30 protein-coding genes are annotated in these 43223 nt (G+C 68.3%); 11 read left to right on the top strand and 19 right to left on the bottom strand.

Features of this window, described 5'->3' with window-relative positions:
• Positions 1-1018, bottom strand: a 1018-nt coding sequence (locus tag Aple_RS45615; RefSeq protein ID WP_218038854.1) for an AAA family ATPase, incomplete at its 3' end; no start/stop codon positions are given.
• A 271-nt stretch (positions 1019-1289) separates the two neighbouring features.
• On the opposite strand from Aple_RS45615, the gene Aple_RS45610 reads away from it, so the two are divergent.
• The gene (locus tag Aple_RS45610) at positions 1290-2153 is read left to right on the top strand and encodes an exodeoxyribonuclease III (protein WP_218038853.1); all 864 of its coding nucleotides are present in this window, start codon (positions 1290-1292) and stop codon (positions 2151-2153) included.
• Here the strand turns inward: Aple_RS45610 and soxR are convergent.
• Positions 2148-2615: a redox-sensitive transcriptional activator SoxR gene (soxR, locus tag Aple_RS45605; protein WP_155351040.1), complete on the bottom strand. Its 468-nt coding sequence runs from the start codon at positions 2613-2615 to the stop codon at positions 2148-2150. The two genes, Aple_RS45610 and soxR, sit on opposite strands and share 6 nt — an antisense overlap.
• Before the next feature lie 30 nt (positions 2616-2645).
• On the opposite strand from soxR, the gene Aple_RS53930 reads away from it, so the two are divergent.
• The gene (locus Aple_RS53930; RefSeq protein ID WP_218038852.1) at positions 2646-3494 is read left to right on the top strand and encodes an SgcJ/EcaC family oxidoreductase; all 849 of its coding nucleotides are present in this window, start codon (positions 2646-2648) and stop codon (positions 3492-3494) included.
• Positions 3495-3515: 21 nt separating this feature from the next.
• Here Aple_RS53930 and Aple_RS45595 read toward each other — a convergent pair whose 3' ends face one another.
• Complete coding sequence (locus Aple_RS45595) at positions 3516-3878, bottom strand: nuclear transport factor 2 family protein (protein ID WP_155351039.1); 363 nt, start codon at positions 3876-3878, stop codon at positions 3516-3518.
• A 227-nt stretch (positions 3879-4105) separates the two neighbouring features.
• Here Aple_RS45595 and Aple_RS45590 point away from each other — a divergent pair, with 227 nt between their 5' ends.
• The gene (locus Aple_RS45590) at positions 4106-5710 is read left to right on the top strand and encodes a hypothetical protein (protein WP_155351038.1); all 1605 of its coding nucleotides are present in this window, start codon (positions 4106-4108) and stop codon (positions 5708-5710) included.
• On the opposite strand, the gene Aple_RS45585 is transcribed toward Aple_RS45590, so the two are convergent.
• On the bottom strand, positions 5711-7657 hold the full coding sequence (locus Aple_RS45585; RefSeq protein ID WP_170321995.1) for a tetratricopeptide repeat protein: 1947 nt from the start codon (positions 7655-7657) through the stop codon (positions 5711-5713).
• 284 nt (positions 7658-7941) lie between these two features.
• Between Aple_RS45585 and Aple_RS45580 the strand changes: the two genes are divergently transcribed.
• From Aple_RS45580 to Aple_RS45570, 3 genes are all read left to right on the top strand, one after another.
• On the top strand, positions 7942-8361 hold the full coding sequence (locus Aple_RS45580; protein ID WP_155351036.1) for a hypothetical protein: 420 nt from the start codon (positions 7942-7944) through the stop codon (positions 8359-8361).
• Positions 8362-9008: 647 nt separating this feature from the next.
• Complete coding sequence (locus Aple_RS45575; RefSeq protein WP_246265336.1) at positions 9009-9512, top strand: GntR family transcriptional regulator; 504 nt, start codon at positions 9009-9011, stop codon at positions 9510-9512.
• A gap of 57 nt (positions 9513-9569) precedes the next feature.
• Positions 9570-11315: an aminotransferase class V-fold PLP-dependent enzyme gene (locus Aple_RS45570; RefSeq protein WP_155351035.1), complete on the top strand. Its 1746-nt coding sequence runs from the start codon at positions 9570-9572 to the stop codon at positions 11313-11315.
• Here Aple_RS45570 and Aple_RS45565 read toward each other — a convergent pair.
• From Aple_RS45565 to Aple_RS45510, 12 genes are all read right to left on the bottom strand, one after another.
• Positions 11308-13080 (bottom strand): hypothetical protein, encoded by a 1773-nt coding sequence (locus tag Aple_RS45565; RefSeq protein WP_155351034.1) that lies wholly within the window; start codon positions 13078-13080, stop codon positions 11308-11310. The two genes, Aple_RS45570 and Aple_RS45565, sit on opposite strands and share 8 nt — an antisense overlap.
• A gap of 176 nt (positions 13081-13256) precedes the next feature.
• The gene (locus Aple_RS45560; protein WP_155351033.1) at positions 13257-14327 is read right to left on the bottom strand and encodes a hypothetical protein; all 1071 of its coding nucleotides are present in this window, start codon (positions 14325-14327) and stop codon (positions 13257-13259) included.
• Positions 14324-15445 carry a serine/threonine-protein kinase gene (locus Aple_RS45555; protein WP_155351032.1) on the bottom strand — a complete coding sequence of 374 codons (1122 nt, stop codon included), beginning with the start codon at positions 15443-15445 and terminating at the stop codon, positions 14324-14326. Before Aple_RS45555 ends, Aple_RS45560 begins: the two co-directional genes overlap by 4 nt.
• On the bottom strand, positions 15438-17816 hold the full coding sequence (locus Aple_RS45550; RefSeq protein ID WP_155351031.1) for a hypothetical protein: 2379 nt from the start codon (positions 17814-17816) through the stop codon (positions 15438-15440). The genes Aple_RS45555 and Aple_RS45550 overlap by 8 nt, the downstream gene beginning before the upstream one ends.
• Complete coding sequence (locus tag Aple_RS45545; protein ID WP_155351030.1) at positions 17807-20947, bottom strand: tubulin-like doman-containing protein; 3141 nt, start codon at positions 20945-20947, stop codon at positions 17807-17809. Before Aple_RS45545 ends, Aple_RS45550 begins: the two co-directional genes overlap by 10 nt.
• A gap of 31 nt (positions 20948-20978) precedes the next feature.
• Positions 20979-23321 carry a vWA domain-containing protein gene (locus Aple_RS45540; RefSeq protein WP_170321994.1) on the bottom strand — a complete coding sequence of 781 codons (2343 nt, stop codon included), beginning with the start codon at positions 23319-23321 and terminating at the stop codon, positions 20979-20981.
• 17 nt (positions 23322-23338) lie between these two features.
• Positions 23339-25093 (bottom strand): dynamin family protein, encoded by a 1755-nt coding sequence (locus tag Aple_RS45535; protein ID WP_155351028.1) that lies wholly within the window; start codon positions 25091-25093, stop codon positions 23339-23341.
• On the bottom strand, positions 25083-27161 hold the full coding sequence (locus tag Aple_RS45530; protein ID WP_170321993.1) for an outer membrane protein assembly factor BamB family protein: 2079 nt from the start codon (positions 27159-27161) through the stop codon (positions 25083-25085). The genes Aple_RS45535 and Aple_RS45530 overlap by 11 nt, the downstream gene beginning before the upstream one ends.
• Positions 27158-28621, bottom strand: a complete 1464-nt coding sequence (locus tag Aple_RS45525) for a GTPase (RefSeq protein WP_155351026.1) — start codon at positions 28619-28621, stop codon at positions 27158-27160. The genes Aple_RS45530 and Aple_RS45525 overlap by 4 nt, the downstream gene beginning before the upstream one ends.
• Positions 28618-30210 carry a vWA domain-containing protein gene (locus Aple_RS45520; RefSeq protein ID WP_155351025.1) on the bottom strand — a complete coding sequence of 531 codons (1593 nt, stop codon included), beginning with the start codon at positions 30208-30210 and terminating at the stop codon, positions 28618-28620. Before Aple_RS45520 ends, Aple_RS45525 begins: the two co-directional genes overlap by 4 nt.
• Positions 30207-31136: a TRAFAC clade GTPase domain-containing protein gene (locus Aple_RS45515; RefSeq protein WP_155351024.1), complete on the bottom strand. Its 930-nt coding sequence runs from the start codon at positions 31134-31136 to the stop codon at positions 30207-30209. The genes Aple_RS45520 and Aple_RS45515 overlap by 4 nt, the downstream gene beginning before the upstream one ends.
• The gene (locus Aple_RS45510) at positions 31133-33058 is read right to left on the bottom strand and encodes a hypothetical protein (RefSeq protein WP_218038851.1); all 1926 of its coding nucleotides are present in this window, start codon (positions 33056-33058) and stop codon (positions 31133-31135) included. The genes Aple_RS45515 and Aple_RS45510 overlap by 4 nt, the downstream gene beginning before the upstream one ends.
• Positions 33059-33307: 249 nt before the next feature.
• Between Aple_RS45510 and Aple_RS45505 the strand changes: the two genes are divergently transcribed.
• Positions 33308-33499, top strand: a complete 192-nt coding sequence (locus tag Aple_RS45505; protein WP_155351022.1) for a hypothetical protein — start codon at positions 33308-33310, stop codon at positions 33497-33499.
• Positions 33496-36051 carry a DUF7824 domain-containing protein gene (locus Aple_RS45500; protein ID WP_155351021.1) on the top strand — a complete coding sequence of 852 codons (2556 nt, stop codon included), beginning with the start codon at positions 33496-33498 and terminating at the stop codon, positions 36049-36051. The genes Aple_RS45505 and Aple_RS45500 overlap by 4 nt, the downstream gene beginning before the upstream one ends.
• A 71-nt stretch (positions 36052-36122) precedes the next feature.
• Here the strand turns inward: Aple_RS45500 and Aple_RS45495 are convergent, their stop codons facing one another.
• Positions 36123-36863, bottom strand: a complete 741-nt coding sequence (locus Aple_RS45495; RefSeq protein ID WP_155351020.1) for an isocitrate lyase/PEP mutase family protein — start codon at positions 36861-36863, stop codon at positions 36123-36125.
• 630 nt (positions 36864-37493) lie between these two features.
• Here Aple_RS45495 and Aple_RS45490 point away from each other — a divergent pair.
• The 3 genes from Aple_RS45490 to Aple_RS45480 all read left to right on the top strand — a co-directional run bounded on the left by Aple_RS45490 (position 37494) and on the right by Aple_RS45480 (position 40646).
• Complete coding sequence (locus Aple_RS45490; RefSeq protein ID WP_155351019.1) at positions 37494-37802, top strand: hypothetical protein; 309 nt, start codon at positions 37494-37496, stop codon at positions 37800-37802.
• Between the two features lie 223 nt (positions 37803-38025).
• Positions 38026-39489, top strand: a complete 1464-nt coding sequence (iscB, locus tag Aple_RS45485; protein WP_246265328.1) for an RNA-guided endonuclease IscB — start codon at positions 38026-38028, stop codon at positions 39487-39489.
• Positions 39489-40646, top strand: coding sequence for an oxalate decarboxylase family bicupin (locus Aple_RS45480; RefSeq protein ID WP_155351018.1), 1158 nt, complete (start codon positions 39489-39491; stop codon positions 40644-40646). The genes iscB and Aple_RS45480 overlap by 1 nt, the downstream gene beginning before the upstream one ends.
• A 47-nt stretch (positions 40647-40693) precedes the next feature.
• Here Aple_RS45480 and Aple_RS45475 read toward each other — a convergent pair whose 3' ends face one another.
• Positions 40694-41842, bottom strand: coding sequence for a ZIP family metal transporter (locus Aple_RS45475; RefSeq protein ID WP_155351017.1), 1149 nt, complete (start codon positions 41840-41842; stop codon positions 40694-40696).
• Position 41843: 1 nt separating this feature from the next.
• Entirely contained in the window at positions 41844-42614 is a 771-nt protein-coding gene (locus Aple_RS45470; RefSeq protein WP_281361702.1) for a multicopper oxidase domain-containing protein, read from the bottom strand.
• Between the last annotated feature and the right edge of the window lie 609 nt (positions 42615-43223).

Genomic DNA, 43223 nt, shown 5'->3' with positions numbered 1-43223 from the left:
CCTTCTCCGTCAGCCATACCTGTCCCGGCTCCATCGGACGCTCTCCACTCGAAGTAGTGAGAACCGAGGGATCGTGCGAGGTGAAGACGAGTTGGGCACCTCTGGGATTGGCCTGCGGATCCTGAAAGAGCCTGACCACTTCAGCGGCGAATCGCGGGTGCAGGCTGGCATCCAGCTCATCGACCAGTAGTACGGTTCCCTCATCGAGCACCAAGAGCAACGGGCCCAGCAGCGCATACCACGAGCGGGTGCCCAACGACTCATGCCGCCACTCGAACGGAACTTCTCCGGCAGCGGACTGGTGGAACAGCACAGGCGCTGCTCGATTCTTCCCCTCCCGGGTGACCTTCGCGTCGGTGATTCCCAAATCCGCGACCCTCAGGAGGTCCTTGATCCGCTGCGCTTCCCGGCCCGACAGCGCATTCGTGGTGAACGCCTCGCGAGCCTCCCGCTCATCTTCTGGATTGATGAGCAGCAGATTACGGCGGAACCAATGAAAAAGTGCCGACAGTTGAGGATGGTTGTCCGTACCCGCTGTCGACAGAAGCAGGGCATTAGGGCGAGTACGCCGCACTAGCTGAGCTCGGTCCTTCACCCGGTTGCCCGGCCACTCATACACCTCTGCTCGCGAGGTGTCGCGATCCATCCACACCTGACGGTGACCACGAGGGTAGCTGTGAATCCATTCCGCCACGACCCGCGTGGGGCCAAGCTCGAACCCGTACGTCCAGCGAACCGCATCGATCACGCAGTCCACTTCGAAGAAGCTCGGGTCGTCCTCGCCCTTTGGGTCCAAGCGGAAGGGTTGTCGAGGGATACCGTCGAAAGACGCCCAGCTGGCGTAGGAGTTGAGGACCGCCGATCGCATATCAGTCAAGGCGGCGAGCACATTCGACTTACCAGACGCGTTGGCACCGAAGATGCCGATGAGGGAGAAGACCCATGTCGACCGGTCTCCCCCCAGGCTCACCGCACGCGCTGCGAGACTCGGCTTGTCTTCGGGGACGACGAAAGCCAACTCTTGCTCATCGCGCAGCGATCGAACGTTCGCCGCACGGAACCGGAGTAGCACGCCATCCCCCTAGTCAGCCTACGGCTAGAGTAACTGTCCGTCGCCAGTCGACCCGACTTGCAGCGATCACAACTTGGTGGATGGCTCCATAAGGTGCGGGTGCCGGCCGAACTCGTGCCCGTGCGGACCTCGGCGCGCATGTGCCCTCCGATTATGAACAGCTCGTTCGTAACGAGAGGACGATCGGCCGGGGGGCAAGGCGGCTAGGGTGTCTTGTGTGCGGGTGGCGACGTGGAACGTGAACTCCGTCAAGCAGCGGGTGGCGCGGTTGTTGCCGTGGCTGGATCAGCGGCAGCCCGATGTTGTCTGTCTGCAGGAGACCAAGCTCACCGACTCTGCCTTCACGGAGTTGCTTGGCGGCGAGCTCGCTGGCCGTGGGTATGCGATGGCGCTCCATGGTGAGGTGCAGTGGAACGGCGTGGCGATTCTGTCCAGGGTGGGGTTGGACGATGTCGTGACCGGTGTGGTGGGGGCGCCGGGGTTTCCGCTGCCTGAGGCGCGTGCGGTGGCCGCGACCTGTGGGGGGATTCGGGTGCATTCGCTGTATGTGCCGAACGGGCGCACGCCGGGCTCCGATCACTACGCGTACAAGCTGGATTGGCTGGCCGCGTTGCGTGACGTGCTGGCCGCCGGGCCTGAGGTCGCGATCGCGTGTGGGGATCTGAATATCGCGCCCACCGATGCGGATGTCTTCGACCCGGATGCGTACATCGGCCAGACGCATGTGACGCCGCCGGAACGGGCGGCGCTGGCTGAGCTGACGGCGCTCGGTATGCGGGATGTTGTCCGGGATCGCTGGCCTGATCGGCGGGTGTTCACCTACTGGGACTATCGGGCCGGAATGTTCCACAAGGATCTCGGCATGCGGATCGACCTGGTGCTGGCTTCCGGTCCCGTCGCCGAGCGGGTCAGGGCCGCTTGGGTGGACCGGCAGGCGCGTAAGGGTACCGGTCCGAGCGACCACGCGCCCGTCATCGTCGACCTCGACGAGGCACCGGACGGTGACATCGGCCCCGTCGTGCCACCACCGTCCGCCCCGGCTGCCAAGCGTGGCTCCACCAAGCTGCCCCAGTCGTCATGACCGCTCGTTCGGTGTCGTCAGGCGCCGGGCGCCCGGTCCTTCCCGGCCGAGCCGGTCGGCGGGATTGGTGTACGGGCACGCCGTAAGCGAGAGACATCCGCAGCCGATGCAGTTCGCGAGGTTGTCGCGCAACGCGGTGAGGCGGTCGATGCGTGCCGAGAGGTCCTCGCGCCACTCGCGCGCGAGCCGGGCCCAGTCGCGTTTGGTCGGCGGGATGTCGTGGGGCAGGCCGTCCAGCGCCTGCTTGATGCGTTCGAGCGAGATGCCCAGGGTCTGCGAGGCGCGGATGAACGCCACGAGGCGCAGGGTGTCGCGCCGGTACTCGCGCCGTCCGCCCGCGGTTCGCCGACTGCGGATGAGCCCGAGACTTTCGTAGTAGTGCAACGTCGACACGGCCACACCCGCCCGCTTGGCGACCTGGCCGGGTTTGAGCCATACGGCATCCGGGCTCAACGAGTCCACGCCACCACCCCTTGACGTCAAGTCCACTTGATGAAGTTGACTCTAGCCATGCACACGATCACACCTGCGGAGGCGTCGTCTCTCGACGCCGACCGCCTCGTCGAACTCGTCGCCGTGGTAGAGCGCACGCAACGCGGCGAGGATGTCGAAGGTTTCCTCGCTCTCTTCGATCCGGAGGCGGTCTGGGTCACCGGCGGCGGTCGCCGCCTCATCGGTCTCGACACGATCGCCGAGTTCACCCGATCGGTGCTCCCCGGGGCGATGGCCGACATGAGCGTGCGGTACGAGGTCGAGCACATCCGGTTCATCACCCCCAACGTCGCCTTGACGGGCGTCCGGCAGGAGTACCTGACCACCAAGGGCGAGCCCCTCACGCCGCGGCAGCTCGGCCTGCCCAGCTATGTCTGGCGTCGCGGCGCCGGGGGCGACTGGTCCATGGTCGCGGGGCAGAACACGGGGGTTCCGCAGGAGGCATCCTTCGGCCCCGAGGACGTCGCGGCCCTGCACGCGATCGTCCGCGACGTGCAGGACGGATTCAACGCCAACGACGCCGAACTCATGACCGCGCACTTCGCCTCCGACGCACTCGTCGTGAACGCCCTCGGCAAGGTGCTGCGCGGCCGCGAGGAGATCGTCGAAGCGAGTCGTGCCGGGCTGGCCGCCGGATTCCTCCATGAGGCCACCGCGTACTACCGGCTCGGCGACATCGTGCCCCTAACGGATGACGTGGTCACGGCAACGAAGGACGCGTGGCCAACCGAGGAAGCGTTTCGCGCGGGCGGTCCCCCGGAAATGAGGGCGTTGTACGTCTTCGTGCGACGCGAGGGCCGCTGGCTCATCGCTCGCCGGTCGAACACGCTCGTCCCCGCTGCGAACTAGGACGCGAACGCGCCAGTCTGGTCAGGTTGGGTGGGGGCCGTGGGTGGCTGTACCGGTGATGATCTTGTTGTTGTGGAAGGTGAGGATCTCTGCGGAGAGCTGGCCGGTTTGATGTTGGAAGTGGATCACGATGGTGTCGATGCCGGTGTAGACGCCGAGGATTTCGAAGTGGAGTTGGGGGTTGCGGCGGAGGCCTTCGGACCAGTACGCGCGTAGGGCGTCGAGGCCGTGTATGACGCCGTTGCTGTTCTCGATGATTCGTGCGGCGAGTGGGGAGGTGAAGATGAGGTCGGGGGCGTAGTGGCGGGTTATTCGGTCAAGGTCGTGGGAGTTCCAGTCCGCTGCCCACTCGTTGGCGAACTGGTGTGCTTCGTCGAAGTCCATGCCCGTATCTCAGCAGCTCGAGTGCTCCTCTCGCGCTTAGCTGTTGGAACCGACCATAGAAAGCGAGTGCGATGATGTTGCACCGCACGGGGCCCAGCACGTCTGATCCTGACCGCCGAGGCGGGCTTGATCGTCTGTTTGGTCGTGTACGCCCGCAGGAGGAAACGGTCATAGAGTCGTTCTGAATAAGGACGGCCTGTTGGAGGGGTGTGGACGGCGATCGCTGGGTGACCGTTCGCGCGGAGCGGCAGGTCCTCGCGGTCGTCCGGAATCTCGCGTCCGCGGGGCGGCTTGCGGACGTGCTGCCGGTGTTCGGCTCCGATCCTCGGATCCAGACCCTGTTCACGACGGTTTCCGGGTCGGCTTTCGACGACGGTCTCGGGGAATACCTGCGGAAGATCCGGGCGCGGGTGGTGCCGTGGCGGCAGGCCGTGGGTACGGAGTTCGATCTCACGGTGGCCGCGTCGCCGAACGGCGAGCTGAACGAGCTGCGCGCGCCGCTGCTGCTCATGTCGCACGGCGCCGGGCACAACCGGCTGTTGCGGACGCCGAACGGCTACAGCTCGCAGGTGGCGGGGCTGGCCAGGAGCCAGCTGGTGCGCGACGGCCGGGTGCTACCGGCCGCAATCGCGCTGTCCCATCGGGAGCAGTTGGAACGCCTGGCACGCTATTGCCCGGAGGCCGTTCCGTTCGCCGTGGTCACGGGTGATCCGAGTTTCGACCGTATGGTCGCGCATCTTCCCCGGCGGGAGCGGTATCGGCGCGCGCTCGGTGTCCCGCCTGGGGGCACGTTGGTGGTGGTCAGCTCGACTTGGGGCGAACATTCGCTGTTCGGCGCGGCGAGCGGGCTGCTGGCCAGGCTGGTGAGCGAGCTGCCGATGGACGAGTATCGCGTGGCGGTGCTCACGCACCCGAATATCCGGGCCTGGCACGGTGGGCTTCAAGTGGACCTGTGGCTAAGCGCCGCGCGGGCTGCCGGGCTGACGGTGATCCCGCCTGAGCAGGGCTGGCAGGCCGCGCTGATCGCCGCCGACGTGGTGATCGGGGACCACGGGTCTGTCACCCTCTACGGTGTCGCGCTGGACCGGCCAACCATGCTGGCTTCCTCTGGAGGCGAAGGCGAGGAGCTGGATCCCGAGTCCCCCATCGCCGAGCTGGTCGGGAGGCTGCCGCGCCTGGACCTCGACCGTAGGCTGCTGGAGCAGATTCGTGGTGTGATCGCCACGTACGTGCCGGGTGCCTACGCGGATGTGACCGGGCGGACGCTGGGTCAGGTGGGCGACTCAGGGGAGGCGTTTCGCCGGGTGGTCTACCGGCTTATCGATCTGCCTGTCCCGCCGGGTCCGGTGGTGCCGAGCCCGTTGCCCGAGCCGTACGGGGAACGGCTGACGCCGTCGGCCTTCCTGGCGCGGGTACGGTTCACGCCCGGCGGCGTTGACATCAAGCGTTACCCCGCTGCCGCGCGGCTCGACGACGCGGGACCTGATCCTTATCTCGTCGTGGACATCGAGGAACTCGACCGTCGACTGGTGGAGAGCGCCGCGATCATCGTCGGCCGAGGGCAGAGGCCAGGATGGGCGGAAGACACGTTGCGCCGCTATCCCGGCTGCGCGGCCACCGCCCTGGCCGATGATCACCAGGTCCTGATGACGATCCGAGATGGTCCAGAACTGCTGCTTTCCGCGACGCCTGACCTGGATCCGGCGATCCTGCCCTGCGTCGTGCACGCCTGGCTAGCGATGGGGCACCGACTTGACGATCTCTTCGCGCTTACGATTAGCGTGGGTTTCGCGAAATATCGCATAAACGCGACCCCCCCCCGATCGATTTGATCAAGCCATCCGGGTGCGCACGGCGTCGGCTCCGGTCTGGTTGCCTGAGGCCACGTACAGGTCGAGGGCAGAGGTCAGGCAGGCGAGCTCGCGTGGACGATCACCGGAGTCCGCCGCGAGGTCGGCCAGAATCTCCCATGCCCGTGCCTGCTTGGCGACCATCCGACGGCCCCTCATGACCGTCAGGCCCCGCTCTACCAGGGCGACGGCTTCTGCTGGGCGACCCAGACGCCGGTAGACCGCGCCCAGCTCGATCGCGATCTTGGCCTGGCTGAGCTCGTCTCCGAGCTCCGTCATGATCGACATCGCGTGCTCGAAGTCCTGGGCAGACTCCGCGTGGCGGCCGGCGCGGGCGCGGGTCTGGCCGAGGTGGTAGGACTGCAGGCCGACACCACGACGGCGACCACTGTCCGCGTAGACCTGCTGGGCCCGCGCGAACCACTCCTCGGCGGCCTCGAAGTCGCCTCGGGCCAGCGCATCCTGCCCATACGACTCCTGAACCATCCCGACCAGCCGCGAATCCCCCGCGGCCTCGGCCGCCGCCAGCGCCTCGGCGAGCACGCGCGCCGCCGACTCATGATCGGCCAGTTCGATGTACGCCCTGGCGAGCTGGTTATCCATCCGAGCCTCGGCGGCGCGATGTCCCAGAACACGGGCCGCCTGCGCCCCGAGCGTGCTGATCTCCACCCAGTCGGCAAAGTGTTTGCGCTGCTGGAACAGCGCCCACAGGGCTTCGGCGCTCGGCCAGATCTGTTCCTGCCAGCCGGCCTCGGCGGCCGCCCTCAGCAGCGCCAGGACGTTGCCGCGTTCGGCTTCCAGCCAGTCGAGCGCGTCCCCCGGCGTGGCGAAGGGCGCCTCATCCCAGTCCTGAACCGGAGCCACCCGCAGCCGATCCCCCAAGATCTTGACGTCGGCGGCCGACACCGCGCGCAGATACCACGACACCACCGCGCGCAAGGCCGCACGCCGGCTGTCCGCGGGCTCCTCTCGCTCGGCGCACCGGGCGGCATGCAGCCTGACCAGGTCATGCAGCCCGTAATAGTCGACGTCGAGCTCCTCCAGGAGGCTGGCCTCCAGCAGTGCCTCAAGCGCCGCTTCGACGTCGGTCCCGACGACGGCTTCCATGACGGCGGCGGAGAACGTGGTCAGGGGCAGCGAGCCGAGCAGCCGGTACAGACGCGCCGACTGTGGCGGCAGGCCACGGTATGCCGCGTCGAACACGGCCGCCACCTCCCCTTCCGCCGCCAGCCGATCCAGGCGCCGCCGGTCGTCGGTCAGCTCGTCCACCAGCCTGCTCAGCGGCCATCGGGAGCGTTGAACCAGCCGCGCCCCCGCCACACGCAGCGCGATCGGGAGCCCTCCGCACAGCCGCGCCAACTCAGCCGCCGCCTCCGGTTCCGCCGCGATCCGCGCTTCACCGATCATGTCCGACAACAGCAGCAGGCTCTCGGCCGTGGCCAGCGGCGCCAGCGGGATCGTCCGGGCACCTCCGACAACGAGCTGGTTGAGCTGGCGATGGCTGGTCACCACGACCGCACTGCCCGGCGACGGCGGCAGCAGGGGCACCACCTCAGCGGCATGCTGAGCGTCATCGACCAGAACGAGCAGGTTCGCGTCGGCCGTCCGCGAACGGAACAGCGCCGCGCGCTCGGCCAGATCGGCGGGGATCCACTCCTCATGCACACCCAGCGAACGCAGAAAGCCGCCTAACACATCACCGACCTCGACTCCGCCGCCGTGCCGATATGCGCCTAAGTCGGCATATAGCTGGCCGTCGGCGAACCGCGAGCTGACATGGTGGGCCCAGCGGCGGCTGATAGCGGTCTTGCCAACCCCGCCCAGACCGCTGACCACCACAACAAGCGGGCTGTCCCGATCGTCGAGAAATCCGTCGAGGGCGGCCAGTTCGCGCGTGCGGTTGACGAAGCCACGAGGCGCGGGCGGCACCTGGCGTGGAGGCTCACTGGGCGGAGGAACCGGAAAATGCTGGACCAAGTTCCCGATATGCCCGGCCTGGATGAGCGGTCCTCCGACGAACCCTGACGCCTCATTACGAGTCGCCTTGCGTTCTCCCTCGCCAGGCTCGATCATCGCGCCCCCATTCCCGCCACGTAGAGAGTTTTTCCCGTACGAGAGCTCGCGGCAAGCACTTCACCATTTCCGCGGATCGGTTGACAAACCCCTGCACCGCTGGCGGTAATTGCCGGGGAACTCTGCGCCGGGGACGGCCGATGGGTCCCCTGGTCGTCGACACGGTCACCCACGAGCTAGGGAGCAGCGCAATGGACCCGACCGTCATCGCCGCACTCCTCTCCGCGCTGGCCGGTGGCGTCGCGGGCGAGGTCGGCAAGACCGCGTGGACCTCGCTCACCTCACTCGTACGCCGTAGGTTCGGCGACAACTCCCGCGAACTGGCCGCAGTGGAAGCCACCAGCCCCGAGACCGCGCCGGACATCTCCGACCTCCTGGTCGAATGGGCTCACACCGACGCCGACTTCGGCGAGGCACTCACCTCATGGGCGGCCCAGACCGCCGAGAACATCGGCCAAAGCCACGACGTCACCAACACCATCAGCGGCAACGCCAGAATCCAGGGACCGGTCATCCAAGCCGGAGACGTGTTCGGCTCCATCACCCTCGGCCCGCACTAGGCGCTCGCTCGCCACCGTAAGTATTTCTAATCCAGTCGGGTGTGCTTCAAATTCTATTTATAGGGCTAGTAGCCCTATAAATGATCGATTTAGTCCGTTTTAGGTTTTCCTGAGACAAGAGAGGACAAGGCCCTAAGGTGGTAGGCGGCGGGATTAACCGTCGCGAAGTGCCGACCTCTCAACCGATTGCGTCTGAAGAGCAGACGCAAGAACACGGGGAGGCACTTGCGATGGTCGATGACCGCGCATCAGAGGACGATCAGGAACCGCGCAAGGTCGAGGGCCCCAGGGCCCCGGCTATTCGCCCGATGTGGCGGATGATCCTTTGGATCATCTGGTTTCTGATCGAATCGCACACCCCGTAAAGGGGTGATCGGTTGGGCCTCCTGTCAGCCGGGCTCCAAACTCGGGCGGACAGGAGGCCCTTCCGCGTTTCTGCGGCGGTTTTCACGCTAGCGCGGTCCGCCATTCGGGTAGAGGTCTACCACCACTCTAGTGCCGCCCTCGCCGATTTGAGCATTAATCGCTTGGACGGAACAGAGCATACATCCAGCCGGAGGCACGGAGAGGTGCAATGCCTGTATCCACTCATCCCCGGGGAGGTATGGCATACTAAGGGCGAGCGGGGCTGCCCTTAGCGTGCCAGCGTGCTGGACCGATCTGGATCTATCCCGCTGTATCGGCAGGTGGAGACGATCCTTCGCGAGCAAATCTCCTCCGGAGAGTTACCGGCCGGTTCTCTCGTGCCGAGCGAGAAAGAGCTCGTGCGGGAGTTCGACATTTCCCGGGACACCGCACGCCGCGTGCTGAAAGAGCTGCGCGCCGACGACACCATCTACAACCTGCCGGGCCACGGAACGTTCGTCGGACCGCGGGACGCGCCCAGACAGATCCGGCAGCCGGACAGCAGGTATCGAGAGATCGCCGCGGAACTCGCGAACGACATCAGGAATGGCACCTACCGGCCGACCCGCCCGCTACCCAGCGAAGTCCACCTCAAGCAACGCTTCGACGTCACGACGAAGACCGTACGCGAGGCGGTCAAAGTGCTACGCCAGCAGGGCTGGGTCTACACCGTCATCCGCGAGGGCACATTCGTCTCCGACCCCGACTCATGGCCTCAGGAACCCCAAGAGCCGGAAGAGGCCTGAAGACCCGGGTAAGCCGACTGCAAACGGGCGTCAAGCGGTGTCCTGAAAAATCCGTATATGACCGAGGATCCGAACCCGGGTTCCACGGACGTCATCGCCAGGGCACCAGGTTCGTATGCGCCCAATGAGCCGTCCGGCGCTTCGTACCGCCTTTCGCGCGAGCCGACGACATCGCCGCTGCTGGAGCGGATCCGCCGCGGCATCCTGGGGGACGACGAGGTACTCGACGGCCCGTACGGTCCGCGTCGCACCACCTACGCCGACTACACCGCCTCGGGCAGATCGCTCGACTTCATCGAGGACTTCATCCGGGATCAGGTGCTGCCCCGCTACGCCAACACCCACACGGAAAGCTCGGCCACCGGGCTGCAGACGACCCGGTTGCGTGAGGAGGCTCGCGAGATCATCCACGACGCGGTGGGCGGCGGCGTCGACGACCTGGTCATCTTCTGTGGTTCCGGCGCGACGGCAGCGGTCAACAAGCTCATCGGCATCCTGGAACTGCGCATTCCCGGTCTCTACATTCCGATGCCGCGGCCGGTGGTGTTCGTCGGACCGTACGAGCATCATTCCAACGAGCTGCCCTGGCGGGAGTCCATCGCCGAAGTCGTCGTCATCGGGGAGGACTGCCACGGTCACATCGACCTGGGCGACCTCGAAGCGCAACTCCGGCAGTACGCCGATCGGCCGCTGCTCATCGGCAGCTTCTCGGCGGCCTCCAATGTGACCGGCATCCTGTCCGATACCGAGCGGATCGCCGAGTTACTGCACGCTTATGGCGCTCTGTCGTTCTGGGATTACGCCGCCGCAGGGCCGTACGTGCCGATACGCATGCAAGCCACCGCGCCCGGGCGATCAGATCACAAGGACGCGATCTTCCTGTCCCCGCACAAGTTCATCGGCGGGCCGCAGACCCCCGGCGTCCTGGTGGTCCGGCGCGAGCTGGTGCGCAACCAGGTGCCGACGGCGCCCGGAGGCGGGACCGTCGCCTTCGTGGACCCGGTCGGGCATCGTTACCTGGATGACCCTGTCGCCCGCGAGGAGGGCGGCACGCCGGCCATCGTCGAGTCCATCCGCGCGGGGCTGGTCTTCCGCCTGAAGCAGGCCGTGGGCACCGAGCTGATCCAGGCGCGGGAGGAGCGGTTCTGGCGCCGCGCGCTCGACCGGTGGCAGCACAATCCGAACATCGAGATACTCGGCAGCCATCGTTCCCGGCGCCTGTCGATCGTCTCGCTCCGCGTCCGGGCGGGTTCGCTCTACCTGCACCACAATTATGTCGTCGCGCTACTGAACGACCTGTTCGGCATCCAGTCCCGCGGTGGGTGCTCCTGCGCGGGTCCGTACGGCCACCGGCTGCTGGGCATCGACCAGGCGCGGTCCCACGCGCTGCGGGACAAGATCGAGCAGGGGTGCGAGAGCGTCAGGCCCGGATGGGTCCGCGTGAACTTCAACTACTTCATCTCCGACACCGTCTGCGACTACCTCATCGACGCCGTCGACCTGCTCGCCGCGTCCGGCCACCGGTTGCTCACCGATTACCGTTTCGATCCCAGTACGGGCCTGTGGAAGCATCGCCACGGAGCGGCCGAGCCGCCGCTGCACCTCTCCGATCTGCGATATCGGTCCGATGGAATCGTCTGGTATCCGCGCTCGCGCAGGCAGGCCGATGAGGACGTGCTGGCAGGCTATCTGGAGGCGGCGAAGATGCTCATGGAATCCCAGCCGGACGAGATCGATATGCGCTCTCCCGACGACTTCGAAGGCTTGCGAACGTTTCTCCTGCCCGCCGCCTGCCTCATTTGAATACGTAGATGGCTACGGCGATCACAACCGCGAAGAAGAAGGCGAGAACGCCGATAAGGACGACCCTTTCCAAGATCGATCGTGCTCTCTCCCCCCTGCTCAGGGCGCTGCCGCCGGCCTCGTCAGGATTCCTCGAACTTCGTGCCGTGCCTTGTTGTCGCGACTTTCTCCAGGACCGGCGAGACTGCTCGGATCTGATTTTCACCACGAGGTCGAGCCAGATCCGGGCGTGACCGCCTCCCGCCTCCCCCGTGAGTCTGGCCAAGGTGGCGATGACGACGTCTGGCATGCCGGTCATGGCGGCGAGGCCGGCCGCCTTCTTGACCGCCGACTCGTCGAATGCCCGGTCCGCCGCCAGAAATGCCGATACGACGAGTTGTTCGATTTCGGTTTCGACATCCACCCCATCGATCTGGGAGAAGAAGTCGTGGAAACACCTGTGTTCGATGAGGGCGGTCTGCAAGTACTTGCGATAGTCCGGCTCATGGTGCGCCGATGTCGCCATGGCATGCACGAACTGGTGTACCGTCCTTGCGTCTTTCGCCTGGAGTAGATCGCGGACGAGCCTGGGCATGGGATGGACTAGGGGCGGTGCATTCCCGCCGGGCGCAGGCGCGCGCTCAGCGAGCGGGCGTCCAGATCGGGCGTGAGGCGCCGGGGTGGTGGGTTCGGAGGGAGGGCCGTCCCCGATCTGTGCCCATCCGAATGAAGGGGGGCGTTCTCTGAATACCTCGCCCAGCCTGCTACCTGCCGCATAGGGCGAGTGCGCTGTTTCGTCTTCCGCGTATGGCGGCTGATAGGCCGGTTTGCCCTTCGGGTGCCGCGGGGCGTCCTCCGCGGGCGGCCAGCGCCATGCCGCGATCGTCGGGTCGCGCTCCCCGGCCTCGATGTCCGGCGACGCGTCCAGCTGGGCGTGCTCCGGCTGCTCCTGTTCGGCGGTGAACTGGGGCTCGTAGTCGAGTATGTCGCCACCGACCGCCAGGGACCGTTCGCCGACCACCTCGTACGATTCCTCCCACTTGGGCGTCATATCACGGGACGTCGTCTCCCCCGTTGTGGGAACAACGGTGACCTTCTGGGCATAAGCCAGCAACGCTGCGATCCGGCGCTCGTCATTGCCGGTTTCCTTGAGCTTGGCCGCCGCGCGAAGCTTGGCCACGCCGTCGGCGCTCCCCCAGTACGCCTCGACGAGATGGCTGGCCGCATGGGTGTAAGGGTCATCGGCGAACCTGGTGATATTGGTGAGGTCGATGCGTTTATGTGCGGATTCCAGCGAGCGGACCTTCCACTGGTCCAGGAAAACGAAACGCGGAAGGTCGCGGCCGAGGTCGTCGCTTTCATCCGTGGAGAAGGTCCAGTAGCGGGAATCCCCGACTCCGACGACCCCATCGAGGAGGTCCATGAGACCCCACATCACCAGGCGGGGTTCTATCCCGGCGTCGATACGGCAGGAGAACATGGCCCGAGGGTTGCGCAGCACCTCGGTGACGAGCTTGCGAAGCGCATCCCGGTTCGTCCTCAAGACCCGCTCGGTGTAGGCACTCGCCAGCCCTTCTGTGAGCTTTGGCAGCTGATCTGCCCGCAGGGGGGGTCCAGAGGGGTTCGAAGGCACACCTTTCTGCCAGTCCTCGCCCCAGAGGAGCACGTCGCGGGCGCCCAGAGCCGCCTGCTTGTCCAGGTAGGCGTAGGTCCTGATGCGCTTCCGCGGATCGACTTCGGCGGTGGGATGCCGATGGAGGGCGACGATCTGGCCGTCCAGATCCAACCGGCAGACACTCGAACTGGCGGTGGCGTCGGGCTTGCGCTGAAGTTCGACGTGACTGAGCAGCCGCCGTCCCCAACTCACCCATTCCCCCGCCGGGAGCGACGATCGCCGTAGCGCCAGCCCGTCCTGGTCGTCCTCCCAGGAGAAGACCAGCCAATGCACGTCCGTACCCGTGTTCACCGTCCCACCGCCTCGGCTTCCGGTCCGGTGATGACGCCGGTCATGGCCAGCACCGCCACCAGGGGCTCCAGGACCCGCTGGGGCCGTACCTGCCGTAAATAGCGGCCGTTGGTGTGCCTGCCGCCGGTGGCGGACGCGAAGTGCAGCGTGCAGCGGCGGCAGCGGGCGGTCGGCAGCAGCCAGCCCTGCGCGCCGTGCTGGTGCAGGAACGCGTACACGTCCCTGCTCTCCATCCGGAAGAGTTCGGCGTCCAGCGCTCCGCCGGGGTTGGTCTGGGCCAGCCACCGATCGACGGGATGCATGAATCGCAGGACGTCGCTCTTGCTCACCACGATCGCGGCGGGGATGTCCAGGATGGCGTCCTGCCGGAAGAGCTGGTCGAGCACGTTGCCGAAGGCGAGGTCGCCGAGGTCGCTGGGCTTGGTGGCGAACCCGGGCAGCCGGAGCGACTTCTCGGGGTCGACCACGAAGATCAGCGCGTCGGCGGCCGCGAGGAAACGTTCGCCGCGGCCGACCCGGGTCAGTTGCTCACCGGAGAGGTCGAAGAACGCCACCGGATGGCCGCCGGTATCCCCGGTCCGGCTGAAGACCATCGCGTCCACGAATTCGGGCAGGTCGCTCGGCGCGGTGTAGGCCAGTCGCTCGCCGTCATAGAGCGGGTGCACCTTCTCGCGGAGGAAGTCCCGGTGCCGGATCTGATCGAGGGGGACTGCGGACAGGCCGTAACGTTGCAGGTTACCGGCTTCGATCTCGCCGATCATCGCCGCCAGCAGGTGGGTCTTGCCGGTCCGGCTGGCGCCCACGAAGCCGATGACCAGGGGACGCCCGTACCGGCCGTAGAGGACCGGGAGGTAGTGGGTTCCGGTGTCCTGGGAGGGGTTGGGGCAGCGGATGAAGGCCGAGCGGAGGCGGTAGTCGCGTTTGTGCGGGTCGCGCAGGTTGGCCATGTTGATCAGGCGGTACTGCAGGGTCTCGCTTTCCAGCTCGTACAGGTCCGCGCCGTCGGTGTTCCAGGGGAAGGAATCCAGGCAGACGGGACAGCGAATGGCAGCGGGTTTCTCGCTCACAGCATCCCTCCGATCAACCACAGCGCGATGGCGAGCACGACGACGGCGACGACCACGGCGAGCACCATCCCGCCGCCGCCCACGCGCACCACCGGCGCGGACGGCGGGGCGTGGTATTCCGGCGGCGATGGGGCCGGCGGCGGCGCGACCTCGTCCTCGTCGTCGTCCTCGACCATCGGGTCCCGGGCCACCGGCGGGCGGCGCCAGGTGGACCCCCATTTCTGCCGCATCATCTCGTCGTAGCGCAGGCCTCCGCGCTCGAACGCCCCGTCGGCGGCCTCTTCCGGCGGCGCGATCGGGTCGGTCTCGCGCAGCCGGATGAGCAGGTCGAGCGGGTGCGGGCGGTTCTTCGCCTTGTCGGCGAACACCCCGGCCAGGAGCTCCCGGGTTCTGGGCTCCACGGCGTTCAGTGACAGCGGCCCGTTGAGCGCGGCGGTGGACCGGGTGCCCGCCGCCACGTGATAAATCACCATTCCGGCGCTCCAGACGTCGTCGCGGGCGCAGGTGCCGCCGACCCCGTGCCGCTGCTGGGGCGAGGCCCACGGCCGTTCGCCGACGGGGGTCCGCCAGCGCTGCGCCTTGATCGCCAGCTCGAAGTCGGTCAGCTGGGCCACATGGCCGTCCCACCACACGCTGTACGGCGTGATGCCCCGGTGCACGATCCCGACCTGTTCGAGGATGCGCACCCCGCGGAGCAGGGTGATCTGGAACTGCTTCTGCTCCTCCAGGAGCAGCCGGCCGGCGACGTCCGCGGCCAAGCCGCTGCCCTGGAGTCGCTCGTACAGGACGAAAGGTTCCTCGCAGTCGACGTCGTAACCGGCCAGGCGGGCGAGTTCGGCCGGGTAGGCGGGGCCGCCGAAGCGGCGCCGGAGCATCAAACCGGTCCTGACCTCGTTCTCCATCCGGGCGTAGAGCTGCGGGTCGTGCTTGGCGGCGGCCTGGTGCAGCGACTTCTTGACCAGCCAGCCGGTGACGCCGTCGACCTCGACCTGGATCTCGCTGATGACCAGCTCGGATCCCGGCTTGATCCGCCCCGGCCCTTGATGGATGAGCTTTCCCTGTCGCTGCGTGCCCTCGGCGTCGGTGTAATCGAGCTGAGTGCCGAATTGATCAGCCACCGCCACCGCCCGGACCCGTCTGCGCTCCCATCGTCCAGTGCGCCGACACGATGCCGGTGCGCAGCGGAACCAGCCGGACCACCCCGGCGAACTGGCTGGCCGCCGTCCACACCACGTCGCTGGGGAAGTGCGCGCCGCCGTCGCCGTAACCGTCGCGCCCACCCACCGGCGGCTGCGCCACCCGGGGCACGAACCGCACGGCCTGCCCGCCCGACGTGGACTGGAGCAGGTGCAGGTCGTCCTGGTCGCACAGCTGGATCATCCGCCCGCCGACCGGCATCCTGACCAGTTCCGCGACACCGGACGAGCGCCGCCAGACGGTCTCGGCCAGTTCGGTGCGGCGGACGTTGTCGGTGCCGAAGGACGGGCGCTCGTGCACGCCGCGCCGGCGCAGGTGGTCCCAGTATTCGGTGAGCCCGCGCTGCGCGCTGTCCTCGATCCGCCAGGTCACCTCGCGCAGGGCGGTGCCGTACAGGTGGTTCCAGAGCGGGTCGAGGATGTGCGCGGCCAGGTCGACCAGGTCGTCGGCGACCAGGTGGGCGAACTCGGCGCCGTACTCGGGCGAGCCGACGAAACCCTTGCGCACTGGGCCGAGCGGGCCGCTCCGGTCCAGGAGCTTCTTGCGATGCTCGGCCACGCCCCGGTGCAGCGCGAGCGTCAGATCCTGCAGCACCGAGGCGTACGTCTTCGCCGCGTCGGCCGCGTCCCGGCGGCGTTCGGCCAGCGCCCACTCCCGGACCGCCACCCGCCGGACCACCTCGGCCAGCCGGGTGGCGGCGTCCTCGGCGGCCGGTCCCGGCAGGCTGCGGCACCACTGGTCGACCATCCGCCGCCACGAGCCGTACAGGACGAAGCCCATGGCGACCAGGACGGCGAGCACCAGCACCACGGTGATCTCGACCGGCGGCCCGAACGCGCCGTCGGCGAACGGCAACCACCAGATGAAGTGCCCGGCGGCCACCCCCGCCAGCATGAGGGCGCCGTGCAGGAACAGCTGGCCGGCCGGCAGGTCCCGCCAGCCGTGCTCGCCCTCAGGTTCCGGCACGCGCGCCATCAGCAGCGTCACGCCGAGCACCCAGACCATCGCCGCGATCAGGCCGACCCCGGCCAGCCGGACCCCTGAGGCCAGCGGGGTCCCGGCCAGCGGCCCCACCGCGACGCCGAGCACCGCGCCGAAGGCCAGCGCGCTGACCAGCAGCGTGGTCCGCATGGCGTCCAGCGGGAACGGCCGGGGGCGGTCGAGATCGTCGAGCAGCGCGTCCGGGCAGGCGCGGCGCAGGTGATCGCGGAAGGCCCCGCTCCCCCCGGGTGCGACCTGCGCGGCGTAGGCGCGCAGGCGCACGGCCAGGGTTTGCAGGGAGACCCTGCGGGTGAACTCGGCCTTGATGGTCACCCGCAGGGCGTCAGAGGGGCTGCCAGGGCCGATGGTCAGGTCGGTGCGGACGCCTTCCCTGGCCAGCCGGTCCTTGATGGAGTGGTCGGTCCCGTCGAAGCCGTCCGCCTCCTCGAACAGCGTGTCGGCGGTCTGCCGCAGGTTGCGCAGCGCGGACCCGGACGCGCGGACCTGGCTCACGGCGAGGGCGCCCGGCCGCGGGTTGCCGGTGAGCGCGCCGACCGTCTCCAGCGCCGCGCCCAGCTGCCTGACCTCTTCCGCGCGGTGTTTGGCCTGGTCGCGCAGGACGCTCATGCGCTCTCTCGGCACCAGCGGATCCGCCACGTCCACGGGGTTGTCGTTGAGGAGCAGCCGCAGGATCCGGGTGGGCGAGCGGTCGGCGGCGGCCAGGTCGGCGGCCCCGCTCTGGGTCATCCGCGACACTTCGGCGCCACCGGTGAGCCGGTCGAGGCCGCCGGCGAGCGCGTCGGCGAGCAGTTCGTCGCCGAAGCTGCCGGACGTCATCGTGATCCCGGCCGACGCCAGCCGGTTGGGGATGTCCCGCATCCGGCCCACCACGGCGTCGAAGACCTCGGGCAGGCTGAGCACGTCCGTCAGGGAGGCCAGCGTCCGGTCCGGATCCTCCGCGGGCGGGAACGCCCGGCCCCGATCCATGTCCCATTCGACGCTCGTCCCGTCGCCCACCCAGAGGGTGGCGGTGACTTCGGAGGTGGCCATGGCGGGTGAGATGGTCAGCAGCGCGTCCGAGCCGCGGCGCGGCGACCCGACCGCGACGCACAGCACCGCCTGCACCGCCCTGGTGCCGAGGATGTCCTCGTAGAAGATCTGCCGGACGGCCAGCGATTCGACCCGATCCACGACCAGCACCCGGCCGCGGTCGGCGACCCGGCCCAGCGCCGACCAGCCCTCGTCGCCGACGTCGCGATCCCGGATGTCCAGGACCAGGACATCCGGTTCCAGCCCGTCTGTCACAGCCACCGGTTGACCACCTCGGCGAGATCCTCAAGGTTGTTGTGCACGGGGTTGGACACTCCGGTGAACGGCAGGCGCAGCGCGTCCCGCAGCGTGCCGCCCCACAGCTCGGCCAGCCGTTCCGCCTGGCGGCGGCCCGACTCCGAGAGGGTGGGCATCCGGATCTCCAGCAGTTTGAGCTGCTCCTCGGCGACCCGGATGAAATGCTCGAACATCGGGTCGGGCGGGATCGGCGTGGCTTCAAGCCCGATCGGGAGCAGCCGCATCAGCCGGGCCGCGAAGTCCCGCCGGATCGACTCGTCGTCGCTGAGCGTCCACTCCTCGTACGCCCGGACCAGGCTCCCCCACGACGACGCCCCCGCGAACGTGGTCAGCGCCAGGGTCATCGACATGGCGTCGGCCCCCTGGTCGAGCACGATCCTGATCCGCTCCGGGGAGTCGGGCCCGCCGTCCTCGATCTGGACCTGGCCGTTCCACATCGCGATCAGGAACCGCTGCAGGATCCGGACCCGGTGTTCGTGCGTGGTCATCAGGTAGCCGAAGTCGTAGCCGAGCCGCTGCCGCCAGCGCAGGAAGTCCTGATCCTGCTCGTTGCGGAGGGCCTGGCCCCAGAAGTTCAGCACCTCCCGGAGCTCCGGCACCTCGGTCACGCCCATCGAGGTCCGGAACTGGACCACCACGATGGCGTCGGCGTCCAGCGACCGGAACTCGGGGTTGGGTCCGTGCTTGGGCAGGTTGATGGTGCTGCGCAGGTAGTTCTCGACGCCCGCGTCCCGGGCCGCGGCGGGGTAGGAGATGAGCACCTTCATCTCCCCGGTGCCCTGCGGCGAGAATCCGCTCGGCACCAGCGCGGCCAGTTTCTGCCGGAACTGGAGCAGGTCCTCCTCCTCCACCAGCGCGCCGTCCTTGCCCGCCGCCTGGGCGACCAGGTCGGCCATCGGCGCCAGCAGCGGCCGCTCGCCGTGCTCGCGGTGCCGGAACAGGCGTTTGACCTCCTGCTTGATCCGGTCCCGCAGGTGTGCCTTGGCGTAGGCGGGGCCGTCCTCCGTACTGATCTGGAACACCCGGCGCCAGCCGTCGGTGTCGATGATCTCGTTGAGCAGGTCGGCCTCGCTGGCGTTCGGTCGCAGCCTGCCCCGCCCGACGTAGTGGTTGATCGCCCGGTTCCGTACCTGCTCGTAGAAGCTTTCCAGGTCTTCCCCGCGCGGCGGCAGCAGGTAGGTGACGCCGACCCTGGCCCGGTAGAGGTCACGGGCCCGGCGGGCGAACCGCGCGTCGTCCTCCTGGGCGTGGCCGATCAGCTCGTCGGTGAGATCGCTCAGATCCCGGCTGGTACGGCTCAGCTTGTGCTCCCACCGCGCGGTCTGGTCCCCCCACGCGGAGTGCCAGATCGCCCTGGCCCGCCAGTGGTACCAGACGTCCTGCTCCTGGATCACCCGCTGCACCACCGGATCGCCCCAGCGCACCTTCCGCACCCCGAGCAGCCGGTCCCGCAGCTGGGGCAGCGACGGCTGAACGGCCAGCCCCGCGGGCGCGGGCGGCTCGCTGCGCCGCAGTTCGAGCAGGCCACGGAAGCCCAGCTTGTCGACCTCCTCGATCAGGCTGGGGTGGCCGTTCAGGATCCGGCGCAGCCGGAGCGGGTCGTAGTCGCCGAGCATCTGCTCGACCCCGCGCCGGGGGTCGAAGTCCTGCACCATCTGCGGCACCACCGTGCGCAGGCTGGCCTCCAGCGCCTTGAGGTTGTCCTCCATGCCGCGCATCCGGGTGGCCAGCATGCGGTAGATGGCGTTGGCCCCGTCGGTCGCCTGGAGTTCGGTGAACGTCAGCGGCGCCCGGGTCCGCAGCGGGTCGAGGTTGGTCGCGCCGAACATGCGCTCCACCGCGTCCCGGTTGGTCTCGGCCCGGCCGGGCGGCGGCGCCGCCAGCTCGGCGACGGCCCGGGCCAGGATGCGCGAGGCGACCAGGTCGGCCAGGTCGTCCACCGGCACGGTCATGGACGCGACCAGGCTGGTGGAGACCCCCCGGTTGCCGATCCCGGACACCGCGATGGTCTCGCGTTCCACGCCCCGGTTGATGAAGTCGTCGGCGAAGGACTGGTAGACCCGGTCGAAGACCCGCGCGCCCTCCTCCTCGCCCTGGTCGATGTCGGTGCCGACGAGCGACATGACCAGCGACACGATCGAGCGGTGCAGGTCCTCCCGGTCCACGCCCGAGGTGCGGCCGAACAGGAACGCGGTCTGCACGGTCGAGGCGCGCAGCCGGATCTCCCCCTCGACCGGGTAGCGGACGAACAGGTCACCGGTGATGCCGACGTTGCTCAGCTCGGTGCCCGCCGCGTGCCCGTTCTGGTCGTCGACCAGCCGGAACAGGTCGAGCAGCGCGCGGCCCGCGTTCAGGGTGGCCCGCCGCCCGCCGCCGAGCCCCTCGTCGAAGGCGGACGGCAGCAGGACCAGCGGGTAGATCTGCGCTCGCAGACCGGCCTGCTCCAGCGCGTGCCCGACCAGATGCAGGTAGTCGTAGAAGATCCCGCTGCCGGTGCCGCCCGCCACCGAGAACGCGATGAACACGTCGCAGGAGGAGCTCAGCCTGCCGCCCAGCTGGGCCAGCTCGCCGCCGGAGGTGCTGATGCTGCCGACCGCGTTGGCCACCGGCGCCATGGCGGGCCGCACGCCGTGCCGGAGCGTCTCGAACAGGGCCGCCCGGCCGACCGTGGGCAGCTGCCCGGCACCGCGCACCAGCGGCGCCACCCGGGGCTCCCCACTGGAGGGCGGCAGCCACTCGGTCACCAGCGGCTGGATGTTGGTACGCAGGCTGCGCGCCACCTCCGGGTAGGTGTCGAACCGCGGCACCAGGTCCGGCACCAGGTTCCTGGTGCGCATCCCGGCCGCCACATGATCGGAGCCGGGCACCGCCCTGGTCTTCAGGCGCAGCAGCTCGGCCTCGTTCAGGTCGGCGTACACGAACTGCATGCACGACGGCAGCTGGTAGGGCAGGAAGTTCTGGCCCGGCATGCGGTCCAGCAGCTCCCGCCCGTCAGGGCCGCACAGCTCGTCCCGGAGCCGGCGTTCCAGCTCGGCTCCGATCAGGCAGCCGGTGCCGCCCAACCCGACGAACAACATCGGCTGATAGATCCTCATCCACGGCTCGCTTTCTGCACCGAAGCCCGCATCACATCAGGGGGTCGTTGGAGTAATGGCTGGGCTGGTCGAACGGGTCGGATCCGTAGGCGCCGGGGGCCGGCTCGGGCCGCCGGTCGAGCCTGCCGTCCCGTACGGCGATCGCCACCCCGTCCCCGACCGCCTGCGGAACCCCCGGCCGGACCGGGTACTGCTCCCCGCCGGGACCGCGCAGGACCAGACCCGCGCCGCGGCCCGCCCGGACCACCTCGTAGGTGAGGTCGCCCTGGTTCGGGCGATCCAGGTAGGGGTGGTCGGTGTGGGTGTCCCGGATGACGAAGGTCAGCCTGCGGTTGCGGCCGATCGGCGCCCGCCAGGGGCCCATCTCCCGGTCGCCCTGGTAGAGCACCAGGGTGAGATCCTGGACGTCGCCGCGCACCCGGGCCGCCCGGATCCGGCCGGTCAGGTAGGTCGCCGTGATCACGGCGAGCAGCGTGAGCGCGGCCAGGATCCACGGCACCGGCGAGGGCGGCTGCGCCACCCGCAGCTTGAGGAAGCCCTGGCCGTACACCTTGGCGGGGTCGGCGGCGTCGCGCAGGATCAGCACCCCGGGCACGTCGCCTTCGGCCGAGTCGGCGGCCAGCGTCAGCGTCACATCGGTCGAGGACTGGCCGACCGCCAGCCGCACGTCGGGGTCCACCACCTCGATGTGATCGCCTTCCCGCAGCTCTTCCAGGACGAGCGTGGCGCTGATCGGCTTCCCGGTCTCGTTGCTGACGGTCACCGTGCCGGTGGCGTCGTCGCCCGGGGCGATGGTCTGCTGCGGGATGTCGACCACGGTTCTGACCTGCTCGCCGGGCTTCGCGACCGTCGTCTGGTACGGAATGCGGTCGCCCTGCACCCCGGTCGCGTCCACGATCCCGACGAATTCGAGCGCGCCCGAGGCTCCCGGCGGGATGGTCAGCGCGCCCGCGAACTCGCCGTCCCCGGCCTTGCGGTCGGGGCCGGCGCCCGAGTCGTTCAGCTCCGCGTGCACGGTGCCCGGCACCCCGTCGCCGGTCATGTCCACGCTGAACCTGAGCGCGGACAGGTCGTCGTCGGCGACGACCACGCCCTTCCTGGTCTGCAACCGGGACCGGACCACGACCTCCTTGCCCGGGTCGGGGTTGGGCGAGTCCAGCGTGATGGAGGAGTGCACGGCGCCCTGCCAGGTCACGGCCGCCACCACTTCCTCGGGCTTGGCGTCCTGGGCGGCCTCCACCCTGACCTTCCAGGTGCCCGGGCGGGGCAGCCGGATCTGCAGGCCCTCCACCGGGGTGTCCTCACCGTTGACCTGGAAGGTCGAGCCGTCGAACTCGCCGGACTTGGGGACGGTCTTGCCGTTGGGGTCGATGTAGGTGACCTTGAAGCGCGGGTTGCGCTTGGAGACGGTGATCGAGGCGTCGGTGGCGATGACGGGGATGCGCAGCTGGTATTCGCGGGAGCCGCCGCTGGGCACGGTCTGCGATTCGGCCACCTCCGAGCCCGCGCACCTGGCGGCGGCGTAGGCGCGGACCATGGCCGCGAAGACCTCGCGCTCGTCCTTGATCAGCTGTGCTCTGGGCTTGGAGTCGCCCATGTTGTTGCACGGCTTGCCGACCGCGAAGCCGCGCAGCTGCGCCGGGTCGGCCTTGCCGAATCCCAGCGGCCACACCTGGATGCCGAGCTTGGTGGCCTCGGTCAGGTGGGCCTGGATGTAGTCTTCCGCGGCGGCTTGCCGTACCGCGGGGCTGTCGCCGTAGTTCAGGCTGCGCTGGACGTCCAGGATGCCGTCGGTGAGCAGGAAGACGATCTTCTGGCGCTGGTCGTCGCCGGAATCGCGCAGGGTGGCGAGCGCACGTCCGAGCGCCGCCGCGTGGTCGGTGTCGTTGCCCTCCGCCGCGGTCCGGGGATGCAGTTCCTGGACGCAGTTCAGGATGGCCTCGCGGTCCTCCCGGCTGCCCAGCGGGGTGAGCGGGCAGACCATGTCCAGCGCGTCCTGGTCCGGGGTGTTCTTGCTGCCGAAGCCGACCACCTCGACCCGGGACTTGGACGAGAACTCGCCCACGGCCAGTAGCGAGGCGGCCGCGCGCTCCTGGCTCACGGCGCTCGCGGACAGGCTGCCGGACTCGTCGACCAGGATGACCACGTCGATCGGCTGCACCTCGATGGGCGGAATGGGAACGGCCTCGGCGGCCACGGCCGTCATGAAGGGGACGCTGATGAGCAGGAGCCCGGCGAGCCGGCGGGAAACAGAACTGACGACCATATCCGCGTTGCCCCTTCGCGTGGAGATCGGCGGTGCGTTTCCGATGCTCGCACGGAAATTTCCGCCGATGTTGACCAGCCAACGTCCGGCGGTGAGAAACGGTTCCATTGCACCCAGGAATCTGATCATTCGTCGGCCAGAGAATCGCCGCGCGCGCGGAGCGCGTTCAGTTCGGCCAGCCGCTTTTCGGCTTCCCGCCGCTTGCCCAGCAGGGTCTGCCTGGTCATCCGGTCGGCGTCTCCCCGCTCCTTGATTAATTCGGTCAGCTGGGAATCGGCCTGGCCCAGGCTCTCCTCCATATGGGTTATCAGTCCGTTCTCGCTGGCGGCTATCGCCTCATTTATGAGTTGACCGAATTGCTGGTTCAGGACATCGAGATAGCGCTCCATATAGTGGCGGGCGTCCAGCTGGGCGAGCCGCCGCTTCTGCTCCTGCTTTCCCAGCCGCTCCACGAACGCCAGCATCGCGACGCCGACAAAGGATGCGATGAGCGGATTGAGGAGCGCGGCCACCGAGATGGCCAGCGAACCCAGGTCGGCGAAGGGGCGCGTTCTGGCCAGCATCCCCATGAGTCCCCGCGGTGGCTCGTTGACGTCCATCGGGAGCTTCGGCAGGACGAGATCGCCGAGCGGGAGGTCACCCACGTCGGTCATGACCCCGCTGGTGGTCCGTCCCGCGATCGCGGCCAGCCGCGTCACCAGGTCGTCTTCCAGCTCGATGAGCAGGCCCTCGGTGGCCGAGTCCAGGTGGGTCATGATCTCGGCGCGCAGGTCGGGTCCGCCGCGGGCGATGAGTTCCTCCTTCGCTTGCCGTACCTGGTCCAGGCGGGCCGCCATGCGGTCCAGGAGGCCGACGGCCTCCTCCCGGTGCGCGCGTTCCAGCTCGACCCGCCAGGCCACGTGCTTCAGGCGGTCGCGCTGCCGTTCCAGGTCGCTGACGAGCGAGCGGTCCTCCCGGTAGGCGCGCAGGTGGTTGGCGGCGTCGGTGACCGCACCGGAGATCAGGATCCGGGCCTGATCGACCGCTTCGCGCCTGACGTCCCTGGCCCGGTCGGCCACGATCGCCAGGAGCGCCTCCTCCAGCTGGCCGAAACCGCTGGAGGTGTACCGGTGCCGAGCCAGTTCGGCGTCGCCGGCGGCCTCCGCCGCGATGGCGTCCTGCCGTCGCCTGCTGCTCACCGAGAACCAGGACGCGGACGCGAAGCGCGGCGCGTACGCCCGGATCCGGGCGAGATTCTCCTGCTTGACGGTCGCCGAGTCCTTGAAAAGGTCGATCTTGGTAAGCGCGAAGACGACCTGCGGGATGCGCTCCGCCGCACGGGTCAGGAACTGCAGCTCGGATTCGGTCATCGCCCGGGACGCGTCGACCACGAAGAGCAGAATGTCCGCTCTGGCCAGGGTGGCCAGGGTGATCGAGGTGTGACCCGCCACCAGACCGCCGACACCGGGCGTGTCCACCAGCGTGAGCCCTTCCCGCAGCAGCCGGGCCGGCAGGAACACGTCGACGCACCGGACCCCCGGCCGGATCGGCTTCTGCGTCTCCGGATCCAGGGAGGCGTACTCGCGTATCTCGGCAAGGCCGATCTCACGTCCGCCGGGATGTTCGTCGTCGAAGACGACAGCCCCGGCCTGGGCGCGGTACTGCACGGCCAGGTGCACGCTGGTGGCGATCTCGGTTTCCACCGGGAGCAGCGCGTCCCACTCGATCAGCGCGTTGATGAGCGAGCTCTTCCCCCGCTTCTGCTCGCCCACCACGACCACGGTCGCGGTCTCGGCCGTGACCCGTTCGATCAGCCGATCGACCGCGTCCGCGGGAAGCGGATGGCCCTGATCGCGCAGGACGTCCCGGACGTCTTCCAGAAACCGCATCTCATCGGCCATAGTCGCCACTCCTCGCTGATTCGAGCCGTACGGCGGCGACCTGGCCACCGGTGCCGCACAGGAAGACGAAGTCGTCGGCGAACGCCGGGGCCGCCTCGACCGGCCAGTCGATGCCGTGCACGCGCCGGACCGTCCCGTCCGCGACTCTCGCCACGGAGAGCGCGGAGCCGGCGGCCACGTAGAGCGCGTCCCCGTGCGGAACCAGGGCGGTCACCGGAGCACCCGCCCGGAGCATCGGCTCAGGACGGCCGTCCTCGGCGTCGAACACCGCGATCCGCCCGTCGCCGGTGGCGGCGTAGACGCGACCTCGGTGGTAACGCGGGCCGGTCCCCGGGCTGACCCCGGCGGGCTGCCGCCACCTGACCTCGGGGGGACCGTGCCGGGGCACGGCGTGGATCTGACCGTCCTCGGTGGCGGCGAAGATCATGCTGCCGGTGACCTCGATCGGGCCGACGACCGGAGCGGAGGAGAGCCGGACCCGCCACTCCTCCTGTCTCCCCGCGACGGCGAACAGCATGCCCTTACGGCCACCGACGAAGACCCACCCGTCGGCCGCCACGGGCGGCGATCCCTTCGCCTGGGCTGCCCTGCACCGCCAGGTGGTGACGCCGGTGGCCAGGGCCAGGCAGTGCAGTCCGGACTGCTCGGACGCCACATAGACGTGCTCGCCGTGGACGCGCGGGCCGGTGGAGAGCGGTCCGTCCAGCTGGCGCCACCAGTGCCGGACTCCGGTGGCCGAGCAGTAGGCGCTGACCCGGCCGTCGGTGTCGCCGATGACGACCAGTTCCTCGGTCGCGGCCGCTCCCGTGATCGGCACGTAGCCGCCGGTCTGCCAGCGGCGTGCCCCGGTGGCCAGGTCGAAGGCGTACAGGCGGCCCTGGTCGGTGCCGGTGAAGAGGGACGAGCCGGAGAGCGCCGGCGCGGTCGGCTGACCGGCCACCCGCTGCCGCCAGGGCCGGGCCGGCCGGGCGCCATCGTCCGGTGGCGGCACGTCGGTGAGCGCGCCCAGCACTACCGTGTGCTTCGGATCCGGCGCGATCTCCACGGCCACCCAGTCCTGGAGCCGACCGGCGATGGTCTGGCTGACCAGCGGAATCGCGCTCGACCCGCCGGTCAGATAGACGGCGTCCAGCTCGTCCATGACGAGTCCGGCGGCGCGGATGGTCCGGCCCAGCTCGGTCACGGTCCTGCGCACCGCGAGGCCGATCGCCTCCTCGAACTCGTCGGGCGTGACCTGGATGCCGGGGGAGAACGGGGGCTCCCCGCCCACCAGGCAGGGCCTCCGGCGGGACAGCGCCTTCTTGGCCTCGCGCGCCTCCACGGCCCAGCGATACTGGGTCATGACGGCCGAGCGGTCGGCCGCGTCCCAGATTCGGGCCGCGGCGCCGGGGTCGATGAGGCGGGCATACTGCTTCACCACGTGGAGCAGCGCCCGGTCGAACTCCTCACCGCCGACCTCGTCCAGGCCGCCGGCCGCTCCGGCCAGTTCGAAGCCCGTCTCGGTACGGCGTAACGCCGCGGTGTCGAAGCCGCCGCCGCCCAGGTCGTAGACGGCGACCACGGCGCCCTTGGTGCTCGGTTTCCTGGTGGCGTACCAGCGGGCGGCGGCGATGGCCTCCGGCAGCAGGACCACCTCACCGAGCCCGGCCCGATGAGCCGCCTCGCGGAGCCGCCGCTGCGCTGGTTCATCCCACCGAGCCGGATATGTCAGGAAAGTAGAGTCCGGTTCGTGGTCGGGGAACCGGTGCCGGGCGGCGGCCGACACCACCCGGAGGAGCGCGGCGACCGGGTCGACGGGGTCGATCCACCGGCCTTCGACGTAGAGCGCGGTGTCGGCCCAGAGCAGGTGCCTGGGCGAGCGGATGATCCGCTCGGGGAATCGGGTGACCTGGTCGACGGCCTCGCGCCCGACGACGAGTTCGTCGCCGTCCACCAGGACCAGCGCCGGGAGCGAGTGATCGTCTCGCCCGGGATCGAGCGGAAGCACCGCGGCCTCCCCGTCGTACCGGGTGGCCGCGGTGACGCAGCAGGTCCCGAGATCGATCGCCAGGCCCCACGCGCCGGTCATGTCGGCCGCCCCTCGATGAAGGTCTGGCAGATGGTCCAGGCGATCCGCGCATAGGTGCGGATGGGCGGCAGCATGGTGTTCTCCAGCGTTCGCCACCGGATCGTCTCGCGCTCGGCCGCCGCGGACAGCGCCCAGCCCCGGGTGCCCCTGGGCTCGCCAAGGCATTCGGCGGGCGTCATCCCCTCGACCAGCCCGCGCAAGGCCTCCGCGTCCGCCTGGTTGAGGTGGAACTGGCCGTCGTGGAGTTCGCGCAGTGCCCTCAGGAGCCGTATCCGCCCGAATTCGGGGGAGTTCTCGATCCGGCGGGCCGCCTCGAAGACCCACATCTCGTCCACCCCCCCGTTCTCGTCTTCCCGTTGGGAAGCGGCGGTGAGCAGGCGATTCAGCGCGGACGAGGCACGGAGCAGATCGGACTGCGGGAGCAGGGCCGATTCCATCTCCCGGACGAGCTCGTCTATCCCGGACGCGGCGCGAAGCTCCTGGCGCACCGTGCGCGCGCTCGCCACGGCCCCGACGTGGTCCAGGCAGAGGTGGATGCCGTAGATGCCGAGCATGTCGAGCAGGCGATGCCGGGTGGCCCGGTCGAGCGGACCGCTCTCCCAGGTGAGGAATTCGTCGTGGTCGTACAGCGCGGCGAGGACGGCCTTCCGGTCCCCGAAGGCGGCCAGGTTGGCGAGTGCCAGGGCGTCCGACTCGGTGAGATCGGCGCCCAGTGAGGTCTGGGCGAGCAGATCCAGCACGGGCAACACCCGGAACAGCAGGCCGCCCAGCTGCCTCCGGCACACGCTGGCCCGGAGCCGCGCCGACGGCCACGGATTCGTCTCCGGCCGGGACTCCAGATTCTGGATCCCGGTGACCACCCCGATGGCGCCCACCTCACCGACCAGACCGAAGGGGGCGGCCCGGCGTAACCACCGCAACGCCTCGCTGTCGATCTGGCCCTCGAAGTTGACGACGAACACCAGGGCGTCGGCGTCGGCGCAGGCGGCCAGCGAGATCTCCCGGCCACCGTCTGGCCGGTCCAGCCCCGGAGTGTCGATGATCATGCCATCGCAGGGCGTGGCCCCGGGGAAGCCGACGTCGACGTGCTTGATCTTGGCGACCGGCCACCCGAGGGACTGGGGCAACCCGCCCCGGGGCCCTGGCCTGATCTGATGGGAGGAGCCATCCAGCAGCCGCACGGTCACCTGGTCGGTATGCGAAGGAAAGTAGCGGGTCACCACCCGCGCTCCCTCGGTCCCGTCCCCTGTCGCCAGCCGGGCGCGCAGCAGGGCGTTGACCAAGGTGGTCTTGCCGTCCTGCTGGCGCCCGCCCACCGCGATCCTGAGCCGGTGGCAGGTGGTAAGCCGCTCCGCCACATCCTGGGCCTCGGCGAACAGCGACTCGCTGACCGCCCGCCTCGACAGGATCTCGCCGCAGAGCCGCACCACGAGGTCGCAGAGAGGAGTCTCGGTGGTCATCGCGACTCACCCTCGACGGGCTCGTCACAGCTGGTGGCGTTCTTGTCGTGGACGTGGTCGTGGTGGATGAAGTCCACGCCGTGGATGAGCAAATGATCGTTGTAGGGAACCTTGTGCTCCGTCGCGGCGGAGCCGTCAGCGGAGTACGTGACGATCAGTCCCCGCTGGGAGCGGCGCAGGCCCGGCGTCCTGGAGACTTTGGCCTGGGCCCGCTCGGTCGTCGCGGTGGAGATGCGGCCGAGTTCCTGGCGCGTCGGCCGCTCGAAGGGGATGTCCAGCTCCCGGTGCCGCGCCAACTCGAACGGACCCAATCGTTCTTGCCGGATCCCCTCGTCGCCTCCGTAGGCGACCAGGAGGCACAGATATCCCGACATTCTCCGCTGGTTCCGGATCCACAGGACAACCAGCGCAACTGCCACGATCAGCAGGACCCCGCCCCCGACGACCAGCCATATCGGCCAGGTGCCGGGGACATGGATCGGGCCGTCGCGGAACAGGGGGAAGTCCGCCGTCTCTACGAGCGGGACGGGGCCGTGGAACTTCAGCTTGTCGAGTCCGGCCCGCCAAGGGGTCGTGACGTCGGCGACCACCCTGACGTTCAAGGGCAGGGGAACGTCGGCGTCGCGGAACTTCCGGACCGGCTTCGGCCAGCTGACATCGACCTCGATGGTGACCGGGCGTTTCGATGCCGGCGCCAGGGTCCATGGCCCGCGATCGACCGGTGTCACCGTGACACCCGGGGTGGCCGACCGGAGTGCGGTGATCTGAACGGGGGTCCAGGCCGCCGGTGAGACGAATTCGACAGTGGCCCTCGCGGTTCCCGCCATCGCGTCGAACGTGCCGGGCCCGGTGATCCTGCCGGTCAGGGTCAGCTCCTGGTCGGGCCGGAGCAGGCGGGTGGCCTCCCGCCGCAGCGTCTCTTCCTTGGCCGCCCGGAGGTCGGTGGCCGTGCCGTCCGGATCGTGGATCACGTTCGTCGGGAACACCCAGTCCAGGGTGTTGCCCCGCTCCCGGTCGAGGCGGATGCCCTTGGTGATCGGGACGATGTAGAGGCTCGTCCCCGGCATCAGCTCCTGCAACCGGTCGGCTCGCCGCTTCAGCTCCTTCCAGCTCTCCGTCCGCCTGTTCGGATACCGGCTGCCCTGGGGCGGCTCGTGAATCCGGTCGGACAGCACCATGATCGAGGCGTCCTGGACGGAGCCGGTCGACTGCTCCAGCTCCAGTTGGGTGATCGCGAACTCCAGCGCGAGCCCGATGTCGGTGTGCCGGCCGGTCGCTTCGGGGAGATCGTCGAGGTCCGCCGGGCTGTCGATGGGGATGTCCGCCTGCACCCGCTCCGCGAACGGGATCAATCTGATCTTGTCTCGAGGGTTCTCGCGCAGCAGGTCGATCAACTGCTGCCGGATGTACGGGAACCGGGTGTTGACGCTGCCGGAGATGTCCACCAGGACCAGGTAGGTGGTGACACGATCATCCAGCTTCAACGCGTGGTAGATCGGCGCCAGGTCGTCGTCGGCCGCGGCGCTGCCCTGGAGCGTGACGAGCAGGGTGATCAGGCAACCCAGCACGCTGGTGACAGCCCGCCTCACGAGAGCCGCCCCGACAACTCGGCGAGCTTGATGATCGGTTCGAGCACGTTGATGGGGGTGACCGAGCTCAGGATTCTGGACCCTTGAACATTGACGAACTCCTTGATTTCGAAGCCCTTCTGGCTCCGCCGGAAGCCGACCGAGGAGGTCACGAAATACGCGGTCAGATCGGGGTCGAACATCCTCTCGATCTGGTGGTGCAGGCGCTCGGCGCTGTCATTTCCCGGACGCGCGGTGTGGTCCGCGAAATGCGCGCACGCCCACTCGAAGTAGCTTTTCGCGTCCGCGCTTTCCACCGTCGGAAAGTGGGGCGCCGTAGCCTGCTGGGTGCCGTAATTCCCGCTCAGCGAGGGCGGGAACACCTGGGCGTCGTCGTATTTGGTCACGCAGACGGCGAGGGCTCTCTTCCGGAACTCGCTCAGCGGCATGTCGTTCGACATGATCCTGGCCGGAAGGTGGCTGAAGAAGTCGGAATTGTCCCCGCGCCATCGTTCCCGGAGCGGGTCGATCAGCAGGAGGTATCCGTCGCACCCCGCCAGTTCCTTGGCCACGGCGCTGCTGTCCGGAGACCTTCTGGAGAACGCCTGCCCCGCTCGGTTGAGGATCTCCACCGTGAACGTCCGTGACGGTTCCCCCCTCCGCTCCCAGGAGAAGAAGAACCGCAGCCAGAGCTTTCCCGAATTCTCCACCTCAGTACGGCTGGGAAAGGTCCGGAGAGCCAGGATCTCCTTGGCCGATTCGTCGAACGCGAGCGCGTCGCGTTCGGGGTTGACCACCCAGCCGTTGGGGGCTCCGCGGGACAGGAAGGCGGTCGTCAGGGCGCTGAGGAACGTGAGCTTTCCGCTGTTCGGCGCACCGATCAGGCCGATCTTGAGGACGGGACCCACGGCCTTCTTCGATGCGCCGATCTTGAGATCAGGACTCATGCGGTTCTCCGCTTGGACACGCCGTTGACCCCCGGCTCGGTCGGGCTGAAGACAGCGAAGGGGAACGGCGCGTCCAGGTGGATACCCAGCGCGGTGAGCAGCTTGTTCGAAATATCCGAGTCCGGTGTGGGAAAGACCCCGCCTGAGCCGATCTGTTGCCAGATATGGTCATCGTGCCTGCGCTGGAACTTCTCCTGGAACTCGTGGAGCGGGAGTTCCCGGGGGAAGGTCACGGCCAGGCAGGTGACATTGTCGGCCTTGATCTTGGCCAGCTCGTCCCGCCAGTTCAGGTTGTCCGGACACCGGTCCGCGTATGCCGCGTGTTCGCTCAGCTGGTCCGTGACACAGGGGACGCGGCTGCCCACGGTCACCAGGAATCGTTTGGTCGGCGCCTCCCACGTGGTGTTCTCCGCCACGTATCGAAAGGCGTGCTCAAGTCCGGTGGAGACCGGGTCTTTCGTCGGCTCCGACCAGTTCACCCCGCGCGCCGCGGAACGGGTGAACAGGTTGGCGTCCACGAGCTCTGGCTGGGTGTCGTGGTGCCCATAGCCGACCACCTGCAGCCGCAGGCGTTTCTCCTCGCCGATGAGCGTCGTCCGGGCCGCCCGCATCAGCTTGCCGACGAGATCCCAGCGCGCCTTGAAGGTCTTCCAGTCCGCGGCGCTCAGTTCGATGAGGAACTTGACGTCGATCGAATCGGTGTGGTCCCGCCACGCCTGCCAGCGTTCCGCCAGCTCCGCCGCAGCGGGGACCTCATCAGGACCGCTCGATCCCCGGCCCGGTGCCGACGGGGTGAGGGAGACATGTCCGGCGCCTTCGAGCTTCGCGGTGACACGGATCGGAACGTTGGGTTTGCTGGTGGTCAGGACGATGCCGCCGACGGTGCAGGGTTCGGGGTCGAGGCCCTCCTCAGGCGGCTCGGGCCGGGTCATCACCGGGAGGTAGACGCCGCCCTTGGCCACTCCCGGAATGGTCACCGTGACCGTCACCTCGTCCTGCAGCCCGGCCACGGTGCCCTTCTCGAAAAGGGGTTCCTCCCGGCGGGTCAGTTCCGACGTCGCCAGGTTGATCTCCGCCAGCAGGAGGTAGTAGGAGGTCACCAGCGGTATGCGCGCGAGGATCTCGGTGATGACCTCCTGCTCGGACACGCCTTGGGGCGGGACCGTGAAGATCGTGGCGGCCAGTTCCCTCTCCAGGCAGCCGGCGATCCGGTCGATCAGCGGCCAGCCCGGCACGAAGTTGATGACGACCGGCTGAGTCCACAGTCCGCTGTTCGGGTCCCAGGGCACCGCGCCGGGGAGCGCCTTCGCCAGCGCCGGGCTGCCTATCCCGTCCACGAACAGATGCGGTGGCCTGACGCCCACGCCCCCGGCCAGCTGGAACTGCCGGATCTGCGAAGAGCTCGACAGGCCCGGGATGAACACGCGCCACGGGATCCGCGTTTCGTCGCCCGCGGGTTCCGGCCTGCCCGTGCCAGGGTTCAGGACATACTCCTGGGCGGCCATATCGTCACGGGTGAGGCGCACGATGAACAGATGGTGCCGAAGCGACGACGCGGTATCCGTGAACAAGGTGAAGCCCTCGGCCAGCGCGTCGCTCCCTCGCACGGACGCTCGCCAGTCCATCTGCTGCGCCCGGTCGGCCTCGGCGTGGGCAGCGTCCAGTTCCTTCCGCTCCTCGTCCGATTCGGTGCTGAGGGTGCCCCGGAGGAGACGGCGGAACGACTTCAGATCCGCTGGTGTGGGCCAGCCGGACTTGCGCGCGACCCGGATCGCGGCGCGGAGGTCGCGGAGGTGCCTGGCACGATCAAGCTGCTCAGAGTCTGGATCGTTCCCATCTGCCGTGATCCAGCCACAGTCGGGGCATCGTGTCTCGTCTACCGCCGGCCACGTCTCGTAGCACACTAAACACACAGCGGACATGGCTCGACCAATCGTCCATGGGAGGGCGCAGTCGGCAAGGCCCCCGTGCCTTAGCTGACCCCACCGTTAGGAGGACAATAGTATGAAGAATCAAACAAGTTTGGGCAAGTACACTTAGTTGTGTGACAAAAACCCATTACGGTCATAACCCAAACCAGACCAGATCCACAATTTGTGTAGTCAGCTTAAGTTCTATGCTCGTTGCCGTAGGGCGCATTTTTGTCGGGGATGATCTCTAGTCTCCCCGGCATGACAAGTGCGACACAGGCGTACACCTACGCCGCGCCGTCCAGCCTGGTCGACGGGCATCTCGGGCTGGCGACCTCCGGCGGCCGGGCGCTCAGCGGGTCCGCGCTCGCGCCCAGGTTCTTCAGCGGGCCGTGCAAGCACGTGCCGGCCGCCAGGATCGTCGCCCGTAGCGCGGTGGAGGTGGCCGGGTGAGTGCCTGGCAGGAGATCCGCGAGCTGATCGCCCAGCGGGGGGACAAGGCGCTGGCCGATCGGGTGCTCGAGCTCACCGAGGCGGAACGGGCGGAGGTGGCGAAACAGCTGCCCGGGTTTCTCAAGGAGAGCCGGGTCAGCGCGGCGGACACAGCCCGGGAGAGGTGGCTGGCGGAGCACGGCGCGGACCTGCAGGACAGCCCGTGGGCGCAGGCGTGGTTGAGGCGTCAGACGACGGATACGTCGACCGCCAGCTATGGGACGGCGCTGCGCATCGTGGGTGCGGGGACGATCTCCGGTCCCGCCACCGCGGCCGCCTGGTTGGCTCGCCGCGATTTCGACCCGGCCTGGGGCTCGCGGCCGCTCTCGCCCGAGCTGCTTCGTGTGGTGACCAGCCGTCCCGCCGGCTGGCAGGCCGAGGTGGCCACCCGGCTCACCGAGAAGATCCGCACGGCGGGCGACCGCCTCGCTCCCCTGGTGCTCGGGCTGTTACGGGCGTCGTCGATCGAACCGCCCCGCCATGATCCGCTCGTGGTCGCCTGGCTGGCCGCCGCAGAGGTGGACGATGACCCGCTGCTCGGGCGGCTGCTGCCGCGCATCTTCGAGGCGGAAGGGATCGGGCGCGTGTTGCGCGAGGAACGTCTGACGCCCGAGCCCACCCGGTGGCTGGCCCGCCTGCGGGATGTGCTCGCGGCGGGGCGAGTGTCGCGGGCGGAGCTTCTCGACGGCTGCGTGAGCCGATTCCTGCGCGGCGGCGACGCCAACGGCCTGCGCTTCTTCGTCCGGCTGCACGAGATGATCGAACCGACGCCGCAGGAGGGCGCCGAGCGGGCGCGCGACTATCTTCGGCTGCTTCCCGCCGCGCCCGGGCCGGTGGCGGAACTCGCGCTGACCCAGCTGCGCCGTACGGGGCCGCAGGACAGCGCCGACGTCGGCGAGGCGGTTGACGCGCTGGCCTTCCGCGCCGAGGCCAAGCTGGCCCGCGCGGGTCTGACCTGGCTGGATGAGCAGGTACGGCGTGCGCCCGCGAGCGCGGAAGAGCTGGCGCCCGGGCTGGTGACGGCGTTCGCGCACAGCTCCTACGAGGTTCAGCGGCGGGCGGTCACGCTGGCGATCAAGCACGCGGCGGCCTTCCAGGCGAGTGCCGCGCTGATCGCGGAGGCTGTTCCGCAGCTGCCCGCGGACCTTGGCGAGCAGGTGGCCGCGAAGTTCGGGGGTGACATCACGACGCACCCGACGCCGACGACGTTCACGCCGACGGCACTGCCCGCCTTGGCGAAGCCCGAGCCCTTTCCCGACCCCGTAATCTGGTCGGCGTACGCGTTGCATGGATGGACGGCGGGTGAGCTGTGGCTCGCCGCCTTCGTCGAGCAGGCCGGCCGTGACCGCGCGGCCCTGCGGGAGAAACTGAAGGCCGAGTTCCACTGGCTCGATCACCAGGTGTACGTGGGGAATGCCTGGGACCTGCTGCCCTATTGGAGCAGCGCGCTGGCCGGCGAAATGATCAGTCCGGGTGCCTCTCCCGACGACCGTCGGTGGTCGAAACCCGCGCAGAGCTCGGCGCCGTTCATGTTCCTGCAGCGCCGGTTCAGCGAGATCCACCTCGCGCTGCGGGAGGATGCGCTGCCACCCGTGCTGCTGGCGACGCCCACGCTCACCAGCGGCCATGTCGACCCCGACGTGCTGGTGGACCGGCTGGAGGCGTGCGCGGCGGCGGGTGTCGAACCGCTGGTGGCCGACCTGCAGCAGGCGTTGTTGCGGCTGCCCCGAGGGAGTCACCCGGCCGCCGCAGAACGCGCGGCGCGGCTGGGCTCTTCGGCGGCCGTGGCCGTCGCGGCGTGGCTGGCCGAGGGTGGGCTGAAGGATCCGGAGACGGGTCTGCTCGAGGAACGAGGGCGCTTGATTCCGGTGCTGCGGGCGGAGCCGACCGGGCATGAGCTGATCGACGAGTTGCTGGCGGAGCCGTCGCGTCGGAGCGATCACGGTCACGCCATGGACTGGTGGCCGTCGATGCTGCCGTCCCATCGCGATGTCGTCTCGGTGAGCTTTCTGCCCTATGTGCAGTTCAAGAGGCACCGCTCGTATGCCTGCACGCGCCAGCTGGTGTTGTTGACCGACGGGCCGGTGGGGGAAGCGAGCGCGCTTCTGGTCGCCTTCCTGCTGGCCGACCGTGATGAGGACGCGGTGCCGACGTTGCTGCGGATGGCGGCCACGGGGGATCTGCCCGCTGAGGCGGTCGGGCGGTGGCTTTCGTGGCTCGTCCGGTGGAAGAAGCTGGAGAAGCGGCCGGTGCTGGCCTCGCTCACCGAAGCCGCCCAGCAGGGGGCGCACGCGCAGGTTTGGGAGATTCTTCGGATCGCGCTGCCGGTGCTGCTGCCGGGACAGGACGAGCGGCCGACCATCACCCATTGCGAGACGGTGGCGCTCGCCGCCGACCTGGCGGTTTGGGTGGGGGCTCGCGGGGAGATCCCGGCCGTGTCGGCGCATGCCGGTAGTGGGCGGGGTAGCAGGTTCGCGCGTGAATGCGCACGCCTGCGCGATCAACTCGGCTGACCGGCCCCGGGGCGACCTCGCTGCCAGAGGTCGCCCCGGGACAATGGCCGAGCTCTGCCGCTGACAGGTCGTCAGGTGCCGTAGGGGTCTTGGCCCGACTGGATTCGGGTGGCCATGGATTTGAGGGCGTCCAGTGCGGTCAGGTATGTCATCGGGCCGAAGGAGACGCGGGCGACGCCGAGGGTGGCCAGCCGGTGTAGGTCCATGCCGGGGAGGAAGGTGACGTTGATCGGTCCGGGGATGGCTTTGACCAGTTCGGCGATCACTTCTTCGGATGGGGCCAGGATCGGGAAGATGCAGTCGGCGCCCGCCTCCAGGTAGCGGCGGCCGCGTTCGGCGACCTCCTCGACCGTGGGGGTGCCGGTCAGGAACAGGTCGATCCGGGCGTTGATCACCAGGTCCGCGTTCGCCGCCCGGAGTGCGGTGATGCGTGAGGCCTGCGTGTCGATGTCGCGGATTGCGCCGGTCTGGTGGTCGGTCTCCTCGTAGTTGAATCCGGCCGCGCCAATGGCGGTGAGTCGTTGGAGGAGTTCCTCGGGGGGCAGGCCGTATCCGGCTTCGGCGTCCACGGTGACCGGGACGTTCACGGCGCGGATGATTCTGGCGGCGATGTCGAGCATTTCCTCGACGGGCGCGCCCTCGTGGTCGCTGTATCCCAGCATGGCGGAGATCGACGCGCTGGCGGTGGCGAGGGCGGGGTAACCCGCTTCGGCCACGATGGTGGCGCTGGCCACGTCCCACACATTCGGGAGAATCAGCGGGTCGCCTGACTTGTGGAGGTCGCGGAGTGTGGCGGTCTGGGCGTTCGACATGATCTTTCCTCATCTTTCGAAAGCGTCATTGTCATGACCGAGCGGAACCCCTACTTCGTGACATGTGGCGATGTGACACGCAGCACAGCCAGCCGCTCGTGGGGATCTTGCCCAGCAATCCCCCGCGGGCTGCACGACCGAACCCTCGCAGGCCAAGCCTGACCAACCGTCCGGTCAGATCCCCGCACGCCAAGCGCGATCAACCGTCGGGCCGGATCCCCGCAAACTGCGCGGCCAACCGTCCGGCCGGATCTCCGCATGCCAAGCGGGACCGGCAACCCGGTCGGATCCCCCCACCGCGAACGGGCAGTCCAGTTGGATCTTCGTCCCGTCTGGCGGTGGAGAACATCCAGGTTTGCACTAAATGCGAATCAGAAACTCTATCTGCCGATTAATCGGCATCCTTCGCCATAAGCTTCTCCCCTTGAAGTTCTGAGATGGTCGACGTTTCGTGCACCTTTTTGCGAGGGTATTCCTAACCGAGTATCGCCGCTCTGGCGTAACAAGCCTTGAATGTTCAGATTTATCGTATTGGGGGCGATTTTGGGGAAGATCGCACCTACCAAGACCCGACCGCGGATGGCGACACCCAGCTCTTCTGACCGTTCCCACGACCGAGGAGACCTCCCGATGCGCGCCCAGGACGACCTTGACCATACGCACCCCGCCGCCGTCCCCCAGGCCGACCACGGGATTGTCATACCGATCTCCATGTCGAGGACGCGTATCAAGTTGCTCGCATTCCTCCTGCTGGCCGTGCTGTCGTACATTTCCGATTCGCCGGAATGGCTAACGGCGGTCCTGCTCCTCACCGGTGCCGCCATCCCGGTTGCCCTGTTTGTGCTGGGCGGCGCGGAATTCGTCCGCGCCCTTTTCCTGCTGCCTGTTCCAGCTACCACGATCCGGAAGGACGATCTCATGTCAACGACCCCCTCCTGAAGGAGGGGGCTTGAGGTGCGGCAATGCGCTTCGAAGCCCCGCGTTGACCAGCCCCAGTCGATCACCGTGAAGGAGGTGCATTCGATTGACTACGTTTCACGTAAGCGAGCAGACCCACCGGCAGGTGCTTCCTCAGCCTGCCGCTCTGGAATCGGTGGGAGCAGACAACCCCGAGGGTGGGGACGAAACGGCTCACGGACTCCCGGCGCTGCCGGGCGCTGGCGTGGAACATGGGCGAGGGGAGATCGGAGCGGACGGCACCCGTCTGCTCCGGCGTCACCTCAAGGGCGCCTCGGCGTCTGAGGGAGCGGCCCGTGAGGGCCACCCAGTCGTGTTCGTCCTGGACAAGCACGGCCAGCCGCTCGACCCGTGTCACCCGGCCCGCGCCCGCCGCCTGCTGGCCTCTGGCCGGGCCGTGGTTCACCGGCACACCCCGTTCGTCATCCGACTGAAAGACCGCACTGCCGCCGACTCCACCGTGACCGGCGTGCGGGTCGGCATCGACCCCGGCTCCAAGCACACCGGTCTAGCCGTGTTCACCGAGCATGGCGGGAGTCGTACCGGCGTGTACTCGCTCCAGCTCGGCCACCGGGGCGGGCAGATCCGCGACAAGCTCGCCTCGCGGGCTGCACTGCGCCGGGGGCGCCGTTCTCGGAATCTGCGCTATCGCGCCCCCCGGTTCCTTAACCGGGGCAAGCCGGAGGGGCGGCTCTCGCCGTCCCTGCTGCACCGCGTCAACGGCACCGTGTCATGGGTGTCGCGACTCACCCGCTGGGCGCCCGTCACCGCTATCTGTGTGGAGCGGGTCGCGTTCGACACTCACGCCTTGTCGGCGGGCAGGCCCCTTGAAGGAGTGGAGTACCAGCAGGGCACCCTCGCCGGGTATGAGGTGCGGGAGTATCTGCTTGCCAAGTGGGGCCGCAGGTGCGCCTACTGCGGCACCTCCAGCGTGCCGTTGAACATCGACCACATTCACCCCCGCTCCCGGGGCGGCTCAGACCGCGTCTCAAACCTGACCCTGGCCTGCATCACGTGCAACCAGGCCAAGAACGCAACACCGATCGAGGAGTTCCTTAAGACCAAGCCCGCGCTCCTGGCGAAGATCCTCAGACAGGCGAAGGCGCCGTTGCGGGACGCTGCGGCGGTCAACTCGACCAGGTGGGGGCTGTGGCGGGCGCTGGAAACGATCGGGCTGCCGGTCGCCACCAGTTCGGGCGGGCGTACGAAGTGGAACCGATCCCGCACCGGCGCGCCGAAGTCGCACACTCTGGACGCGCTACACGTCGGCGAGTTGGAGAACGTCACCAGCTGGCCTTCCGTCGTCTTGGCGGTGAAGGCGACCGGTCGCGGGATGTACTGCCGGACCCGCACCGACGCCTACGGCTTTCCTCGACTGCGGCTACCCCGAACCAAGACCGTGCGCGGCTTTCAGACCGGAGACCTGGTCCGGGCGAACGTCCCGACGGGCAAGAAGGCCGGGGTTCACGCTGGGCGGGTCGCGGTCCGCGCAACCGGCAGTTTCAACGTCGCCACCCGGCACGGCACTGTGCAGGGCATCCACCACCGCCACGTCCGCCTGCTCCAGAGAGCCGACGGCTACGGCTACGCAACCCATTCAGAAGCGCGGCACAGCGCCGCGTCTCCTCCCCCGCCTGAGGGCGGGGGTATCCACGCTGGAGGTAATTGATGAAAGAGCCCAAGCAACAGCGCATCCCGCATCCGCAACGCAACGGCCAAGGCGGCACCGACACCGGTCCCCGGAACATCGAGCTGGACCTGCAGAATCCCGACATGCTCACGCCGCCGGAGACCGACCACGGCACCGTGCCCAACATGAAGTTCTCCTTCTCCATGGCGCACACCCGGCTCGAAGAAGGCGGCTGGACCCGCGAGATCACCCAGCGGGAGTTGCCGATCGCCACCACGCTGGCCGGTGTGGACATGAAGCTCAACCCGGGCGCCTACCGCGAGCTGCACTGGCACAAGGAGGCCGAATGGGCATACGTACTTGAGGGAAGTTGCCGGATCGGCGCGGTAGATCAGGAGGGCCGCAACTTCCTGGACGACGTGCGCAAGGGCGACCTGTGGTTCTTCCCCAAGGGCATCCCGCACTACATCCAGGCGCTGGACGAAGGGGTGGAGTTCCTGCTGGTCTTCGACGACGGCCAGTTCTCGGAGAACTCGACCTTCATGATGAGCGATTTCTTCTCACACACCCCCAAGAGCGTCCTGGCGAAGAACTTCGGCTGGACACCGGACCAGATGGCCAACATGCCGGAGAAGGAGAAGTACATCTTCAAGGGCCAGGTGCCGCCCCCCTTGGAATCCGACCGGATCATCAGCCCCACCGGCGACGTGCCCAACTGGTTCTCCCATCGGATGCTCGCGCAGGAGCCGCAGCGGTTCTCCGGCGGGACCGTACGGATCGTCGACTCCACCACCTTCAAGGCGTCCAGCACCATCTCCGCCGCGCTGGTGGAGATCCAGCCGGGCGGCATGCGCGAACTGCACTGGCACCCGACCGACGACGAGTGGCAGTACTACATCTCCGGTTTCGGGCGGATGGGCGTGTTCGCCAGCTCAGGCCTGGCTCGTACGTTCGACTTCCGCGCGGGGGACGTTGGGTATGTGCCGTTCGCGTACGGCCACTATGTCGAGAACCTGGGGAATGAGCCGCTGGTCTTCCTGGAAATGTTCCGCAACCCGCGGTTCGAGGACATCTCGGCCACGCAGTGGATGGCCAACCTGCCGCCCCAGGTCAGCGCGGACACGATCAACATGCCCCGGTCGATGATCGAGGCGCTGCCGAAGGACAAGCGTCCGGTCGTCTCCCTGAACCGCTGACCAGTCCCCCGGGCCGCGTACGGATCCAGCGGCCCGGGGTTCCGCGTTCAGGTCAGGAGCCCAGTGGCGTACATGAGGAGCATTCCGGTGAGGATGCCGGTGATGCTGACGGGATGCAGGAGCCGTCCCCCGCCGTCGCGTACGGACGGGGCGAGCTGCAAAATGACCTGCGCGATCGCGCCGACGCCGAGACCGAGCAGCAGTGCGGCGAGCGCGGGTTGAGTCGTGGCGGCGCCGAGCCAGGCGCCGAGGATGGCGGGGCCGCCGGCGACGAGCCCCAGGAGGATCAGCCGGAACGGTGAGGTGCGCTCGTCACTGACGGGTGCGACGATGGCGAGGCCCTCGGTGGTGTTGTGGATCGCGAAGCCCGCGACCAGCGTCGCGCCCAGGGCGAGCGCGCCGACGGCGTAGGCCGAGCCGATCGCGAGTCCTTCGCCGAGGTTGTGCAGGCCGATGCCGACGGACACGAGCAGCGACAGGCGATAACCGCCTGTTTGTCCGGGTCGTGCGGCCATCCAGTTCTGCACGCCGGACAGCACCAGGTAGGCGGCGATGGCACCGATCCCGACAAGTCCGGCGCCGCCGAGCGCGCCCGCACCGGCGTTGGCGACCTCCATTCCTTCGAGTGCCGCGTCGATCGCCAGCCAGGCGAGCAGCCCGATGGTCAGCGCCATCAGGGCCCGGATCCAGCCCGGAGGCACCCGCCGCAGCCAGGGGAGCCAGAGCATTCCTATGGCTACGGGGATTACACCGACATATGTCCCCAAGAGCGCCATCAGGCCGATAAATCCGGACGGGTCCGGTGTCAGGACGGCCACGGGGATCTCGTGGGCGACGATTCCGCCGGTGGAGGTGAGAAGCGCCACCTCGTAGGCCTCGCCGTCGACCCACGGAAAGGTGATCCGCACGTTGGCCGAGCCGAGGCGGCCGATCTCCGGTTCGCTTATTCGGAAGTCGGCGAACGCGTCATTGACCGCGACCTGGGCGAGCGTGACCGGATCGGGGCCCGCGTTGCGCACGACCAATTCGATGGAACCCACGCCGAGTATCGTCCGCTCCACGACGAGTTCCTCGGCCGGAGGACCGTTGCGCGCGGTCAGGCCAGGGCCGCCGAGTACGGCGAAGCCCACCACCGCCATGGCGATGACGCACAGCGGCAGGAGTCCGAGCACCCATGTGTTCAGGCGGCTCTCCATATCACCCACTCTTTTCGCAGGCGGGGCCACAGCCGGCCTCGAAGAAGCCCATCCAGCCGAGTTCGGCGAACTCCGACTGGTGTGCGTGGAACATGAAGCGGCCTTCGCGGGGGAACGTGATTTCGAGGATTCCGCGCTGGCCCTGGCACAACATCACCGTGTCGGTGTGCTCCGCCGGGCTCATGGACGTGCCCGTGGGATACCAGTCGAAGAAGTTTCCGTGGACGTGGAAGGAGTTGACGAGGTCGTATTCGAGGACGTTGACCAGGTAGATCCGTACCAGCTCGCCGACGGTCACCCGCACCGGGTCGCTCATGTAGACGAAGGGGATGGTGTTGACCGCGTACAGCTCGTTCGCGCGGTCGAAATTGGTGTCGAAGCCGTTCATGACCATCACGAGTTCGTCGGCCTCGGCGCGTGCTTCCTTCGGGTCGATGAGGAAGACGCCGTATAAGCCCTTGGCGATGTGGTGGGCGAGCGGGGTCACGTGGCAGTGGTACAGGTGCAGGCCGAACGGCTCGGCGTCGAACTCGTATACCGTCTGGCCGCCCGGCTGGACCAGGCCCGGGCCTATTCCCGCGGTTCCGTCGACCTGGGCCGCGTGCAGGCCGTGAAAGTGAATCGTGTGCGCGTGTGCCGAATGGTTGACCAGGGTGATTCGCAGGCGCTCACCTTCGGTCGCACGAAGGGTGGGCCCGGGAATCCTGCCATTGTAGGTCCAGGCGGGGAAGGTGACTCCGGGAGCCACCTCGATTTCTTTTTCCCGGGCCACCAGGGTCCATTCCCGAAGTGTTCTCCCGTCCGCGAGGAGAGACGTTTTTCCCCGATCGAAATCCCGGATTAGCGTCGTTGGGTGAAACCCGTTCTTGCCGTTGTCCACATGGGTCCCGGACCGGAAGCCGGCGTGCGCGGACCCTGCGGTGTGTGCCGGACCGTGCTGGTGGTCACCTTGATCGGAGGAGGGGATCGCCGGTCTTCCGGTCAGGTGCGCCACCGCGGCACCGACGGAGGGAACCAGTGCGACAATTGCGCTACGTCGAGAGATGTCTGACACACGAAACACGGTAAGTGGCCAAGGCCGCTATTTCAATGCACAAATTAGATCCACGTTTGCCCGATTATGCCGACATAAATCGGGATTCGTTCGCGAAGGGATCAGGCGCCAATTCCCACTGGCACAGCATGCGATTCAACAAATCCGCGAATATCCCATTTAGCACCGACACGGGCTGAGCTGCGGGTCCTCCAACTGCCGCCAGGCTGGACGATCCCGGTGGGTCGCCCTAACGAAGCGGCAGCCGCATCGCCGTGGTTCTCCCACCCACCCTCCCTTTTGTTTCTCCTCGGGCTCCGCCCGACCCCGCCATCACCGTGGTCGCCC

It is taken from the genome of Acrocarpospora pleiomorpha, from assembly GCF_009687885.1.
GTDB classification, from domain to species: Bacteria; Actinomycetota; Actinomycetes; order Streptosporangiales; family Streptosporangiaceae; genus Acrocarpospora; species Acrocarpospora pleiomorpha.
The sequence above is the reverse complement of the archived record's forward strand: the minus strand, read 5'-3'. Positions and strand labels throughout refer to the sequence as shown.

What these genes read in the sequence shown, in the direction of transcription:
- Aple_RS53930 (WP_218038852.1), top strand. Translation starts at nt 2,646, where the DNA reads ATGAAGTTGACTCTAGCCATGCACACGATCACACCTGCGGAGGCGTCG.
- Aple_RS45595 (WP_155351039.1), bottom strand. Translation starts at nt 3,878, where the DNA reads ATGGACTTCGACGAAGCACACCAGTTCGCCAACGAGTGGGCAGCGGAC.
- Aple_RS45580 (WP_155351036.1), top strand. Translation starts at nt 7,942, where the DNA reads ATGGGTCCCCTGGTCGTCGACACGGTCACCCACGAGCTAGGGAGCAGC.
- Aple_RS45570 (WP_155351035.1), top strand. Translation starts at nt 9,570, where the DNA reads ATGACCGAGGATCCGAACCCGGGTTCCACGGACGTCATCGCCAGGGCA.
- Aple_RS45545 (WP_155351030.1), bottom strand. Translation starts at nt 20,947, where the DNA reads ATGAGGATCTATCAGCCGATGTTGTTCGTCGGGTTGGGCGGCACCGGC.
- Aple_RS45540 (WP_170321994.1), bottom strand. Translation starts at nt 23,321, where the DNA reads ATGGAACCGTTTCTCACCGCCGGACGTTGGCTGGTCAACATCGGCGGA.
- Aple_RS45535 (WP_155351028.1), bottom strand. Translation starts at nt 25,093, where the DNA reads ATGGCCGATGAGATGCGGTTTCTGGAAGACGTCCGGGACGTCCTGCGC.
- Aple_RS45530 (WP_170321993.1), bottom strand. Translation starts at nt 27,161, where the DNA reads ATGACCGGCGCGTGGGGCCTGGCGATCGATCTCGGGACCTGCTGCGTC.
- Aple_RS45525 (WP_155351026.1), bottom strand. Translation starts at nt 28,621, where the DNA reads ATGACCACCGAGACTCCTCTCTGCGACCTCGTGGTGCGGCTCTGCGGC.
- Aple_RS45515 (WP_155351024.1), bottom strand. Translation starts at nt 31,136, where the DNA reads ATGAGTCCTGATCTCAAGATCGGCGCATCGAAGAAGGCCGTGGGTCCC.
- Aple_RS45510 (WP_218038851.1), bottom strand. Translation starts at nt 33,058, where the DNA reads ATGTCCGCTGTGTGTTTAGTGTGCTACGAGACGTGGCCGGCGGTAGAC.
- Aple_RS45505 (WP_155351022.1), top strand. Translation starts at nt 33,308, where the DNA reads ATGACAAGTGCGACACAGGCGTACACCTACGCCGCGCCGTCCAGCCTG.
- Aple_RS45495 (WP_155351020.1), bottom strand. Translation starts at nt 36,863, where the DNA reads ATGTCGAACGCCCAGACCGCCACACTCCGCGACCTCCACAAGTCAGGC.
- Aple_RS45490 (WP_155351019.1), top strand. Translation starts at nt 37,494, where the DNA reads ATGCGCGCCCAGGACGACCTTGACCATACGCACCCCGCCGCCGTCCCC.
- Aple_RS45480 (WP_155351018.1), top strand. Translation starts at nt 39,489, where the DNA reads ATGAAAGAGCCCAAGCAACAGCGCATCCCGCATCCGCAACGCAACGGC.
- Aple_RS45475 (WP_155351017.1), bottom strand. Translation starts at nt 41,842, where the DNA reads ATGGAGAGCCGCCTGAACACATGGGTGCTCGGACTCCTGCCGCTGTGC.